At 34.8% G+C, this 57,671-nt stretch carries 52 protein-coding genes and 2 pseudogenes (2 of these 54 running past the window's edge); 12 read left to right on the top strand and 42 right to left on the bottom strand.

Translation table 11 applies throughout. The features are described from left to right. On the top strand, positions 1-55 hold the final stretch of the coding sequence (locus JFU50_RS21730; RefSeq protein ID WP_201224082.1) for a GNAT family N-acetyltransferase. Its footprint begins 467 nt before the window's first position; only the last 55 of its 522 coding nucleotides appear in the window; its start codon lies beyond the left edge, outside the window; it ends in the stop codon at positions 53-55. Between the two features lie 48 nt (positions 56-103). Here the strand turns inward: JFU50_RS21730 and JFU50_RS21725 are convergent, their stop codons facing one another. After that, on the bottom strand, positions 104-2,362 hold the full coding sequence (locus JFU50_RS21725) for a HelD family protein (RefSeq protein ID WP_201225148.1): 2,259 nt from the start codon (positions 2,360-2,362) through the stop codon (positions 104-106). A 521-nt stretch (positions 2,363-2,883) separates the two neighbouring features. Here JFU50_RS21725 and JFU50_RS21720 point away from each other — a divergent pair. Next, the gene (locus JFU50_RS21720; protein ID WP_201185319.1) at positions 2,884-3,057 is read left to right on the top strand and encodes a hypothetical protein; all 174 of its coding nucleotides are present in this window, start codon (positions 2,884-2,886) and stop codon (positions 3,055-3,057) included. Between the two features lie 92 nt (positions 3,058-3,149). Here JFU50_RS21720 and JFU50_RS21715 read toward each other — a convergent pair whose 3' ends face one another. Then, on the bottom strand, positions 3,150-3,293 hold the full coding sequence (locus tag JFU50_RS21715) for a hypothetical protein (protein ID WP_201185320.1): 144 nt from the start codon (positions 3,291-3,293) through the stop codon (positions 3,150-3,152). 642 nt (positions 3,294-3,935) lie between these two features. On the opposite strand from JFU50_RS21715, the gene JFU50_RS21710 reads away from it, so the two are divergent. Together JFU50_RS21710 and JFU50_RS21705 are read left to right on the top strand one after the other, a co-directional pair. After that, positions 3,936-5,555 carry an ABC-F family ATP-binding cassette domain-containing protein gene (locus tag JFU50_RS21710; protein ID WP_056520681.1) on the top strand — a complete coding sequence of 540 codons (1,620 nt, stop codon included), beginning with the start codon at positions 3,936-3,938 and terminating at the stop codon, positions 5,553-5,555. A 207-nt stretch (positions 5,556-5,762) separates the two neighbouring features. Beyond that, positions 5,763-6,035, top strand: coding sequence for a hypothetical protein (locus JFU50_RS21705; RefSeq protein WP_201224080.1), 273 nt, complete (start codon positions 5,763-5,765; stop codon positions 6,033-6,035). Between the two features lie 80 nt (positions 6,036-6,115). On the opposite strand, the gene JFU50_RS21700 is transcribed toward JFU50_RS21705, so the two are convergent. The 3 genes from JFU50_RS21700 to JFU50_RS21690 all read right to left on the bottom strand — a co-directional run bounded on the left by JFU50_RS21700 (position 6,116) and on the right by JFU50_RS21690 (position 9,274). After that, positions 6,116-6,253, bottom strand: a complete 138-nt coding sequence (locus JFU50_RS21700; RefSeq protein ID WP_201224078.1) for a hypothetical protein — start codon at positions 6,251-6,253, stop codon at positions 6,116-6,118. Positions 6,254-6,282: 29 nt separating this feature from the next. Then, complete coding sequence (locus JFU50_RS21695; RefSeq protein WP_056520683.1) at positions 6,283-7,590, bottom strand: MFS transporter; 1,308 nt, start codon at positions 7,588-7,590, stop codon at positions 6,283-6,285. Positions 7,591-7,699: 109 nt separating this feature from the next. Further along, positions 7,700-9,274 (bottom strand): AMP-binding protein, encoded by a 1,575-nt coding sequence (locus tag JFU50_RS21690; protein ID WP_201224076.1) that lies wholly within the window; start codon positions 9,272-9,274, stop codon positions 7,700-7,702. Positions 9,275-9,719: 445 nt separating this feature from the next. Between JFU50_RS21690 and JFU50_RS21685 the strand changes: the two genes are divergently transcribed. Then, on the top strand, positions 9,720-10,325 hold the full coding sequence (locus JFU50_RS21685; RefSeq protein WP_201224074.1) for a TetR/AcrR family transcriptional regulator: 606 nt from the start codon (positions 9,720-9,722) through the stop codon (positions 10,323-10,325). A gap of 174 nt (positions 10,326-10,499) precedes the next feature. Here JFU50_RS21685 and JFU50_RS21680 read toward each other — a convergent pair. The 8 genes and pseudogenes from JFU50_RS21680 to JFU50_RS21645 all read right to left on the bottom strand — a co-directional run. Continuing rightward, positions 10,500-11,768, bottom strand: a pseudogene (locus JFU50_RS21680) (SPFH domain-containing protein); the annotation flags it as partial. Positions 11,769-12,190: 422 nt separating this feature from the next. Next, entirely contained in the window at positions 12,191-12,355 is a 165-nt protein-coding gene (locus JFU50_RS21675) for an NlpC/P60 family protein (protein WP_274608363.1), read from the bottom strand. Between the two features lie 552 nt (positions 12,356-12,907). After that, on the bottom strand, positions 12,908-14,338 hold the full coding sequence (locus tag JFU50_RS21670) for an APC family permease (protein ID WP_242489140.1): 1,431 nt from the start codon (positions 14,336-14,338) through the stop codon (positions 12,908-12,910). 520 nt (positions 14,339-14,858) lie between these two features. After that, on the bottom strand, positions 14,859-15,116 hold the full coding sequence (locus JFU50_RS21665; protein ID WP_201224071.1) for a hypothetical protein: 258 nt from the start codon (positions 15,114-15,116) through the stop codon (positions 14,859-14,861). Between the two features lie 466 nt (positions 15,117-15,582). Next, positions 15,583-17,097, bottom strand: coding sequence for an aldehyde dehydrogenase family protein (locus JFU50_RS21660; RefSeq protein ID WP_201224070.1), 1,515 nt, complete (start codon positions 17,095-17,097; stop codon positions 15,583-15,585). A gap of 29 nt (positions 17,098-17,126) precedes the next feature. Continuing rightward, the gene (gene gabT, locus JFU50_RS21655) at positions 17,127-18,464 is read right to left on the bottom strand and encodes a 4-aminobutyrate--2-oxoglutarate transaminase (RefSeq protein ID WP_201224069.1); all 1,338 of its coding nucleotides are present in this window, start codon (positions 18,462-18,464) and stop codon (positions 17,127-17,129) included. Between the two features lie 43 nt (positions 18,465-18,507). Beyond that, a complete protein-coding gene (gene argJ / locus JFU50_RS21650; protein ID WP_201224067.1) occupies positions 18,508-19,710 on the bottom strand; it encodes a bifunctional glutamate N-acetyltransferase/amino-acid acetyltransferase ArgJ in 1,203 nt (400 codons plus the stop codon). A 243-nt stretch (positions 19,711-19,953) separates the two neighbouring features. Continuing rightward, positions 19,954-21,444, bottom strand: coding sequence for an aldehyde dehydrogenase family protein (locus JFU50_RS21645; RefSeq protein WP_242489075.1), 1,491 nt, complete (start codon positions 21,442-21,444; stop codon positions 19,954-19,956). 461 nt (positions 21,445-21,905) lie between these two features. On the opposite strand from JFU50_RS21645, the gene JFU50_RS30885 reads away from it, so the two are divergent. From JFU50_RS30885 to JFU50_RS30875, 3 genes are all read left to right on the top strand, one after another. Continuing rightward, positions 21,906-22,022: a helix-turn-helix domain-containing protein gene (locus tag JFU50_RS30885; protein ID WP_342366359.1), complete on the top strand. Its 117-nt coding sequence runs from the start codon at positions 21,906-21,908 to the stop codon at positions 22,020-22,022. Between the two features lie 85 nt (positions 22,023-22,107). Continuing rightward, the gene (locus tag JFU50_RS30880; protein WP_242489074.1) at positions 22,108-22,356 is read left to right on the top strand and encodes a LysR substrate-binding domain-containing protein; all 249 of its coding nucleotides are present in this window, start codon (positions 22,108-22,110) and stop codon (positions 22,354-22,356) included. Then, positions 22,301-22,459 carry a hypothetical protein gene (locus JFU50_RS30875; RefSeq protein WP_242489162.1) on the top strand — a complete coding sequence of 53 codons (159 nt, stop codon included), beginning with the start codon at positions 22,301-22,303 and terminating at the stop codon, positions 22,457-22,459. Before JFU50_RS30880 ends, JFU50_RS30875 begins: the two co-directional genes overlap by 56 nt. A 231-nt stretch (positions 22,460-22,690) precedes the next feature. On the opposite strand, the gene JFU50_RS21635 is transcribed toward JFU50_RS30875, so the two are convergent. From JFU50_RS21635 to JFU50_RS21600, 8 genes are all read right to left on the bottom strand, one after another. Continuing rightward, positions 22,691-24,121: a purine-cytosine permease family protein gene (locus JFU50_RS21635; protein ID WP_201224066.1), complete on the bottom strand. Its 1,431-nt coding sequence runs from the start codon at positions 24,119-24,121 to the stop codon at positions 22,691-22,693. A gap of 70 nt (positions 24,122-24,191) precedes the next feature. Beyond that, a complete protein-coding gene (locus tag JFU50_RS21630; protein ID WP_201224065.1) occupies positions 24,192-24,392 on the bottom strand; it encodes a hypothetical protein in 201 nt (66 codons plus the stop codon). Positions 24,393-24,535: 143 nt separating this feature from the next. Next, entirely contained in the window at positions 24,536-25,501 is a 966-nt protein-coding gene (locus JFU50_RS21625) for a PDR/VanB family oxidoreductase (protein ID WP_242489073.1), read from the bottom strand. Between the two features lie 17 nt (positions 25,502-25,518). Then, a complete protein-coding gene (locus JFU50_RS21620) occupies positions 25,519-26,064 on the bottom strand; it encodes a hypothetical protein (protein ID WP_201224064.1) in 546 nt (181 codons plus the stop codon). Between the two features lie 73 nt (positions 26,065-26,137). Next, positions 26,138-27,097: a heme-dependent oxidative N-demethylase family protein gene (locus tag JFU50_RS21615; protein ID WP_201224063.1), complete on the bottom strand. Its 960-nt coding sequence runs from the start codon at positions 27,095-27,097 to the stop codon at positions 26,138-26,140. Positions 27,098-27,661: 564 nt separating this feature from the next. Next, positions 27,662-29,869: a DUF4084 domain-containing protein gene (locus tag JFU50_RS21610; protein ID WP_201224062.1), complete on the bottom strand. Its 2,208-nt coding sequence runs from the start codon at positions 29,867-29,869 to the stop codon at positions 27,662-27,664. Positions 29,870-30,254: 385 nt separating this feature from the next. Then, the gene (locus tag JFU50_RS21605) at positions 30,255-30,518 is read right to left on the bottom strand and encodes an ABC transporter substrate-binding protein (protein ID WP_201224061.1); all 264 of its coding nucleotides are present in this window, start codon (positions 30,516-30,518) and stop codon (positions 30,255-30,257) included. 67 nt (positions 30,519-30,585) lie between these two features. Continuing rightward, positions 30,586-30,936: a hypothetical protein gene (locus JFU50_RS21600; protein ID WP_201224059.1), complete on the bottom strand. Its 351-nt coding sequence runs from the start codon at positions 30,934-30,936 to the stop codon at positions 30,586-30,588. A gap of 579 nt (positions 30,937-31,515) precedes the next feature. On the opposite strand from JFU50_RS21600, the gene JFU50_RS21595 reads away from it, so the two are divergent. Beyond that, positions 31,516-33,447, top strand: a complete 1,932-nt coding sequence (locus JFU50_RS21595) for a sigma 54-interacting transcriptional regulator (RefSeq protein WP_201224057.1) — start codon at positions 31,516-31,518, stop codon at positions 33,445-33,447. A gap of 110 nt (positions 33,448-33,557) precedes the next feature. Here the strand turns inward: JFU50_RS21595 and JFU50_RS21590 are convergent, their stop codons facing one another. From JFU50_RS21590 to JFU50_RS21565, 7 genes are all read right to left on the bottom strand, one after another. Continuing rightward, the gene (locus tag JFU50_RS21590; RefSeq protein WP_201224055.1) at positions 33,558-34,442 is read right to left on the bottom strand and encodes a polyprenyl synthetase family protein; all 885 of its coding nucleotides are present in this window, start codon (positions 34,440-34,442) and stop codon (positions 33,558-33,560) included. Positions 34,443-34,633: 191 nt separating this feature from the next. Next, positions 34,634-34,918 carry a hypothetical protein gene (locus tag JFU50_RS21585; protein WP_201224053.1) on the bottom strand — a complete coding sequence of 95 codons (285 nt, stop codon included), beginning with the start codon at positions 34,916-34,918 and terminating at the stop codon, positions 34,634-34,636. A gap of 127 nt (positions 34,919-35,045) precedes the next feature. Continuing rightward, positions 35,046-35,177 (bottom strand): hypothetical protein, encoded by a 132-nt coding sequence (locus JFU50_RS31545; protein WP_274608362.1) that lies wholly within the window; start codon positions 35,175-35,177, stop codon positions 35,046-35,048. Positions 35,178-35,354: 177 nt separating this feature from the next. After that, the gene (gene glaH, locus JFU50_RS21580) at positions 35,355-36,290 is read right to left on the bottom strand and encodes a glutarate dioxygenase GlaH (RefSeq protein ID WP_201224051.1); all 936 of its coding nucleotides are present in this window, start codon (positions 36,288-36,290) and stop codon (positions 35,355-35,357) included. A gap of 357 nt (positions 36,291-36,647) precedes the next feature. Further along, on the bottom strand, positions 36,648-36,974 hold the full coding sequence (locus JFU50_RS21575) for a DUF3870 domain-containing protein (protein ID WP_201224049.1): 327 nt from the start codon (positions 36,972-36,974) through the stop codon (positions 36,648-36,650). A gap of 20 nt (positions 36,975-36,994) precedes the next feature. Further along, positions 36,995-38,212 carry an L-2-hydroxyglutarate oxidase gene (lhgO, locus tag JFU50_RS21570; RefSeq protein WP_201224047.1) on the bottom strand — a complete coding sequence of 406 codons (1,218 nt, stop codon included), beginning with the start codon at positions 38,210-38,212 and terminating at the stop codon, positions 36,995-36,997. A 17-nt stretch (positions 38,213-38,229) separates the two neighbouring features. Then, positions 38,230-38,910, bottom strand: coding sequence for a GntR family transcriptional regulator (locus JFU50_RS21565; RefSeq protein WP_342366293.1), 681 nt, complete (start codon positions 38,908-38,910; stop codon positions 38,230-38,232). A 558-nt stretch (positions 38,911-39,468) separates the two neighbouring features. Here JFU50_RS21565 and JFU50_RS21560 point away from each other — a divergent pair. Continuing rightward, positions 39,469-39,681 (top strand): hypothetical protein, encoded by a 213-nt coding sequence (locus tag JFU50_RS21560; protein ID WP_201224045.1) that lies wholly within the window; start codon positions 39,469-39,471, stop codon positions 39,679-39,681. A gap of 156 nt (positions 39,682-39,837) precedes the next feature. Here the strand turns inward: JFU50_RS21560 and JFU50_RS21550 are convergent, their stop codons facing one another. Then, on the bottom strand, positions 39,838-40,458 hold the full coding sequence (locus JFU50_RS21550) for an alanine:cation symporter family protein (protein ID WP_446728188.1): 621 nt from the start codon (positions 40,456-40,458) through the stop codon (positions 39,838-39,840). A 369-nt stretch (positions 40,459-40,827) separates the two neighbouring features. Between JFU50_RS21550 and JFU50_RS21545 the strand changes: the two genes are divergently transcribed. After that, positions 40,828-41,835 carry a hypothetical protein gene (locus JFU50_RS21545; protein ID WP_201224043.1) on the top strand — a complete coding sequence of 336 codons (1,008 nt, stop codon included), beginning with the start codon at positions 40,828-40,830 and terminating at the stop codon, positions 41,833-41,835. Between the two features lie 187 nt (positions 41,836-42,022). On the opposite strand, the gene JFU50_RS21540 is transcribed toward JFU50_RS21545, so the two are convergent. After that, entirely contained in the window at positions 42,023-43,687 is a 1,665-nt protein-coding gene (locus JFU50_RS21540) for a DUF262 domain-containing protein (RefSeq protein WP_201224041.1), read from the bottom strand. Positions 43,688-43,863: 176 nt separating this feature from the next. Between JFU50_RS21540 and JFU50_RS21535 the strand changes: the two genes are divergently transcribed. Further along, on the top strand, positions 43,864-44,166 hold the full coding sequence (locus tag JFU50_RS21535; RefSeq protein ID WP_106028145.1) for a helix-turn-helix domain-containing protein: 303 nt from the start codon (positions 43,864-43,866) through the stop codon (positions 44,164-44,166). 494 nt (positions 44,167-44,660) lie between these two features. On the opposite strand, the gene JFU50_RS21530 is transcribed toward JFU50_RS21535, so the two are convergent. The 12 genes and pseudogenes from JFU50_RS21530 to JFU50_RS21475 form a co-directional block, all read right to left on the bottom strand. Further along, entirely contained in the window at positions 44,661-44,915 is a 255-nt protein-coding gene (locus JFU50_RS21530; protein ID WP_201224039.1) for a hypothetical protein, read from the bottom strand. A 915-nt stretch (positions 44,916-45,830) separates the two neighbouring features. Next, on the bottom strand, positions 45,831-46,040 hold the full coding sequence (locus JFU50_RS21525; protein WP_201225144.1) for a CopD family protein: 210 nt from the start codon (positions 46,038-46,040) through the stop codon (positions 45,831-45,833). Positions 46,041-46,446: 406 nt separating this feature from the next. Next, the gene (locus JFU50_RS21520) at positions 46,447-48,216 is read right to left on the bottom strand and encodes an ATP-dependent nuclease (RefSeq protein ID WP_201224037.1); all 1,770 of its coding nucleotides are present in this window, start codon (positions 48,214-48,216) and stop codon (positions 46,447-46,449) included. Positions 48,217-48,962: 746 nt separating this feature from the next. After that, on the bottom strand, positions 48,963-49,694 hold the full coding sequence (locus JFU50_RS21515; protein WP_201224035.1) for a DNA-methyltransferase: 732 nt from the start codon (positions 49,692-49,694) through the stop codon (positions 48,963-48,965). Positions 49,695-50,091: 397 nt separating this feature from the next. Beyond that, on the bottom strand, positions 50,092-50,502 hold the full coding sequence (locus JFU50_RS21510) for a hypothetical protein (RefSeq protein WP_201224033.1): 411 nt from the start codon (positions 50,500-50,502) through the stop codon (positions 50,092-50,094). A 440-nt stretch (positions 50,503-50,942) separates the two neighbouring features. Continuing rightward, positions 50,943-51,566 carry a hypothetical protein gene (locus tag JFU50_RS21505; protein WP_201224031.1) on the bottom strand — a complete coding sequence of 208 codons (624 nt, stop codon included), beginning with the start codon at positions 51,564-51,566 and terminating at the stop codon, positions 50,943-50,945. Continuing rightward, positions 51,559-53,187: a tyrosine-type recombinase/integrase gene (locus JFU50_RS21500; protein WP_201224030.1), complete on the bottom strand. Its 1,629-nt coding sequence runs from the start codon at positions 53,185-53,187 to the stop codon at positions 51,559-51,561. The genes JFU50_RS21505 and JFU50_RS21500 overlap by 8 nt, the downstream gene beginning before the upstream one ends. Before the next feature lie 2 nt (positions 53,188-53,189). After that, on the bottom strand, positions 53,190-54,593 hold the full coding sequence (locus JFU50_RS21495) for a hypothetical protein (RefSeq protein ID WP_207198818.1): 1,404 nt from the start codon (positions 54,591-54,593) through the stop codon (positions 53,190-53,192). A 304-nt stretch (positions 54,594-54,897) separates the two neighbouring features. Then, positions 54,898-55,683, bottom strand: a complete 786-nt coding sequence (locus tag JFU50_RS21490; RefSeq protein WP_201224028.1) for a helix-turn-helix domain-containing protein — start codon at positions 55,681-55,683, stop codon at positions 54,898-54,900. After that, positions 55,676-56,872 carry a hypothetical protein gene (locus JFU50_RS21485; RefSeq protein WP_201224027.1) on the bottom strand — a complete coding sequence of 399 codons (1,197 nt, stop codon included), beginning with the start codon at positions 56,870-56,872 and terminating at the stop codon, positions 55,676-55,678. Before JFU50_RS21485 ends, JFU50_RS21490 begins: the two co-directional genes overlap by 8 nt. 319 nt (positions 56,873-57,191) lie before the next feature. Then, positions 57,192-57,470: pseudogene (locus tag JFU50_RS21480) on the bottom strand (flotillin family protein); the annotation flags it as partial. A 21-nt stretch (positions 57,471-57,491) separates the two neighbouring features. Next, positions 57,492-57,671: the final stretch of an NfeD family protein gene (locus JFU50_RS21475; RefSeq protein ID WP_053346546.1), read on the bottom strand. The gene runs 339 nt beyond the window's last position; the window shows 180 of its 519 coding nt (coding positions 340-519); the start codon falls outside the window, past its right edge — the gene reads right to left on this strand; its stop codon occupies positions 57,492-57,494.

Here is a 57,671-nt window from a genome sequence, read left to right as displayed (position 1 = left end):
AATCGAAGTCGGTTATGGATGGGATGACATTCACGAAATTCTTTTGCATTTGTAAGAAAATCATGGCAATAGGAGGTAGATTAAAATTAAAATCCCCCTCCTATCATTTCCTCAGAAGGAAATCCTCTTTTTCACTTCCCAAAAAATAAAGCCGGTGTAATGGTCTTGTCATTGTGACGTAAAGTAGTTTAATATCGAGTTCATTCTTCCGACTATAAATTTCCTCCAGAGATATCGCAAAGACTACATCGAATTCTAGACCTTTTGCTTGATATGAGGGTACAATTAACGTTTTATCTTTCGGAATAATTCCTGCTTCATCTACTAAATGGAAGCCATTATGACATCTACTCAATTTCTCGTTTGCTAGCTTACAATCTTTCATCGTTTTGGCAATAACGGCAAACGTTTTGAAACCTTCTCCTTTTAATTCTTCGATATGTTTAATCAACTCTTCTCCCCAATCATCCTTATCGATAGAAATGAATTCTGGTTCTGTCCCATGGCGGACTACAGGCTCAACTTCTGGGAAATCATATTGTAACAATTGAAGAATTTGATTAGCCTGTTTCATTATTTCAACAGTCGTTCTGTAGCTTTTTTGTAGTTCTGTGTATGTCGCCCTCGGAAAAATACGACGATGGACCTCTTCCCATGTTTGAAGTCCTCGATATGAGTGGATACCTTGAGCAAGATCACCTACTAGAGTGAACATATCAGTATCTACTGCCGTTTTTAGCGCCTGCAATTGCATGAAGCTATAATCCTGAGCTTCATCTATGACGACATTTTTTGCTTTGTTATCTTTATCCACACCAAAAAGTAGCTCCTGTAAATATAATAATGCACCCAAGTCCTCCAATTCATAACTTTTCTCATGAATTAACTTTTGATTATAATTACATAAAGCACATGCATCTTCACGACTAAGTTTACCGCTACTGTACGAAGCCAGTTGCTCGGGATCTTGGTACAATTCCTGATAGTATTGAAGAAGGTTTTTATTTTTAAAATGCTTAAAATAGCCTTTTACAGAGGAACGGATTGCTTTTTTAATCTGTCCGATTCGTTCCTCCTTTTTATCGAGACATTTTGTTACAAATTCCTTGCGTATTACTGGATCAATATTCTTATAGAGGGCCTTTTCTATTTTGACGTCATAAAAATCCGTTACTCGTTCAAGCATTTTTTTCTTTTTCAGCTTTACTTCATTTTGTAAAATGGCCTTTAGCTTGTCGAGCCTGCTGTATAATGGTAAATACCAATAATCCTCTTCCAGTAGCCTAATGAACTTCTTTGCAGAATAGAGGCGATATTTGTCACAATAAAAATCTTCTTCCGGATGAAAACTCCTGAAAATATCCTTCACATATTCGTCCAAAATTAATTTAAATAATGGAGAACCCTTAAATCCAGATATCCAGATCGCTGCTTTTGTTTCTTCATCATCCTTTTCCAACAAACGTGTCAATTTATTATCAGCTACTAGCTTCAGTTGATTTCCGATTGCTACCTGAACATACTCGGCGAATGTGAATTGTTTTACTTTTTCAACACCTAATTCCGGCAATGCTTCAGAAATGTAATCAATGAATACCCGGCTCGGGGCAAGAATCATCAACTGGCGTGGGTCAAACAAGTCTTTATAATGGTATATAAAATAAGAAATCCTATGTAAGGCTATTGTTGTTTTACCACTGCCCGCAGCTCCCTGAACAATGATTGGTTTATTTAAATCAGCACGAATGATTCTATTTTGTTCTTCCTGTATCGTGGTAATTATATCGGTCAAACGATTGCTCGAACTTTTGGAAAGGGATTCCTGTAATAATTCATCCGTTGTTGTTAAATCAATGTCCCTGACCTCTTCTAACTCACCATCTTCTATCATTAACTGCCTCTTTAAAGTGATGTTCCCGCTAAATGTTTCCCCTTCTGCTTCATATTCAATTTCACCAATCCGACCCTCGTAATAAAGATTAGCTATTGGAGATCTCCAATCGACGATAATCTGTTCCTGGCTTTCCCTCTGATAAAGGGAAGTTTTCCCGAAATAAAGTACTTCGCCTAGATCACCATCATTTCGTTCAAAATCAACTCTTGCAAAATAAGGCTTTTTGCTTGCCTTGCGTAAGCTTTCCAGTTCAGATCTAGACATTTCAAAAAAGTTGGCAGTTGTCAACAACTGAGAATATAAGCCCGACTCAGACCAATCCGCATCACCAAAAGCCTCTTGCATATTCCGTTGAAATTGATCTTTGCTGGTTTCTGATGTTTTGATGACTACATCTATATAGCGCTTAGTGAAATCCAACCTCTGACGTTCTTGTTCAAAATCAGGATGTCTTACCAAAAGAACCATTCTCCTTCCTACTTTTGATTGATTAAACGGGAGAAAAAATACCGATACAACGATGAAATGGACATTCATACTATCAGAAAACCAATGGGTTGACAAATCCCTTAACATAGATTTATTTTTCAAAACAAAAATCCCAGAATATTACCCAATATTTGAAGGATAAATGATATATTCCTGATTGAATTTTGTTTTTATATGTTGACTTATGAAAGAGCATCTAAATGCTCTCAGTAGGCAATTAATTGAATACCTTTCAGAAATTCAAGAGATAAATATATAAAAACTACATCCCAGGAAATTCATTACCATGTTGGGAGGCGGAAGTTTATTGTTGTTTCCGTCCATTGTATATCTCTTTATCAGAAATTAGTGAACATCTTGCTTATCAAAAAGATGTTAAGCCAATCAAGCTTGAATTGTAACAGATAAACCCTTCCTTTCTTGCTTCCCTTCAAACTGCTTACACGACTGCACAAAATTCCTTATTATTAGCAAGAAGACGAACTTACATTGTATACTATTTGGGAGCAACCATACCTACTGTATTACTTGCAGGAGATGTAGAAACGACAAAATTTAGCCGTCCAGATATAAAGACATTTTCGGATGCACAGTTAAGTCGTTCTTTAACAAGGTTGAAAAGGATATCTGGATTGACAGGTGCTTTTTTTCTCAAAGAATCGATTATGATTTAATCTATTAAAAAAGCACCCATTTATTCGGATGCCTACATACTAAATTCTCATCTGCAAACTCACCCATACTAGTTTAATAGCTTTTTTGTAAATTATAAGATAAATAGAAACGATTTTTTTATATTTGTGTTAGAATTTCCATTCCCATTTCCATTTAGATTTACATTTGTGCTCACTTTTACATTTGTGTTCGAATTCACAATGTATTTCAAGAAACCAAAACGGATTTTTTTCATCCTAACAACCTCCTTTATACTGTATATGTATATTTTGATAGAAGGTGTGGACAAGTATCTGTTTTCACTTAACTTCTCTTTTTACAAAATATTATCTTCATATTTCCTTGCATTAATTTGTGTAGCTTAACGTCTAATTGCTCAGCAATTTCTTTATTTGCAGATTAGTTAACGCGCTAAAGTAATCTATTTGCGTGAAAGGAATAAACATATTAGAAATGATTAATTATTAACCTCATTTTATTTAACTTATTATGCATAATTCGGAAAGCATCCAACCTCATACCGACATCAAATATCTCTTCCACTACTACATAAAAATATAAAAAAGTGGCTACGATTTTCTCATGGCGATTGAATTTTGTGTGAATGACGAAAAATATACATGTATGTCAAAAATATTTGATGAAATTTTTCAAATTATATCTTAAAACAAAAATGCTCGTTAAATTTTTGCCCCTAAGCGTTTGTTTTTGCTAATCTAACTTTAATTTTCCTCTGAAATAAGATACAATCTAACTTACGGCAAAGTTTTAAAAATATACAAGTGTAAATTTCTGCTCATGTTATTCAGTGTCTTAAAAAAAATAAAAAGTTGCTAAAAACGTTGATGCAAACATAGTTTTGGAGGAATGTAAATAAATGATTACTGTAAATAATGTTGGTTTACGCTATGGCGATCGTAAACTGTTTGAAGATGTTAATATAAAATTCACGCCTGGTAACTGCTACGGACTAATTGGGGCAAATGGTGCCGGTAAATCCACGTTCTTAAAAATTCTTTCCGGTGAAATTGAAGCACAATCCGGTGATGTTCATATGGGGCCTGGCGAGCGCCTAGCCGTTTTAAAACAAGATCACTTCGCTTTTGAAGAAGAGGAAGTTCTTAAAGTAGTTATAATGGGGCATGAAAGATTATATGAAGTCATGCAAGAAAAAGATGCAATCTATATGAAAGAAAACTTCACTGATGAAGACGGAATGAAAGCAGCCGAACTTGAAGGTGAATTTGCAGAATTAAACGGTTGGGAAGCTGAACCTGAAGCTTCGATCCTTTTGAAAGGCCTTGGTATTACTGAGGACCTTCATACAAAGAAAATGGCTGAATTAAACGGTGGCGACAAAGTTAAAGTATTACTTGCTCAAGCACTATTCGGAAAACCAGACGTTCTTTTACTAGATGAGCCTACCAACCATTTGGATTTAAAAGCGATTAAATGGTTGGAAGAGTTCTTAATCAACTTTGAAAACACAGTTATCGTAGTTTCCCATGATCGTTACTTCCTTAACAAAGTTTGTACGCATATCGCGGATCTTGATTTCGGTAAAATCAAAGTTTATATTGGTAACTATGACTTCTGGTATGAATCAAGCCAGCTTGCTCTTAAATTAACACAAGATGCCAATAAGAAAAAAGAAGAAAAAATCAAAGAACTTCAAAATTTCATCGCTCGATTCAGTGCCAATGCATCTAAATCGAGTCAGGCAACTTCCCGTAAGAAATTATTGGATAAAATCAGCTTAGATGATATTCAACCTTCTTCCCGCCGCTATCCATATGTTGGCTTTACACCGGAGCGTGAAATCGGAAACGACTTGCTTCGTGTAGATGGAATTACAAAAACAATTGATGGTATAAAAATATTGGAAAACGTCAGCTTCACGATGAATAAAGGTGACAAGATTGCTTTTGTCGGTAAAGATGAAATTGCAAAAACCACCATGTTCAAGATCTTAGCAGGTGAAATAGAGCCGGATAGCGGATCTTTCAAATGGGGTGTTACGACTTCTCAGGCATACTTCCCTAAAGATAACGCTGAATTCTTCGATGGTGTTGACTTAACTCTTGTCGATTGGCTGCGTCAATATTCTCCTAATGATCAGAGCGAAAGCTTCCTTCGCGGCTTCCTAGGCAGAATGTTATTCTCTGGTGATGAAGTTACGAAAAAGGCTAGTGTTCTTTCAGGGGGCGAAAAAGTCCGCTGCATGCTTTCTAAAATGATGCTAAGCGGTTCAAACGTTCTAATGCTTGACGAACCGACTAACCATCTTGACTTAGAGTCAATTACGGCATTGAATAATGGATTAATCAGCTTTAAAGGGTCTATGATTTTCTCTTCTCATGATCATCAATTTATTCAAACGGTAGCAAACCGAATTATTGAACTTACACCAAAAGGTACTATCGATAAGCAAATTAGTTACGATGAGTACCTTGAAGATACTCAATTGCAAAAACAAGTTGCTGAAATGTACAAATAATAGATTAATGAAAGCAGCACATCCTTTTATAATGGATGTGCTGTTTTCATTTCCTCAGTTCCCCTACCATACAGTTCTTTTTTTATCCTACGTATAGAAGATAAAAAACAATCTTTAATAATTATTAATCAATAGTAATCTTTTCCTTTTAGCACTGAATAATATTGAGAAGTAAAAGGTATATTGTTAAGAAAGGAGTGAGTTAAATTGGATGAGATTTCAGTAAAAAATGCTTTTGAGGAGACAGGCTATCTTTTTTTATATGATAAATTCAGTTATCAATTTTATGTAACCGGAATATTTGACCTAGTGGATCAACAAGCTATTATTGTTGATTTTTTAAATTCCTATAGCTTTGATGATAAAGGTTCACTCTTTTTTGACGATTTTTCGTTTTTCTTTAATTGTTTTCATTATTCCTATCAAAAACAGAAGTGGTCAACTTTCCTAAAACCCGATTATGATGAACATATTTGCTGAAATCAAAAAACCGGGTTATAGACCCGGCCATATAATTAACATTTTAAAAAAAGATAGGAGATGGGGGAGTAAGGATAGGCTTATCCGTAGCCGCCAAAAGCAGGACCAATTAATAGGCCCGCAGGCAAACCTCCTAACAGTGTGCAAACATAAAGACGTCCAAAACCAATGCTGAAGCCCCCTGGTTCGAAAATAATGATTGTTAAAGAAATTGACACTATAGCTTTTACCAGTATTCAGATAATAATTAAATTTGAAGTGAATTATCTTTTTTAAACTTTTCTATACTTTCTTCATATTGTGATACATTTTTAGTGTTGGGAACAAACAGGCTTAATACCAAAGAAAGTGTAAGCCCTCCCATCATGAATCCTCCAAATACCCAATGCGATGGGCCAAATGAATCTACCATTGTTGTCCATAACATAGGACCAAAACCTACTATAGCTGCGGCCATTTGATAGCCGAAAGATAGCCCAGTATAACGAACTTTAGCTGGAAAGAGTTCAGAGAACAATGTTCCTTGTGTAGCGAAAATTGCCGCCCAAATTATACCGAGCATGGCAGCTTGCATATAGTACAACCAAGTCGCTCCTTGTTCAATCATGAAAAAGTAAGGTATTGCAAGAAGAAACATAAGTACCAATCCACTAATATAGATAACTTTCCTACCGATAAAGTCAGAAATATATCCCACCACTGGAATCGTAATAATCATCGTAGCACAGCCAATTGTTAGAGCCGTTAAGGCTATTTCGTTTGAATAACCCAAATAGGTAGTAGTATAGACGAGTACAAAAGACATAAGAAATACATTGAAGAACCCATCTCCAATTTTGAGTCCAATCACATGAAAGAGGCTTTTACGATGATTGCGGAATGTTTCTACAATAGGTACTTTCGCAATTTCTCCGCTTTCCTTCTGTTTTTGGAAAGCCGAAGTTTCCTCTATCCCCCCTCTGATCCAAAGAGCCAAAACGATTAGAACAGCACTAAAAAGGAAAGGAATCCGCCAACCCCAGGCTAAAAACTGGGCATCGGTAGTCAAGTAGGCTATAAGAGTAAGACTGAAAGAACCCGCTACCAAACCTAATGGAACCCCTAATTGTGGAACAGAACCGTAAAGTCCCCGACGTCCCTTCGGTGCGGATTCGGTCGCCAGGAGGACTGCTCCTCCCCATTCTCCTCCTAAGGAGATTCCCTGAATAAGCCTTAGGACAACCAATAATATAGGTGCTAGCAGGCCAACTTGATTATACGTAGGGAGTAAACCAATAAGAAATGAACTACCTCCCATACCGATAAGAGTCCACATTAGTGTAGCTTTTCGTCCTATTCTATCTCCAAAGTGTCCAAAAATAATACTTCCTATTGGTCTCGCAGCATAACCTATCCCAAAGGTGGCGAATGCAAGAAGAAGGGCAATTGATGGATCTTGACCTGAAAAAAAGAGAGTTGAAAATACTAAGCCCGTAGCGGTACCGTACAAGTAAAAGTCATACCATTCAATAACTGAACCGGAAAGACTTGCCAATAGAACTCGATTCTTATTCATATAGAACATCCCCTTTTGACGACCTCTGTCTTTTTCAAATAACATTGACCCAATTCTATTAATTTATAAAATCTGTTGGTATTTAAGTTTCGTTATAATTAACAAATCTTTAGGAATGAGTTTTAAATCTTTGATTATGCATTTGTCTTAAGATGTGTTTCTGCACTTTTCCCACTGCAGTTCTAGGAAATTCATCAACAAATTCTATTGTATCAGGGACTTTAAATTTGGCTAAGCGTTTGCGACAGTAAAGAATAAGTTCATCTTCGTAAACATTGGAATTTTTATGTAAAATAACATATGCCTTAATAGCTTCGTCGCGCATCTCATCAGGAATGCTGATTACAGCAGCCTCATAAACCCCTTCATAATCTGCCAGAGCACTTTCAACCTCGTTTGCCGCAACATTTTCGCCTGCCCGTTTAATCATATCTTTAATTCGATCAACAAAATAAAAGTAACCATCATCCCCGATTCTGCCATTATCGCCTGTGTACAACCAACCATCTCTTAATGTTTCTTTCGTTGCCTCTAAATTTTTATAATACCCCTTCATTAATGAACGACCCGGAATCCCTTTAACTACGATTTGACCTGATTGTCCATTTTGTACTTCATTTCCTATTTCATCGACTATTTTTACTTCATAACCAATGGTAGGCTTTCCAATACTATTATTATTGCGAATCCCATCTAATGGATTCATTAGTGGTACTCCCACAGTTTCAGTCATCCCATACATCTGTAGTAAAGAGACATTATACTTCCCTTCAAAATCCTTTAATTGTTCTTCCGCAACCGACTGAGCAAACCAGATAACTCTTAAAGAATGATGAATATCAGTTTGGTCGAATTTCTGTGCAAGAATCATTCTTATAGGTGCAGCGAATAAGGAACCTACCGTTGCACCTAAGCTTTTGGCTTGTTTGAAATAACGCGAAGCACTAAATCGTTCGGTTATTGCAATACTGCCCCCTACTACTAGAGCAGACATTGTAGAATAATACTGTGCATTTCCATGAAACAATGGAAGAACGATTAATTGCCTATCATTCGGAGCTAAGCGAATTGATTTTGACATAACTTCTCCTGTGAATAGATAGTTCGCGTGTGTAATCTGAACCCCCTTTGGTTTTGATGTTGTACCTGATGTATAAAGTAATGCAGCCACATCCTCGGAATCTACATAAATATCCGGTAAATCAGATTTAGCTTTTGCTATTAAGTGCTTTAAGTCTTTATCCACATATTTCTCACTTTCACAACGAACTAGCAATATTTCCTGTAAATACGGTAGACTTTCACGTGTGTTTGTAAATTTGTCTAAATATTTCTCTTCCGTAATGAGAAGTATTGACTCCGAATGATTCAGTAGATATTCCATTTCATCTTTAGTAGATAAAATGTTGGTTGGGACCATAATAGCTCCGATTTTAGCCAATGCAAACCACGAAGTCATAAACTCTAGACAATTTGGGAGATGCAATGTTACATGTTTACCTTTCGTTACACCTAAATCAATAAATACGTTACTTAAACGATTTACTGTATCAGCAAATTCACCATAAGTTAATTCAAATCTCTTCTGTTCTATATCTTCAAAAAGTAGAAACGTTTTATCTTTGTGCCTAGCTGCTTGCTCGTTTAATAACTCTTTCAATGTTCTATTTCCGACAATATCCATCCATTTTCCCCCTTTAAATCCCAGCATGTTTGACACACCCAAATAAATCGCTTACATTTCTCACCAAAGAATACAAAATAGAGACTATATTCACAAACTACAGTCTTCGATTTAATTATAATTATACATCGCATCACAGTCAATTAATTTTCAGAATATTTATAATTCTATTATAATTATGATAATTCAATATTCCCAAGCTCTATTGTATCAAGGTATTTAAGAAATAAATAAAGAACATCTCCTCAAATCCTGTATAATTAACCTTATTAAAAAACTACCAACTGACTCGAGTGAGGCCCTATTCCTAATTAATAGCGGCTGATAGATATAAATTAACAAAGTTGTTATTCATTGTAATCGCCAAAATAAAATGAGGTTTATAGTTATGAGAAGTTCTTCGAATGGCAATTTTTAAACCACCTTTTAAAAAGGAGAGATATAAATGGCACGTTCTACCCCAAGACAAATTAAATCCCAACAAACTAAAAAGAAAATTTTAGAAGTTGCTCTGGATCTTTTTAGCAAAAAAGGATTCAATCAGGTTTCAGTTGATGAAATTGTAAGTGTTAGCAATACATCAAAAGGTGCGTTCTACGTGCATTTTAAATCTAAGTATGAAATCTTCATTGAAAAGTTTAAAGAGATTGATGATTTTTATGCCTCTTTCACTAAATCAATACCTAAAGACCTTAGCTGTAGTGAGAAAATTCTTCTCTTAACCAAATCTCAAATGGTTTTTTTGAGAGATGACTTAGGAAAGGATTTGATGAGAACAGTTTACGTTAGTGCATTGATTCCAAATCAACCTAAATCTCTTTCAGACACAGATAGAACCCTATACAGAATCGTTCATTCATTTGTTCAAGAAGGACAAGTTGCAGGAGAATTTAGAAAAGAGATTCCATCTGAAGAAATTACTATGCTGATCACACGTTGCATGCGAGGAACACTTTATGATTGGCTTATATTTGGAGGGGATTTTGATCTTGTAGAGGAAATTCAAAAATTTATTCGTACCATTTTAGTTGAAAACATATCGACAAAGTAATAGAAATTTCACACTTATTGTTAACATGTCATATTTTTACTAGCCTATTAAAAGCTAAATAAAACCACAGAAATCTATAAAACCTTTTAGACATATAGAAAGTGCGCTTAGACATCCTAACACCACTCCACAAAAAAAGGTAAGAGCATAATTATGCTCTTACCTTTTTCAACTTCACTTTGCTACTTCTTCTTTCGCTGCCGCCATATTCATATTAGTTTCAGCATTCTCTTGATTGATTGTAGTCGGGAACAAATTACGCTTACCTGAGAAATTCTCAAGTAAGTCTTTGACATCAATGCCTGAAGAAGCCTTTAATGACTCCTGCAATGTTGCCATTAAATTTGTTGCATACCCAGTCACTTTATTCGCACCACCATTCGCACCACTTCCACCCGTATCCACTACGGTAATTTTGTCGATATTACTAAGTGGACCTGCTACTTGTTTAGCATATTCCGGTAGCATTTTCAAAATCATATCCATCACTGCCGCTTGCCCAAACTGTTCAAAGGCTTCCGCTATCTTCTGCTTAGCTTCCGCTTCTGCCACCCCTTTTAACCGGATAATTTCTGCTTCCGACGTACCTTGGGCCCTTTGTGCATCCGCTTTTGCAAGTCCATCCATTCTTACACGTTCTGCTTCTGCTTTCGCCATAGCTTCAATTTTATATTTATCGGCATCCGCTTCTGTAATCTGTTTCATCTTATTAGCAGAGGCTGCTTGCTCTACCGCATAGCGGTCAGCATCCGCCTTTTTCTTCACCTCAGAATCATATTGCTTTTCACGGCGGAGAATTTCTTTTTCTTCAAGCTCGATTTGCTTTTGCCGCTCGATGATTCTGATTTGCATTTCCTGTTCCGTAACTTCCTGTTTTGACCTTGCAGTTTCTAGGTCATAAGCTTGGTCAGCTCGGGCTTTGGCAATATCTTGCTCGCGTCGGAACTCGGCGACCTTTAGCTTGTTGATTTTTTCGGCTTCCGCTATTTCTGTAGCCCGTTCGACTTCAGCACGCTGGGCTTCCTTTGAAGCTTCTGCACGCTTGATTCGCGTTTCTTTCTCTGCCTCCGCTGTTGCAATATCTGCATCTCTCTTTACTTGTGCAATTCTTGGTTTACCAAGGGATTCAAGATATCCATTTTTATCTCGGACATCTTTAATTGTGAACGATACGATGATGAGTCCCATTTTCGCCAAATCTTGTGAAGCCACCCTCTGTACTTCCTGGGAAAACTTTTCGCGATTTTTATAAATCTCCTCGACTGTCATCGAGCCAAGAATGGAACGAAGATGTCCCTCAAGTACCTCACGTGCTTCCTGTTCACGATCATCCTTGGATTTTCCAAGAAATTGCTCTGCCGCAGTGGCAATATCAGTGATTGAACCACCAATTTTTATAATTGATACACCATCAGCCATGACCGGAACACCCTGCTCAGTGTATTATCTTTATAAATCATTGTACATAATTATAAAATCTTTAACGAATCGTTCATACTAAAGCATAAGTGGTTAGAAAAGCATTGTACATTATTTAAAAATGTACATAATATACTTATCTTGTACTAGTTAGCTTGCAATGCCTGATTTTTTCACCCATCATTATCCTCCCACCTCCTTTCTTCAATATATTTGTTAGCTTGAATTTCGTCATATGTTATCTTAAAAAACAAATTTTTTATGTATCAATACCGATTAATCCACCCAAAATTTTATTTCGTAAACCATAATGAAGAAGAATGGAAAAAAATAAGAGACTGTCTATTCAAGAAAGGATACTACCATCCATAGAAAGTCTTAGTATCGTAACCTATTGGTAGAACTATAAAAGCCAGTCTCTAAAAAAGAACTAGCAACTTTCTCTATTACATTCTTTTTGCTCCTATATATTTTTTCTTCCAATAACTATTATCCCTAGAGGAAATACTTACACCATTTGATGAGGAGCTGTGTATGAATTGATTACCACCTATATAAATACCAGCATGTGAGGCACCGGGTTTATAGGATTCAAGATGAACTAGACTCATAAAAACACTAGAATTCATTCGAAAATAAACAAATAAAGGGCATTTTTTGTGGATCAATAATCAGTATTATGTTAACTAATGGATTGCTAAGTAACTTTAATACTTTTAAGTATTCAAGAAGTAAAGATATTTCTAAAGGTAAAATGTTGTAAATTAATCATCAAAAACTGTTTTCTTACTTGTTTTAAAGATTTCTTGTGATGATTTAGTTTTTTCTTCATTAAATTGAGTTGTATCCAACAATGGCATATCCATAACAACTTGTAAGCCTTCTCATTTTTTACAGAAAATCTCTTTACTTAATACTCCTAACATAATCATCCGTAAAGATTTGTGTCAAATATAAAATGGCCCTTTAATTCCCTTACTTGAAATAAAAGCAGACCTCAAATATACGATTTGAGGTCGCTTTTTCTAAAGTTTGCGGAAGTATCTAAAACATTTTACAAATAATATCCTTACAAAAATAACATTTTTATGATATATACATGTACTTTTTTTCTCTATTAGTAGGTTTGTATACTTCTAAGTGTTATTTTTTATGGTTTCTTCCTACTTCGCATAAGTTTTCTTCTCTTCACTCACTTCTATCCGATGACGGGGTCTCACAAAAATTGTATAATACACGGCGCCAATAAGAAATACACAGCCTACTAGAAGAGGGATAGAGTAATTAACATACCAAGGAGCATCTGGGGTTCTTGGCCAACATAAATTGATGAAGCCAAAAACTAACCAAGACAGGGCTAAAATATTGATATGCACTCCCCATTTCCCTAAATTCCAAGGTGAAGTATATGCATTCCAACCGCGCTTTCTTGCAATCAGAGCCCCAATAGCGATACTAAGGTAAGCAATATATATCCCTGCGATACACATATTTACGAGATAAGACAAAGTAGACGACGCACTGGTTAAAAGGACTGTGAATATTCCGGTAAATAAAATAGCCGCAATGGGTGTTTCATATTTTGGAGATATCTTCAACCAAAGTTTCGATCCTGGTATTTTTCGGTCACGGCCAAGAGAATAAAGCAATCGAGCAACGCTGGCTTGGATTGCTGTACCACAAACCAATATTGCAATGACAGCTAAAATCACAAAAGCATTTGCTACTCCAGCTCCTAAGTTTGTAGACAGAATTTCCATCACCGGAACTTCAGACTGCATGACGGCAGTAAGATCTGAAATCGATAAAACTAAGGCTATAATTAAAATTCCTCCACAGATAAAAGTAATAACTAGTGAAGAAATAATTGCTCTTGGTACAATACGCCGAGGATTAATTACTTCTTCTGCAAGACTCCCAGCGGATTCAAATCCATATAATACAAAAACGGACATCAGCATTGCTGAAAGAAAAACAGGCAAATAACTGCCGCTTCCTTCAGTTCCTGCAGTCTCAAATACAATATCGAAAGGCTGATGTATTCCTACAGCCAATAAAACAGCTGCTAAAACAATCATTGCTCCAACCTCAGCCACCATTCCAATATTATTAATCATCGCAGTTAGCTTTACACCAAATGAATTAATTAACGTTTGTAATAAAACCATGAAAATTACGATCATTAATAACGTATTATGGTTCCCAGCATCCCATCCCATCATTTGAGCAATATAAGGGGCGCCACCTACATTAACTGCAGCAATTGTAATTAATGAAGCAACCAAATAGATCCAACCTGCAAACCACGCATAGGTGTCATTAACCAAGTGCTTGGTCCAATTGTAAATGGAACCCGATAATGGATAATGAGAGGCTACCTCAGCCAATGTTAAACTAACAAGTAACTGACCTATAAAGACAGCGGGCCAAGTCCAAACAAAGGATGGTCCCCCGGTAGATAAACCCATTCCAAACAAACTGAAAATTCCTGTTGTTGCAGAAATAAATGCAAAAGCAATAGAAAAATTATCAAAATAATTAAGGTTTCTTTTTAATTCCTGTTTATAGCCTAGTTTCTCTAAATCTGTCTGCATCTTTATCAAGAAATGGACTCCTGCTCATCCTGACTCCCCTTTTATCCTTTTTCTCTTTCTAATTAAATAGATTTGAAAACTTGCTATAAATGTCTCCATAACTAGCCCGCATAGAATGTTATTGAGTTCATGGCACAATTACTAGTGCAATTAATTTTATGGAGACATCATAAAGTTATTTACAATACGTATTGGATACTTATTTAGAGTATCACCTCCTTTTTTGAATACAAAAAAGGCCAGTCATATCCCTCACTCACAGATCTAAAATCTGTTTAAAGGAATTTTGACTGGCCTCTCGCCTGTGGACTACCCTGGGTTTTAAGGTGGACAGACGTAACAATCAATAATGTATATTCATAATAATAACAATATTCAGCATATTTAGTCAATATTTTAAAAATTAATATTTATATATGATTTCTATAATTACTTTTTTAAATAAAGGTCAAATAGACATATAAAAACCTGCCTCTATCAGCAAAAAGAACAGTAAATTCTGCTAGGAAAAACTCTGACACTATTTTATCTTACTTCTTTTTATAAAATCCCCTCTTTTTTCTGTTTTATATATTAGGAAAAAACCTTTTATCTTATCCCATAAGCGTGCAATCAGACTTTTGTCGATTACAGCTTCTCCTGGCTCAATGATGGCAGCCATACCAAGTAGATTGTCCTGTTCTTTTACATTAGCTTGTAAAATACGCAGGACATCTGAAGACGTCAGCCGCCCAGCAGTATGAAGTGATTCAAATACAGTCTTTGTGGTAAGCAGCATTTCAGCTGCCTTATTTACACGTTTGCTAATTTCTTAAGCTGATAATTGTGCGTTTGAATGGCGTATGTTCTGAATCATTCATACTTTTGCTATATAGCATTAAGTTAGTGGTCAGGGCATATACCGCAAATAAAAAAAGTAATAATCCAATAATGAGCGCCGACAGCTTCCATGCAATACTTTTCCTCTTTTTCAACCCCAGTCCCCCTGCATTATAAATCTAGATAGCACAACATTTGCCCATCTACAGTGGACTTTGTTTATTTTTCTTTAAAACCAAAAGACCGTGTAAATGCTCAGCGGAAACAGTTAGCCTTTTACACGGACATTTTTAATGCTATGGGGCTTAATAAACAGACAAAAGATTTCAATCTTGACTCAGCTGCCTATAATGAGAAAGCTTCTAGGAAATCTTCTGTCCTTATTTTTAATTGATTTAGCTCATATTTGTATTAACGCTGATATATTATAACTGATCCATATAAATAGTTTTTACTTGCGTGTAAAATTCAACTGCTGTTTTACCTTGTTCTCTAGGGCCATCGCTAGAACTTTTTACACCGCCAAATGGAACTTGAGGTTCAGCACCCGATGTTTCCGAATTGATATGAACCATTCCAGCTTCGATATCATCTACGAATTGCTGCGCCAAGCTCAAATTATTCGTACATACTGAAGCACTTAACCCAAACAAGGTGTCATTCGCAGCTTTTACCGCTTCATTGTAGTCTGTCACTTTCAGTAAAGTAACAACAGGGCCAAAGATTTCTTCACGTGCAATACGTGCGTCCTGAGAAGTAATTTCAAAGATGGCTGGCTGTACATAAAACCCTTTTGCCAATTCTTCTTGCTCAGGTACAGTTCCTCCATAAAGAAGGGTTGCTTCTTTTCTTCCTTCTTCTACCATAGTCAGCACAGTATCTTGCTGTGATTTAGAAACACATGGCCCCATAAAAGTCCCAGCATCTAGCGGGTTGCCTAGTTTTAGTGATTTCGTACGTTCTATCAAACGGTCACGGAACATTTCATACACATCTTCTTCAACAATGATACGGCTTGTTGCTGTGCACTTCTGCCCGGTTGAAATAAAAGCTCCTTTTATAGCAATATATACTGCTTTTTCAATATCCGCATCTTTTAAAACAACTAAAGGATTTTTTCCGCCCATTTCTAATTGAACTTTTTTCCCTGTCTTAATCGCCTGCTCTTTAATAGTTTCGCCTACTTGATTAGAACCAGTGAACGAAATGGCTTTAATATCTGGACTTTGAAGCAGTTCAGGACCAATAATGGATCCACGTCCAAATACACAATTCACTACACCTTTTGGCAAACCAGCTTCATGGAGAGCATTGACCAAATGATAGACCGATTTTGGCGTAAGGTCTGCTGGTTTAATGACAACTGTATTTCCATAAATTAAAGCAGGAGCCATTTTCCAAGTTGGAATTGCAATTGGAAAGTTCCACGATGTGATCAATCCAACCGGCCCCAGAGGTATTCTTTTGGTATAAATCATGGTACTTGCATTTACAGATGGAATAACTTGTCCGACTGCTTGTCTTGCTTCTCCAGCATAAAACTCTAAAATGCTGGCAGCCCGCATTGTTTCCCCAATGCCTTCAGCAATCGTTTTTCCTTCTTCACTCGATAAATCCCGACCAATCTCATGAGCTCTTGATTTAAGAATCTCAGCGGCTTTTGATAAATAAACCGCCCGCTGCTGTATAGACGTCTTCTTCCATTGTGGAAAAGCTTCTTTTGCTGCTTTTATCGATTCTTTTGCATCTTCTGCTGTGCTGGCTGGAAACTCACCGAGCAGTTCCCCATTATGTGGACTTCTGTTCTGTCCATACTGACCTGCAGAAGATTCAAGCCATTGGCCATTAATATAATTTTGATAGCGTGTTGTTCTATCTTGTAATTGGCTTTGTCCATCAGAAGATTGATTCAGTTGGTCTTTATAACTTTGATTAGCCATCGATTTCTCCCCTCACTATATCGAATTCGTTATTTTGATTCTCTAGCTACTTTTTCAATTGATTTTTCAAGGATAGAAAGACCACGTTCAAGCTGTTCTTCGGTAATGACAAGCGGTGGCAGGAAGCGAAGGACATTTCCATAAATTCCGGCACTTAAACTGATCAATCCGTTTACCTGCGTATCTGCTGCAATTTTTTTGGCTTCCTCCGCCGCCGGTTCTTTTGTTGAACGGTCTTTTACAAGCTCCATAGCAACCATTGAACCGAGTCCACGTACATCCCCAATTAACTCATATTTCTCCTGCCAGTTGCGAAACGTATTCAGCATACGTTCGCCAATTACCTGGGCACGCTCTACTAAGTTTTCTTCCTCAATCACATCTAAAACAGCTAAGCCTGCTGCACAAGCAATTGGGCTTCCAGAGAAGGTGCCGCCTAACTGTCCTGGATTTGGTACATCCATAATCTCTGCACGTCCTGTAATAGCACTTAGCGGCATTCCAGCTGCAATAGATTTTGAAAGAGTCGTAATATCAGCAGCTACGCCATAATGTTCCATTGCAAATAACTTTCCAGTCCGGCCAAAGCCTGTTTGAATCTCATCTGCAATCATTAAGATATTATGCTTGTCACAAATGCGACGGATTCCTTGAACAAAGTTCGCTGAAGGAACAACAAATCCACCCTCTCCTTGTAAAGGCTCCATGATAACAGCAGCAATATCCTCAGCTGAAACTTCTTCAATCATGAAGCGCTCAAAATAGCTAAGAGCCTCTGCATCTACTTCTTCTGTCTTCATTCCTTCTGCAGCACGATAATAGTATGGATAAGGAAGCTTATAAACTTCTGGAGCAAACGGCCCAAACCCCTGCTTATATGGATTTACTTTACTTGTTAATGACATGGTCATTAACGTACGGCCATGGTATCCTCGTTGAAAAGAAACAACTGCGCTTCGACCTGTCGCTTTGCGTGCAATTTTCACTGCATTTTCAACTGCTTCTGCACCACTGTTTGCGAACATTGTTTTCTTTTTAAAATCACCAGGTGTTTTTTCATTTAATTTTTCTGCTAATTCAACATAGCTTTCATATGGCATAACATGAAAACAGCTATGAATAGAATTGGCTGCTTGTACTTGTATAGCCTGCACTACTTTCGGATGGCAATGCCCTACATTCTGCATTCCAATACCACCTGCGAAATCAATCAGTTCATTTCCGTCAACATCCGTAACTAAAGCACCGTTAGCTGATTGAATATACAATGGTGTCACATTGTAGGGACCTGCCGCTACTGCATTGTGGCGTCGAGTATGTAAATTCTCGGATTTTGTAGTCAGCATGACTTTTTCTTCTTGGATCATTGCAAATCTCTCCTTTTCATCGTCTTACCTTTTAAGTGGGTTATCATGTTGTATATTTGCCGTTAATTCGAATATAGTCATAAGTAAAATCACAACCCCAAACGGTTGCTTGTGAGTTGCCTAAACCTAAAGAAACCTGTATATCAATGGTTTCTTGAAAAAAGTATTTTTTAAGCTCAGCTAAATTTATATTTTTAAGAGGCTTTCCCTTATAAACCTCCAAAGGGCCAAAGGATATAGAAACCTTATCTGGATCTATATTCTTTTCGCCTTCACATTTTCCAATTGCCATTGCTACTCTGCCCCAATTTGGATCAGCCCCGAATGCAGCCGTTTTAATTAACGGAGAATTCACAATACTTTTTGCGACTTGCTTGGCCTGAATAAAGTTTTCTGCATCAGTTACCGTTACTTCAAGCAACTTTGTTGCTCCTTCACCATCTTTTGCAATTTCTTTTGCAAGATCAACGGACATAGTCATTAAAGCATTTTCAAATTCTTGTAGATTCACCCGGCCGGCTAGCCCATTGGCCATAATAGCTGCTGTGTCACTGGTACTTGTGTCCGTGTCGATGCTTACCATATTAAAAGAATGATTTACAGACTTTCGAAATATCTCTGTAAGAATGGCAGATGGAATATCTGCATCGGTTACAAAATAAGCAAGTAAAGTCGCCATATTCGGTTCAATCATTCCAGACCCTTTTGCTATTCCAAGTAAAGTTGTATCCCCAATTTTGCATGCTCTAATCTTAGGAAAAGTATCAGTGGTCATAATCGCTTTTGCGGCTGTATCAAATCCGCCTGGTTTAAGTTTGTCCTTGATCTCTATGAGCCCGCTTCGAATTTTCTCCATAGGTAGCTGATGGCCGATAATGCCTGTTGAAGACGGCAGAATATTGCTAAATGGAATATTTAGGTCTTCTGATAGAACATGGATCATCTCTTTCACATTTGCAATACCTTGATCACCGGTGGCTACATTAGCATTTTTGCTGTTAACCATAAAACATTGAAGCACTCCATCGGCCACATTTTCTTTTCCAACCGAGATGGGAGAGCCACAGAAATGGTTTTGCGTAAAAACTGCTGCTGCTTTTGCAGGAACGTCAGAGTAAATTACTGTAAAGTCTAACGTTTGATCTTTAATCCCTAAATTAGTTGAATAAGTAGAGAATCCCCTAGGTGTTACGCTGGAGGAAATAGGCAAATACAATATTTTATTATCATCTTTGATGCTTCTCATTTTTATCCCCCTAAAGTAAAGAACACCATTGTTTATGAACAATTTTGTAAAGGATATATTTATTTTAATTTCATAACAATTCTTTTGTTCTGGAAACCATGGGTTTGCATAGTTCGATGATGAATTAATGGTAATTAACAACAAAATATTTTATTATGAACGGATAGATAAACAAGAAAAGCCTCATTTAGTTAAACGAGGCTTTTCACTGTCCCATAAGACTCGATACACGACTAAATTTATTTAGTTTTTATACCAGCCCACTGGTTCAACATTCAAATTAATATTAATCTGTTTTACTTCCATGAACTCATCTAAGCCAAATGTTCCAAGACCGCGTCCAATACCACTTTGTTTGTATCCTCCCCACGGAGCTTCATTGTAAGTAGGTCCGTAGTTGTTTACCCAAGTGATACCAGCACGCATTTTCTTAATGACACGAAGGCCTTTTGCACCGTCTTGAGTGAATACACCAGCAGCTAAACCAAATGCAGTTCCATTTGCCAATTCGATTGCTTCAGCTTCAGTTTTGAATTTTTGAACAACCAATACAGGGCCAAAAATTTCTTCTTGAACAATACGCATATCTGGATTAGTATCTACAAAAATAGTTGGCTCAACAAAGTACCCTTTATCAAATCCGTTTTCTGTAATACGGTTGCCGCCGCAAACAAGACGGGCACCTTCTTGTTTGCCGATTTCGATGTAGCTTAATACTTTCTCAAGGTGCTGCTTACTTACTAAAGGACCCATTTCAGTTTCACGGTCTTTCCCTTGGCCAACAACAATTTTTTGAGCACGTTCTACAAGGCGCTCAATAAATTCGTCATGAATGCTTTCTTCTAGCAGCAAGCGGGAACCTGCGGAACAAACTTCTCCCTGGTTAAAGAAGATTCCAATAAGTGTACAATCAATAGCTGTTTCAATGTCTGCATCAGCAAAAACAATATTCGGAGATTTACCGCCAAGTTCAAGTGAGATTTTCTTAATATTACCTGCTGCAGCTTTCATAATGTTCCGGCCTGTTTCCGTTCCGCCTGTGAACGAAACTTTGTCCACTAAATCACTTTCTGCCAATTCATTTCCTACAACACGGCCAGGACCCAAAACCATATTTGCTACACCTTTTGGAAGACCTACTTCTTCAAGGATTTCAAAAAGTTTCATAGCAGATACTGGTGTTACTTCAGAAGGTTTAAATACAATCGTGTTTCCAGCTGCAAGAGCAGGTGCAATTTTCCACACAGACATCAGTAGAGGAAAGTTCCAAGGTACGATTAAAGCACAAACTCCTACTGGTTCACGTACAACCATCGCTTGCATTGGATCAGCTACATGAAAGGTTTGTCCATCTGGCTGAGTAATCATGCCCGCATAGTAACGGAAACATGCAGCTGCGTCTGCTACGTCAATTTCTGATTCATTAAGGGGTTTCCCCTGATCCAGTGTTTCAAGAAGTGCGATTTCTTCTGCTTTTTCATCTAACTTGTCCGCAATAGCCCGCAGATATTGAGCACGTTCAACTGTTGGCAATTCAGACCATTCGCCAGAATCAAATGTACGTCGTGCTGCTCCAATTGCTTGGCGTGTTTCAGAAAGTCCCCCTGTAGGTGCTTTTGCAATTAGTTCTCCATTTGCTGGATTAATAATATCGTTTACCTTTCCATCTTCCGCTTGCACCCAATCACCATTAATATACATTTTTAAATTTAAAACTTCTGTCAAAACCGGCATTTAGCGACTCCCTTAATTTCTTTAAAATATTCAGCGACTTCGTCAGAAACTTGTCTGCCTTCCACTATTAATAATGCAATTGCTGTGCCAAAACTAAGTTATTTGAATTTTTTTAAAAAAAACGTCGGAAAATGTTCAAAAAGAGTTTATTTTTTAAATTTTCAGGAATAAATTTTGGTTAGTTTATAAATCTTTCAGAAATAAAAATTTCATTTCTGAAATTTTTTAACTTTTAATGAATATTCAAAGTTTACTTCTCACACTGAAGGACAGGTTTCAAAAAGGGAGCTACAAGAGGAATTGACAAGATAGAAAAATGAAGACATTATTGTATAAATGTTAAAGGCGCTTGTTGAGTGAAGAAATGTTTAGGGGGAGAATGTTTTGGAGTGCATCAAATAGAAAATGTTATAGCTGCAGCTAAGTATAGACATTTCACAAAAGCAGCCCAACAATAGGCTATATCTCAACCTGCTTTAAGCCGGTCTAATATGAATTTGGAACAGGAATTAAATGTTCAACTTTTTTATAGGGAAGGAAAAAATGTACGCCTAACAAAAGACGGAGAAATGTTTTAAAGAAAGCAAAGCAAGCTCAATCGCTTTTACTGGAAAGGATTGAAGAAATTCAAGAAAATATTTCACTCAAGGTGAAAATGACTATTTGCTGAACACGGTCGAAAGTAGACTAGCTGATATTTGTTTATCCTCACATCCAATTCATAAAAAACAAATTGAGTGGACCACCTTAAAAATTGAGCCCTTATATGTTGTGGTACCTGGTCACCACTGGCTTGCCATACGGTCTAAAGTTAAAGATCTTGAGGAGGAAGAATTTATTTGTTTTAAAAAAGGATATGGCTTGCGATACATATTTGATGAAATGTGTTATTTCTTCAGCCAATTATTTTGAAGGTGAAGAAACGGCAACAGTCGCCGGCCTTGTAGCAGAAGGATTAGGGATTGCTGTGCTGCCTAAAATTAGTGATATTCAAATGAGAGTCTTTCTTTTCTAGAAATCACAGTCTATTCTTGTCAAGAACCATTGTACTATCAACATTATCGGAAGAGCTTCTGTCCCCTATCGCAAAACACTTTAAAAAGTTTGTAATTGATTACTTTTACGATAATCAATCGTAATTAATTAGCGTGGAGACCTAAAAAAGATAAACGGCCCTCTTCCGGGCCGTTTATCTTTTTAAAAGAAATTCTAAAATACAATTTATAAAAACCTTTTATATAAGCTATTACAAACTCACAGGTTTCTGTGCTTGTTCTGTATTAACCGTTTTTGCTTGATAACGATCAGCTTCAAAAGAGAAAACGTACTTGGCGAACATATAATACGAAACAGAAGAAACAAAGAAAGTAGGTAAACCTGCAGTCATATATAGAAAGGCAATACTGGTATCCATAGTAAATGGATTATATAAAAGCCAATAACAAGCAGTGCCCACTACTAAACTAATAAATGCAGAAGGATTTATACCTTTCCAGTACTTATACATCCCGTACTGATCATATAAATACCTGACTGAAACACTTTGCTTTTTAACAAAAAAGAAATCCGTTACCACAATGCCCCCTAACACAGCAAGTATGTAAGAAACAAATGCTATGAATGTAGAATAAGCATCATAGAATGCTGGGGTTATCATTAGGATTACAGCCGGTAAAGAAGCTGCAATAGCCGTGCCCCATTTTTGCCTCGGAAAAATGGTTTTAAAACTAATTGCTTGGGAATAAATAAGAAAGACACTGGCGCTTATATTGCCAACCATTAATAGAATTAAGCCAATGAGGCCACCGGACACACCGCCAATTGCCAGCATCCACTCTGTAGGTTCTAATGATCCAACGACTATAGCGCTCAATGCTCCTAAAATTGCCGCAACATTCACTAAAACACCATAACTCCAAAAACCACCTGAGAAGGCAACCTTTTCATTCTTTGCAAGCCTGCTATACTGTCCAATGTAAAAAAGCCATGAGAAGCCAAGACCTACACTTAATTCCAAAGCAACAGCAACAGATTCGGCTTTAGATTCATAAGGTGCAGAAGGCTGAAGGGCAAACAGGTTGCTTAATCCTTCTTTATAAAACAATGCAATCAAAAGTCCAATTAAAAGCATTAAAATAGCAGGAACCCCTATCCAGTTTAGCCCCTTTATGGCTGAAGGTCCTTTATAAGCAATGAACGCTGCAATGAAGAAACTAGCAATAGCAAAAAAGGGAGCTCCTATACCTACTGATGCTAATGAATTTTGAATTCCTATCATCTCAGATACTTGTATAGCTGATTTTCCAGTCATAAAGCAAAATAGAGCAATAAATCCAAGCGTCATTAAAGTAAATAAGACGTAAGTAATATTAGTCCCTAAATACCCCAACGCGCTCCGGAATCCAATGAATGTATCCACACCATATCTGGCAAAAAAAACTGAAATAGGCATATATAATAGTATAGGAATAGCATTCCCTAATAAAATAACTGCAATAGCTTCCTTAGCATTGAGCAATGTACCAATATACCCGCCTGTTAGTATAAAAATAGACGAAAGTCCAATTCCAACTTGAATAAAAAGAAGATCCCAAAATCCAAATGTCCTTTCACTTTTCTTCACGGGCAAGAAACCAAAGGCTACTTCTTTTGCAATAGAAGAATTTTTACTATTCAATATATTTCCTCCGAATTTTCAGAATAGTCAAAAAAATTTACAGATATTTCATTTACATATTCTTTTACAATTACAAAATTGTGTAAATGAAATTAATGATAATTACTATAGAGATCAAGATTGGAATAGTTGCATCAGTTAAACGCATTTTTTCAACGAATAGTTTATTATTATCCAGCTCTTCAATACGTATGTCAAGTTCTTGAAACATCTCCCTAATAATAGGGTCGGCAGATTGCCTATTCTCTTGAATATAGTCTGGCTTATGCAAATTAATCCCCCTCTTTTTTATGAACATTTTATACTTAATTGTTTTAAAAAGCACAAATAATAAAGTTCTCCTAATTCTTACATAATTCTTATTAGGAGAACTTCTTTAGATAGTCTTTATATGTTTAGAGGCAGATTAAACAGTTAAAGGTTTAATACCAGTTTTTCCTTTTTGGCACGTGAAATACAAGTTAAGATCGTACAGTTAGATTTTTTCTCTTCATCTTTATAGAATAAATCTCGATGATCTACTTCTCCTTCTAATACTTCAACTTCACAACTTCCACAACCACCAACACCGCAAGAATAAGGAGCATCAATCCCGTGACTAAGCAGTGATTCTAATAGAGTTTTACCCTCTGGAACGTGAATTGTTTCATTGCTGCTCTGAAGTACTACTTTGAACGCCTGTTGTATTCCAGTTTCTGGCGGGCTAAATAGTTCATAATGAATACTTTTAGAAGGAAAGCCATACGAAGCAGCAGCTTGAGCATATTGTGTAACCATGGAGGTAGGTCCACAAAAGTAGACATGGCTTCCTATTTTATGATTCAACATAAATTCAGCACTCATTCTTCCAGAGTTTTCGTCCTGCGAAAAGTAGAAGTTACACTGATCGGGGTAATTTTGTGTTATAAAATCATAAAACGCACATTGCTCTTGAGATCGAGCAGCATAATGAAGTTGGAATGATTTGCCCTCTTCTTTTAGATCAGCCATCATTGTTAAAAATGGTGTGATACCAATCCCTGCTGCATAAAACACATGGTGGGTTGCCCTAGAACTAAGTGGAAAGTGATTCTTTGGATAACTGATTTCCAGCTGATCTCCCTCCTGGACTTTATCATTCCAATACACTGAGCCACCCCGGGATGCATCATCACGACGGATAGCAATTGAGTAATAATCTCTCTGGAAGGGGTTACTAGTTAAAGAATAATGACGCTCAATTGTTTCGTCTCCATTTTTAATAATTGTTTTGATATGGGCCCCCCCTGCAAATCGCGGCAGAGATTTCCCATTCACTGGATGCAAAACAAATGTCTTAATAAAATCTGTCTCTCGTTCAATTTTATCTACATACATTTTAATCAGCGTTTCCTTGCTCATCCTTACTGTCACCTCAATTAGTTAGTTTTTGCAAAGCCAAGGTATCCCTTGCGAAGTTTTGAGTATTCATGAGTTACTACCAAAACTGTATTGCAGTTTGAGCAAACTACGTTTTCTTCGTTATCTTTTAAAGTCAAGTTATAGCATTTTGCACAAAAAACATATTCTGTTTTTTCGCCTAACCCATGTACTTGAATCTCTTCTTCGCTATAGCCGCAATCGAGAGCCAAGGAGAATAAATATTCTGCTGTCTTCCAGCTGCTTGCGATATAGAGCTGAGTGCCCATATATTGTTCTTTCAACAATTGTTTGATATTTCTTTCATCAAAAATATTCAATTCTTTTACCGATTCAAATGACAAGGGTGTGTCAGTATCGGACAAAATCTCCTTATAATTTTTTATAAGATGTACTTCATAAGGAGTTTCGATAGATTCTAAGGCGCCGATAAATAATGGTTGAATATAAGATAAACCCTCATTGTCTGAAAAAATAAGACATTTCCTTTTAGCAGGATTTACTTTAAATCGTCCTTTTACTACACTTCTTGAATTTTCCAGCATTAGCCCATCACCTTTCCTTTCCAATCATTTAGCAGCATATGCCCAAGGCTTTATTTGTATAAATCGTTGCCCTTTAGTTTTTTACTTTTATCTCTTCAACCAAATTTTTCAAATATTCCACTGACTGTGAAAGAAATGGAGCAATACCTTTGTATTCAGCCATAAATTCAGGAATGTCTGATAAAACATTGTATGTCATATTTAACCACTCAGGTTTTTTTGCTAAATCTTCTAAAGGAAGAAACTGTGTATTCAGTACAAACATAATAGCGTTGGAGCGTGGAAGACGATAAAATTTTTGCTCTTCCACTCGTAGATGTACAAGCTTTCCGGCGTTTTCATTTGTTACCTTATAGCGATCAGGTCCCCATACATCAATATTTTCTAAATAAACATCAAAGTTATCCGCCATCAGGTTCCAGTTAATCCGCATCCATGGTTTTCCTGCCTCAACACGTAAAAGAAAGTCACGAATTCTTTCTACAATATTTACACCATTTTTATTGACGAGAGGAACTGGATTGTGAATTTCTAGAAAAGACATACCTAGATTCCAATGTACTGAAAAAAGTGCAGCATATGCGATTTGTCCAGCTTCAAGGAAAAGATCTCCATCACGCTGTTGAACTAATAGGAAGTCATTATGAAAGTGTCGGCCAATAAAGTCTAAAGGCTCACATGGAAGACTTTCTGTTTCTCCAAGTACGAATGTTTCTTCTTCATTTAAAATGTGATTGGTAAATGTCCACTTGGCTCCCTCTTTCTTCAAGCTGAATTGATCAGGGTAAGCTTCAACAGTTTGTTCAATAAAGAATTCAAGCCATTCCCATTGAGCATCGATAGATTGAGGGAGGGATTGAAAACGTCTTTCTGGCTGCTCTCGCAAAAACTTTCTTTTTCTTTCGATATGTTCTTTGTATTCTGGCGTTATTTCGGCACATACATCACTCTCAAGAGGCTTTAAATCATTAGAATACCGATAGCTGTCTGAAGTGAAAGGGAATGGAAATTGTTCTAGATTAGTACTTTTCATTGGTTACTTCCTCCTTAAAAATCCTAGATTTATTTATAGATAGACCAGTCAAAAACTGATGTAATCTTTACACTTAATAAATAAATGCAATATCTATGCCAAGGTTAAGGAAATGTAATTTTTTTTAAAATTTCATAAAAAATTCAGTTTCTTTTTGATGATTTAGTGAATTTTTATCTCCGAACATTTATTACTTTTCCTAAAAAACCATAGAGAAAGCCCTTTCAAATTTCACTATTGAAATTTACGTACTTTTCTTGAATTCCTAATCACATTACAACAATGAAAAGAGACTATTTACTTGCAATGGATATTGATATTACTAAAAAAAGAGGTAGGTATAAACTTTTCTCCGTCAAGTTTTACTATTTTTGATTCCCACATATAAAAGCGACCGGGAATAATCTCCTGGTTGCTTTTATGTTTTTTAAATAACAGTAGCTATTTCTGATTTTATTTATTCCTAAACCCTATCCTTATTTAAGACGGGGGCATTACCACTGACTTCTAAGAGATGTCTATTAACGTGATATTTAATCATCATTACTTTCTTTTAGACAAAATTCACTCCTCAATCATACCTTCTTTCAGAGCTTTTTTATAATTGGTTCGGGATCCGTTTAAAGGCTGAGTTGTTGGTAATTGTATTGAAAAGCATGTTCCTTGGTCTATTTTACTCTCTACACTGATATTGCCATCCATCCCCTTTATTATACTGTAAGAGACCATTAAGCCTAGGCCTGTTCCTTTTTCTTTTGTTGTAAAATATGGTTCCCCTAGTCTGTCAATTTGTTCTTGTTTCATTCCTCTTCCTGCATCACAGATATTAATGAAAATTTCTGATTGGTGGTGACTACTTACTCTTATACGAAGTACTCCGCCATCAGGCATGGCTTCAATACTATTTTTTATAATATTTATCAGGCATTGTTGGAACTTTTTTCTTTCACCAAGCACAATTTGATTTATATCTTCCTTTTCAGGCATGATGATTTGGACTGCATTCATATTAGCCAAAGGCATTACCACTTTCACGGCCTGTTGAATCTCCTTTATTGCCTCTATCGGCTCCTTTTGTTCAATGGCTGGTTTAGCAAACATTAGATAATCATTTATAATCTCTGCAGCACGATCTAATTCTTTTAATGCGATATCAAGATAACCTTTTTGGGTAGCAGCATCTACCTGATTATACAACATTTGCATAAATCCTTTTGTTACTGTGAGAGGGTTTCGTACTTCATGAGAAATACTGGCTGCAAGATGACTCACAATTTCTAACTTTTCAGACTTCCTTAACAGTTCTTCAGTTCTTTTTTTCCTTGTGATGTCTTGGTAAACACCAAAAGTTCCTCCTATTTGATCACCGTTCCAAACCGGAACAAAGGTTACAGTATAATCTATTTTGCTATCATCTTCACACTCGATACAAACATCAAAATTTTGTGAAATCCCTTCAATTGCCCGCTGAAAATAAATTGTATTTGCCTGTTCTTTTAACGTAAGTGTTATAATTGGACAACCCGAATTTATATAACTTAATTCAGCATTGTTTATTTGAAGAATTTCTCCATTTACATCGTATAAAACTACTGTATCTGGATGGTTTTCAAATAAAGACCGGTATCGTTGTTCACTAGCTAGTAACTTAGATTTCGTTTCTTCTAACTCGTAAGTCCTTAGATAAACTTTTTCTTCTAAACTTTGATTTAAATCGTTTAGTTGGTTATTTTTCAAGGAAAGCTCAAGAGTCCTTTTCTTTACTTTTTCTTCTAGCGTTTGATTTATTATTCTTAACTTCTTAAATAACCATTCGTTTTCCCATAAGGTAACAATTTGTCTTGTGAGTATAAGAATTAAAGTAATAAGGAGACCAATGAAAATACTCAATATTTCATTTTTGTTTATTATAGAAAAGCTAATTAATACAACCACGCCTATATAAGGAAATACAATCTTACTAATATTAAAAAGCTTTGTATTTTCTTTTTGGGTATTTACCTGATCGGTTTTGTCATCAAAAAAGCTAGAAATTCCAATAAGTAAGATACATGCACTCCAGATTGGTTCCATCAATGAAAAAGAATGATACTTATCCAGCATTTCTTGGTAAAGATAAATGGAGTTACAAATAGCGTATCCAATCATTCCACTTATATTTAATAGCAATACACGGGAAGAAAAACAGTTTCTATAAGTGAGAAGAATTAATATGATACTTGCAATAACGCCTAAGTGAGCAACATAATATCCTACCGAAAGAATTATTCCAAAAATAACCACAGTTTCATCAATTATGAAGAGCTTTACAAAATAAGTCCAACTAATAGTTATAAAAACAGTCATTACAATCCCTACATCAAAAAATAACTGTAATATATGGTATTTCTCACTCTTCTCGTACACTTTGTAAAGTAAAGATACAGAATAACATAGCAAACTTACAATCCAAAATAAATAAACCCATTTGAGAAATCTATCATTTTCTCCTATATACGTGGTTCCAAAACTCCAAATTATTTCTGCTATTAAGTAATTAAAACAACTCACTAATACTGTAGTCCAAAAAACTTTCATATCACCAGAAAGTTTTTTTATATTACCAAGAATGAATAAAATGGCGAGAAGGGGCGCTACAACACAAAAAAGGACTCTCACCGTACTATCTTCCCCGTTCTGATGAGCAAATTCTAATATCCAGATAAAGTACATTAATAAATAGGCAAATGAAAGGCCTATAGCAAGTTCTCTTATATGTTTTATTTGAAACATGTTGTTCCCCCCCTTTTTCGATCCAGCAAGTTATTTTCTTAACTACTTTTCTCTATCTGTATCTGCAAGTTTCTAGGAAACCGATAATAAAAATAAATCATTTCAAATAAGACATCTGTCTATTTGAAATGATTTTAATTAAGATATGTCTTTAACTGTATTTATTTATACCCATCCACGAAGTCGCGTTGCTTCTGCCATTCTTAATCCTACAATATATGCAGACAGCCTCATATCAACATTCCTTTGAAGAGACGTTTGATATACATTTGCAAAGGAATCTTTTAATATTTTCTCCCCCTACAGAAAGAAAAATCTCTTTATTAGCAAATAAATCATTTAACTCCCCATCCGTACTCCAGAACTTACGCACATTTGTTTTTAATTAAAGTAATTCGCTTTTTGCTTCTTGCAGTTGATCTTCAGTCAAATTATAAAGTGCGACTTTATTCTGACGGTCAATTCCCATCATCTGCCCAACCATATAAATATTATTTACATCATCCCAGGTAGCTACTTTTCCTTTAAAACGCTCATCCCATAAAATGTCCCAAGAAGCAGGCTCCTGTTTAATTATATCAGCATCATATATTAAATAATTTGGTCCCCACATGTAAGGGACTCGATATACCTTATCCTTTCTTTCCACATCCGGTAGTTTTAATTTTGAATCTTGTTCATTGTAATGACTTAGTTTTTTTCTATATTTATAGGTTCTACAGCATCAGCTTTAGTAAATCAGCCACATCACCTGATGGAGAAATAATATCGTATATGCTTCCCCCGCCAGCTCTCAATTTGGCTATCAGCTCGTCTGTAGTGCCAAAATACGTATAATTGACCTGTACACCATACTGTTTTTCAAACCCTTCTACAATATTTTTATCAGCATAGCCTTCCCATGTTAGTAAATTTAAAGAATCACCCTTAAATCTTGTTGCAGCATCTACAGATTCACTCTTCTGCTTTTCGTTTACGCTTAATCCACCTTCACTACATGCGACTAGGAAAGCCATACATGCGACTAGATTGTACATAATTAAAAGTGTTCTCTTGATTGTAATCATGCTACCTCCCCTTTTTCTGTCCTAATAACATTTCTCACAAGCAAAAATCATTTGACTTGGTTAATGGATAAGAATCAGTCTTTAGCAGATTTTTGGTACCTTACATCATTAAAAACTGCTGTACTTCAATATCCCCAGGTAAAGCTGGCTCTGCTGTTACAATAGAAAGTAGCAATAATTGTGCCAATCACGGTTAAAACATTATTTTTAAATTAAAATAGATTTAAACCTGCCTTTACTCATCATTTTGTTTTACTTTTACAGTTGTTACATAAAAAACGTGCCCGGTTTGCATCTCAGTAATTTCATAAATGAAATTAAATAAAAAATATTGAATAAAAACTTCGTTTTAAAGACCGGTAACTTTCGGACTTCTTTAAACGAGATTACTCGTTCTCCGTATTCTATAAATTGAACAAAGGAAATTTATTACTTTACTTTGTGGATTAGTAAAATAATCCATTCGAGAAATTCTCTTAGGTTTAAAAATATTCAGACTTTTCATGTGGTATAATGTATTAAATATTCAAATAAATGCTACATTCACGCCTTATTTAGATATCGAAAGGGAGTGACATCATGTCTGTACAGGTTCCGCCTTCTTCCACTTCTTTTAAAAATGAAATTTTAATAAGTAATGATTTACTAGACTTACTCTCCTGTATGTATAATGAGATTTTAATCGTCAAACCTAACGGTGAAATCGTCTTTTCGAGTCAGTATCGATTGCCACCGCTCGATGATTTTAATGATCAAGAACTAATTAAAAAAAACATTATGAGCATGAAACCTCAGGAGTTACCTAGCGCACCGGTTTTACCTCTCGTATTAGAGAACCAAGAGCAAACTACATATGTTTATGAATCACACGAAGGTGAAAAAGTAATGGTTGTTGGGACTCCTGTTTTCAGTACAAACCATGCAATTGAGCGGGTTATTATTGCTTCACGCGATTTCTCTAAAACACTTCAATCTGTTGATAAAAATGAATTAAAACAGAAACGCCAACTAAAAGTCAATGAATCGAAAAACTCTGAAACTCGAAAAAAGCCTAATGGGGTTTTTCGAAGTGCAGAAATGAAAAAAGTACTAAACCAAGTAAAAAAAGTTGGAGAAGTATCCACGACTGTCTTACTAATCGGTGAATCTGGAGTCGGAAAAGAGGTAATAGCCAAAGCGATACATCAGCTTGGAGAACGGGCCAGCAAGCCATTTATCAGGGTCAATTGTGGAGCTATTCCAGAAAATCTCTTAGAATCAGAGTTGTTTGGCTACAAAAAAGGGGCTTTTACCGGAGCCGATCCAAGAGGAAAAATTGGTTATTTTGAAAAAGCTAATGATGGAATTATCTTCTTAGATGAAATATCAGAGCTGCCACTCAATCTTCAGGTAAAATTACTTAGAGTCATTCAAGAAAGGGAACTGACCCCTTTGGGGGGAACCGAACCCGTAAAACTAGATATTCAGATTGTTACTGCAACAAACAAAAACTTGGAAGATCAAGTAGAGGCTAAAAAATTCAGAGAAGATCTTTATTATCGATTAAATGTTGTTCCAATCCCAATTCCTCCTTTAAGGGAGCGTATTGATGATATCCCTTATTTGTGTGATTATTTTATGTATAAATTTAATCAAAGGTATAATAAAAATATCTTAATAGCACCTGATGCTTTTGATGTTTTAAAGGTACATCCCTGGTATGGGAATGTCCGTGAATTAGAAAATTTCATTGAGCGGCTTGTCGTTACTACAGACGAAGAATGCTTAGACGCGGAAAAGGTGAGAAATTTACTCCCTTCCAAAAAAGAATCTGTAAAGGCGCCCATCATTACAAATATTATGCCTTTACAATATGCATTAGAAAGTGTAGAAGAACAATTAATTGTTAAAGCAGTTGATCAGTTTAAATCGCTAAAGTTAGCTGCTCAGGCTTTAGAAGTCAGCCAGCCTACAATGACAAGAAAATACCAAAAGATTAAGGAAAGACAGAGGCAGGAAAATCTTCCGTTAGATAGACAATTTAAAAATCAAATCTTAGAAGAGAAGCTAGATAAACAATTGCGATCTATCACTTCTGTAACCGCTTCCTCGTTAAATGCAGAAGAAGTAAAAGAATTACTGTTTGACCAAAATTGTGAAAATCCAGTCTATGAAAAACTAAAAAATCGTCTTACAACAATAAGAAGGCTTGAAGGTGACCTTGAATGGGCCTATATTTTCTCAGTAACAGAAGACAATAAAGTAATTAACTTAGTGGCTGATGAAAAACTACAAATTCTGCCGGGAGAATATTATGATGGGCCTAAAGAGATTATGAATGCTCTTTTTGAAGCCATGAAGGGAGATATTATTATTACTTCCCGGTACACTGATAAATTTGGCAGTTGGAAATCCAGCATCGCTCCTATTCATGACGAATCTGGTAAAGTAATTGCTGTTTTTGGTTCAGACTTCAGCATAAATTACGTTGATACTCAAATAAAGAAGCTGAGAAAGTTATTAAATGTATAGAAAATTTCTGTACTATTCCCAAAAAGCGCGGTCGAGACTCTACTGCTCCTATACAACAAAAGTAAAAAAGTCGCTAAGGTTTCTTAGCGACTTTTTTACTTTTGTTGTATTTATTTATTACGATCTAAAATATACTTAGCAAATGCATGAAGCAAGCTGTCCTTCATAGTGATTTGTTCTAGTGCTTCTATTGCATAAGTATAGTGTTCCTGAAGCTTTTTTTCCGCATCTTTTAGACCCAGTAACGCGGGGTATGTAGTTTTATCGTTTATTAGATCTTTTCCTGCCGTTTTTCCAAGCGTTTCTGTCGTGCCATTAATATCTAAAAGATCGTCCTTAATTTGAAAAGCAAGCCCAATGTGGTAGGCGTAAGCTCTCAGAGCAGCACGCTGTTCCTCTGTCGTATCTGCTAAGATAGCTCCCGCCTCTACACTAAAACGAAGCAGAGCGCCTGTTTTATTGATATGAATATTTTCAAGCTCAGACAATGTTAACTGCTGCCCCTCAGCTTGAATATCTAAAATTTGGCCGCCTATCATGCCTTCTACGCCTGCTGCTTTGCTAAGTAAATCAATCAGCTCTATTTTATTTTTGTCGCTTATATGTTGCATTCTCGCCAAAATTCCAAAACAAAGTGTATTTAAAGCATTTCCAGCTAACGTAGCAACGGCTTCCCCGAATACCTTGTGATTAGCCGCCTCTCCGCGTCGTAAATCGTCGTTATCTATACAAGGCAGGTCATCATGTATCAGTGAATAGGTATGCAGCATCTCAATTACAGATGCAACTGGTAATCCTTCTCCTTCTTTTTTATCAAACACCTTGAGCACAGCCAGTAAGAGTAAAGGACGTATTCTTTTGCCTCCTGCATTTAAAGAATACCACATTGATTGTTTTAATATGGAAGGACCCGCGATTTCATTGATATGTTCTTTTAAATTTTTCTCGACAAGCGGCTTATTTAATTCAATAAATCCCTTTAATATTCTATCCATTAATGATTCCTTTCCAACGACCTTCAACATCTATTCATAATCATATGAGAAGGGTAAGTTTTAATGTCAACTAAGTATACTATATGTCTTACTACATTCCCCATAAAAAAGCCTATAGATTTCATCATCAAACTGAAGACTTAATCTATAGGCTAAAAGGTAAAATAGATTTTTCCTAGACATATAATTTATTAACTACTTTTAGAACAAACATTTTCATTCTTAATCTGTGCCAGAAGAGAGCCTACAGAGACAGTATCTCTCTCCTTAATATTAATCGTCTCAAGAATACCGTCCACCCCTATGACTGCCAACTCTCTTAGTGTACCGTAATCGGTTTTTAATATAAATAAAGATACTCCTTCCACAATTCTCTGGTTAGGCTCTACAAGAATTTCTTCCACAGTACCAGAAAAAGGACTTGTCACCAATTCGTTATCCAACCATTCTTTTGTAATAACTTTAAACTTAAGCATATTAAAACTCTCCTTATAAAATCTATCCTTAATAAATCATGTGCTTAGAGGAACATAAACCCTCATGCATGTGTTCTTCTTTCCCATTTAATTTAATACCTACTTCAGGTCCTGCTTCCCTATAAGCTTAAGATTGGCTGCACATTTTACACAATTTACAATTCCCTTTCCCTTTACACTCTTTCAGTTGTGATTTATTTTCTCCCAGTTGTGTATGAAGACTTTTCACTTTTTCTTTTCCTTTGATAATAGCCGCCATAATACTTTCCCTCCTTTATTAAAAAACCAGCCACAAACCACCTATATATAGGTAGATTCGTAACTGGTTCCTGTTTACGGGTGTGTTTCAATTACTTAAAACACAATAAACTGTGCAGTTTATATTTATTTTTCAGCCGAACATTATATCTCTTCTACTAAGGTTTTTAATTATTTTTTAGTTAAAATGACCACGCTGACGAAGAAGTTCACGATTTAGATTCGGATCTTTTTCAAATGCTGCCCGTCCATGGAGCCAGAAGATATTATTGACCACTACAAGGTCACCCACTGGAAGTTCAAGTTCAATCACATGTTCATCATTTTCCATGGAATTTGAAAGATCGTGCAAGTACTTAGCTTTTTCAATTGTCTCAGGATATGCAAACTGATCGATATAGCAGATACCTGGCTTATTATTATAATTAAAGAACGTTACACGCTCAATTTCTTGATCAACATTTTTGCTTTTCGGTGCTTTGTACGTAAATTTATGATTTGCAAGTGGATGACTTGCATACTTGTCAAGTTCACTCCAATCGTCCAAATGGAGCAAACGAGACTCTCCACCACGGGCATTTTCTTCTACCATTTTCATCATGATCAGCCAATCAGTCGGCTCATCCACAAACGTTCCGTCTGTATGCAAGGTAAATAAACGGTATGCCTGGCGAAGATATGAATCACTTCCATCTGTATCTTTTACAGAAAACCGTGCATAGTATTTACCCGACATTGCATCCTGGTTTGGAGCACCAAGTAAGTAGGAAATAGCTGTAGATAAGATTACATAATCATCAGTATCTTGAGATACGCCTTCTAGCCCAAGTGTAAAACCACCAGAATCCCGATCATGAACGATACCGCGGATTAATTCTCCAAATTCTTCTCCTAGCTGATCAAGCAAGTATGATGCCATAAGTAACCGGGCGTACGGTGTATACTCTAAATGCTCAACTGATGTACCTGCTTTATGAACCGCTTCCAAAAAGTTCTTTACTGCTTCCTTCGATAAACTAATGTGATAAAGTCTGTTTGTTTGCGGATGTACTTTTACTTCGTAATACTCTGTTTTTGTTTCAAATTTCACTTTGTTTTTTTCTGCAATACTCATGATCAATTCCTCCGATTTTAAAAATAATGGATCCTCAGAATATAAAAAGCCAGTTAAACAAACTCTCTGCAAAGAGAAAATTTGTTTAACTGGCTTATATCCACTTCTTAGCTCTATGGTAATAGAATCACAGTGAATATGCAGTTTTTATTTATAAGTACGAACTGTCATTTTATAATTCTGGTTCTCCATAGCATGATCACGATTTTGAAAGGGCTTTTTTCAAAAGGTGATGTTTGCGATGATGAATCCTTTGCTTGATATTACTTTACCACTTCAAATGAATATTATCAATATATTTCAAAAATTTTTTATATTAATTCTTTTTTACTATCTTCTTTCATTTGTTTGAAGCTTTCATTTGTTTGAAGCTTTCATTTGTTTGAAGTGCTGATCGAGATCCTTTAAAGCCGCTACAAGAGCATTGGTGGCTTTTCCACGGTAATACAATTGTATGGCCTCAATTGCTTCATCTATACCATCATTCAAACTGGTCCCTTTTAAAAGGCGACCAATAAATTCACGGCCGTGTTCTGTAGCCAGCGTACAAGAAGCCTCTAACACAACTCCATATTTAGCATCTATTTCAGCTGTAATCGTCAGTGTTTCAAATACACTTTTAGCAGCCATTCCTTGTGGCAGGCGGGCATGACCCGCAATAAATACTGTTTTTGCATTGAACATACATTTTCCTCCAGTTAACTCTATAGTTGAATAGCCGCCTGTTTTAAGTGGAATTGTTCTGGAACACGATTTACGACTTCTTTTCCAATTTCAATTGAAGCTGTCGCGGCAGGCGATGGTGCATTACAAACATGAATTGTACGTTCTCCCATAATAATATGGAAGTCATCCACCATGTTTCCATCATCCTTTAATGCTTGTGCGCGGACTCCTGCTGGCGCTGGAATTAAATCATCTTCCTGAATTTCTGGAATTAGTTCTTGAAGGCTTTTAGTAAATTGTTTTTTACTAAAAGAACGTACGTATTCTTGCATACCTTCTTTCATAAATTTACTAGCCAGCTTCCAAAAACCACTGTAACTTAGTACTTCACTTAAATCTTTCGCATTAAAATCTGTTTTTCTATACCCTTCTCTTTTAAAGCTTAACACCGCATTTGGTCCGGCATCGACTTCCCCGCTAATCATTCTTGTAAAATGCACACCCAAGAATGGGAATTTAGGATTTGGAACTGGATAAATTAAATGTTTAACAAGATGACGTTTTTCTGGAATCAGTTTAAAGTACTCACCCCGGAACGGAACAATTTTCATATCGGTTTTATAGCCAGCCGCTGCTGCTATCCGGTCGCTATGTAGCCCTGCGCAATTTATTACCATACGCGCCTTTAATGTACCCTGATTTGTATCGATAGTAGCATGGTCCGATTCTTCGTGAATTTTCAACACTTTTGTATTAAGTTTGATTTCTCCTCCTTGTTGCTCAATAATTTCAGCAAACTTTTCACTCACTTGCCGGTAATTGACGATTCCTGCCTGCGGAACTCGAATGGCTCCCAACCCATTAACATGGGGCTCTATCTCTTTTAATTCGTTAACATTGATCTTTTGAATAGCTAGTTTATTTTCAAGCCCTCTGTTATATAAATTATCGAGAAGCGGTAACTCTTCTTCTTTTGTAGCTACAATTACTTTTCCACAAATATCATGGTCAATGCCATGCACTTTACAAAATTCAGTCATTGATTTACTTCCCTGCCTTGCAAAACGTGCTTTGAAACTGCCAGGCTTGTAATAAATACCTGAGTGTATTACACCACTATTATGACCTGTTTGATGTTCCGCTACTGTTGCTTCTTTTTCAATCACTACTACTTTAGCATTTGGAAAGCGATTGTATAATGCCATACCCGTCGATAAACCAACAATGCCGCCACCAACAACTGCAAAATCGTACATTTTCTTATCCGCTCCTTTTAGTTTGGAGGACAGTTATTTAAGCTCTCCATATAGTGAATTAAATTATTTTTAGTTCTTAAAATATGATATTCTAATGCCGCTTTTACCTCTGAAGAGTCTCCCCGCACTACTGCTTCATATATCATTCTATGCTCTTTCTGAGTTTCTCGATGGTAGTCTCCTAGCAGATTAGGGGCGATAGGAGAAATCCCCATAGTCTCAATTAATTTTCGAAGGCGTGGCCATGGGCACTCTTTTAATAAAATCTGGTGAAATGATGCATTTAGCTCAATATATTGTTCATTAGTTTCATCAGATATAACAAGTTCTTCCATCTGAAGTAAAATTGTTTCCAACCCTTTCTTGTCATTAGCTGTTAAAAAAGGAAGCGATTTTTGTACAGCCAAACCTTCCAGTAGAGCTCTTATCTGATACGTTTCTTCAATATTTTCGCGTGTTACTGGAGTGACGATCGCTCCTTTATGTGGAACCATCTCCACTAGTCCCTCTACCTGCAGCTGTGTAAGTGCCTCGCGAATCGGCATTCGACTTACGTTGAGTCGCTCTGCCCACTCTTCCTGAATTAGCCTTTCTCCTTTTTGAAAGGTGCCATTCAAAATGGCCTGACGAAGACTTTTGGTTACTTCTGTAACAACTGTAGATTTAACGCGGCGTTCCTGGATAACGATGTTATACACCTCTTTCACATTGGATACAATTTAAAATATATCACTAAGAATAACCGCTTACAAGTGTGATTTTAAAGAAAATTTAAAATGTTTTGGATACAATTTTAAATTTTTCTGTTATATTTAAATTACACAGCAAGTTATTTAAAAGAGTTTTTCAAGTAAAATGAATATAATTTATCCAATCCTTTCATGCCCTAGCTGTATGAGGTAATCCGTTGCCTGTTCTGCTGCCAAGATATTATCATTATCTTTGAAAATGAAACCTTCCTTTTTTTAGTTAACTTGTTAGAGATAGATATTTTTTTCCACGACGTGGTAAACGCTCACAATTTTAAAATAAACTATAGCCTTTTGTACTTACTTCAAAATGAAATTAATAAAATTAGGCTTGAAAGTTAAGAGAAGATTAATTATCAAGCAAAAAGAAAGCGCTTACTATTTTTAGACGTTTTAATCTCACTTTTACCCTTGACTTATTCTAGCTAAATTGGGGTTGGAGACTATCTGACAAAATTAAGGAAGGAGAAGACCTTTGTCATAAAATTACGCCATGGAGGAGTCACCATGGAAATGCAACTATCCCAAAGATCGATGTTAAAAACAACATTATCAAAAGAACTAACACAAGCAATTTCATTGTTACAATATTCATCAATTGATCTATTGTCCTATATTGAAGAGCAAGCTATTCAAAACCCGTTAATTAAAGTAGAGAAAAAAGAAGAAAGCTGTTTAAAAGAAAGGCTATGTTCTAAAAAATTGTTGCTTTTCCTATGAAAAAAAGGACTTCGCTAAAAGTCCTTTTTCTTCATAATTTTAAATTTTGAATCATTTCTACTCTGTTACCAAATGGGTCTCTAAATTCAAAACTAGTTTTCATTCTGTCAAAACCATCTTCTGTTCCTATATGAACGTCTCTATCTCCGACTTTTCTCAAAAACCTCCACGTCCTTTTGCTACACCTCCCCCTACGGATGCAGGTGAAAATGCGCTGACAAATATTGAGTTGAAGGCTTCTGGTATATGACCTATATTGATAAAGAGGACTATCAATCCACCTAAAATATAAAATACTGACATGAAAGGAACCAAAATTTCTGTAACTCTTCCTAACACCTTTACCCCACCAAGAGAAACGATTCCCACAAGAATAACCATTACAATACCTATCGCTACTGGAGAAATTTTAAAAACTTCTTGAATCGTTTCAGAAATGGTATTAGCCTGAACCATATTGCCCCCGATACAAGCCAATGCAAGACTGATAGTGAAAAATGCAGCTAAAAAGGAAGAATTCAACCCCTTTTTCATGTACCAAGCAGGGCCTCCAACAAAATTACCGTCTTTCCCCTTTTCACGGTAGTGAATACTAAGGACAATTTCTGCATATTTTGTGCACATCCCAAAACATCCTGATACCCACATCCATAAAATTGCTCCAGGGCCACCCATAACTAATGCGGTTGCGACCCCTACAATGTTACCAACACCGATTGTAGATGCTAATGCTGTTGATACAGCCTGACGTGGAGTTAATGTACCTTCACCTTCAATTTCTGAGTCTTTTTGAAAGGCTCTACCGATTGTTTATTTAAAAATAAAAGATAGCTTTCTTTTAACAAAGGTTATAAACCTTTAACCTAGCAATGTTTAAAGAGAGTAAAAATATTGAGAAATTTATTTACTAATCAATAATTCTGAGTATAGTTAGAGCAGTAATTAATGAATCCTAATCATAAATTACATCACCGATAGTTGTACCTATTGCGTGTTTTACCCTTGCAAAAATGCAACGCGAACTTAATATTCCCGTTTTCAGGGCGTTTCTTTGGGGCATTGTTAGCGGTTTTGGAACATAAACCCTTTATCTTTATCATTAAAAATATGCTCTTTTTCTTTCATAGATTTGAGGTGTTGAAAAAAGTGGAGATAAAAAATTTAGTAGTAAAACAAAATAAGAAAGACATATTTTATACAGTTAAATTTGAATTAAACCGAGATAATAACATCACTAAAAATTGGGCTACAATAGTAAGGAAAGGTAATAAATATATCTTTAATAGTGTGATTTACAAGATTGATCCGGAGAAAGCTGTGTTTTCTAATAAAACGGTAAAATCACCTGACCCAGAGTTCTATTACAATGCGTCTTTGACAGAAAAGGTATTTAATTTAATATTAAAATCTCAAGATTTTACACAGTACCGAGAAAAATACAATATAATATTTAATTTAAAGAAAGTATATGACAGTAAGCAATTAACAGAACGAGAGGAGAACCTTAAGAATCTTATAAAAGTAGCATTAGAAAGAGATGAATACATTGGTGCGATTTGCAATTCTGGGAAATATTATATCCCATTGTTTGATATGGATCCTGGTTGGCATATTGAATCCTTTCTACCCAATGGTGATGAGTATAATGATTATTTAAAATACATTGGTTTTGATAAAGAGGCTGAAATCATAAAACATTTAAATTGGGTTATAGAGCGTTTAAATAAAGTTTCAAACAACGTGTACGCTGTAAAAATTGAAAGTTTTCTAAAAACTATAGTTACCAATACCGGAGTAGAAGAAGAGTTTGGTTCTTTGTTTGGCTGGGACTTACCAGAAGACACGATCTTTTATGACGAAATTTTCTATACGGAAACGATAACTAGGCTTGCAAAAGAAATGTTGGAGAATAATGAAGAAGAAATTATTGAAGTTGCTTTAGTTGGGAATCCAGTTGTGTTGGATGAAAATATAAGTGAATATTACATTGCTGATAGTATCCTTTACGATGATGAATCTTATTTTGTCGATAAAATGTATGAATTTGCACTCAACAAAGAATCCTATCTAGCAAAAATAAAACGAGATTTCTCCGCATATCTGGATCTTAACACGTTAGATAAAAGGGATGGACCAAAAAAAACACGGCTTTAAACACGCGGCTAAGTTTTGGATTAGCTGCTAAAGGAATCGATTTTATATCCGCGCTAAATTACCTAACAACAGTAAAAACTTATTCATTTAAGTTAAAAAGCATTGCTAACAGCAACGCTTTTTTTAAAACTTGATATTAAAGCCAAAACCAACAACAACGAGGGATAGTTCTTTACACCCCTCTACTTTAAAGATTATTGAAATTCCAAATCTTCTTAGCTATGCCCGCAAGATACACACTCCTTATATTTATTTCTTCGAAGGTCCATTTGTCTTCTTTACAAATTTCTTTGGTTAACATTATGATGGATTGCTCATATTTTTTTTTCTTTTCATGAAAAGGATAATTAGATGCAGTAATATTTAATTCGCTTCCAAGCAGCGTAAGGTTCCCAATTCTATTAACGAACATTGAATATTCAGAAGCTCTTGTTCCTAGTTCTTTTTGCCAAGAATTTTCAATGTCTTTATTTCTTTTCCTTAGTAATTCCCTTGGCAAAATATGTTCGATGTGAACATCACTCCGACCACTTATAGTTTTTTCTTTTGTGTTGTTTGTTAGTGCATTTTCTATCATTTCTAAGATATATTTCGTTTGTGCTGACCTTGTAAAATCCCGGTTCTGGAAGTTTAAATAAAATTCAGTATCAGATGGGGTTCTCCTCTTAAGATAATCAACAATATAAGAAACTGGCATTTCTTTATTGAACGATTCTAAAGCCAAATGATTGTAAATTCTATCTATGTCTCGGGTTGAAATATTACATATACTTCTTCGCAATGTAAAAACTTCGATAGCCTCCAAAATTGATATCAATTGATCTTTATTAACATTCTCGGAGAGGCACTTAATTAGTAGAGGGTAGCACGTAGTTGCTTCTATACGTACTAACGTATTTAGCCGATCATCCACCTCCTTTATGCCTAATATTCCATTATACAGCTTTAAATACATTTCAGATTTTAACCATATATCTTCAACTAAACTCAATAGATTATCATTTGAATCAATCAACTTTTGATATTTCGAATACAGTTTAGGTATTGGGACTACACCATATTCAATAGAGAACAAATAATGTCTAAAGAAACGAACCTTATCGTGCCGGACCGACTCAATATCCTCAATATTTTCGATAATACTATCCCAAATATCAATGCATTCTTCCAACATTGATTCGTTGGCTGAAAATTTACTTAGTAAATAATTTTTAATCAAATCAACGGACGAAAGGGATAACCCGCGGTTATTTAGGGTCTCAAAAAGCTTGAATGCGTCATAATATGAATCAGTAACCATTAATACAAGATCCAATGACCCCAATAACTTTGTATAGATGTGCTGCCATTGCAATTTACTATCCTGCAACTTTTCTAAAAAGAAATTATAAGCTTGAATGACTTTTTCATTTTTCACTTCTTCCCTTTTAATACTTTTTTCAACTAATTTTTTGAATAATTTGTTATCCTTCCTACCTAATATTAGCTTGGCTTCAATTTCATCTATTGTTGAACTTTTTAAAAAGTAATTATTTATGTAGGCCGCACGATCCTTATCGATTTTCTCTGCTAAATCACGTATTGCAGTTAAAAGTATTAGAATAGTTGTTATTCGTTGTTGTCCATCCACTACCTCAAAATACCCAAAACCTTTTTGCCGCTCTTGACTTATGGTAATGATAAACCCCAGAAAATGTGTTTGGTCACCATCTAATCTGATTAAATCTTCCCATAAATCATTCCATTGATCTTTCCCCCAATTGTATGGTCTTTGATATAGAGGTATTCGAAAGACCTCATTAACACTCCCTAATAACTTTCCAATACTGAGTCTTTTTGTATCTATTGACATTTTCTCACCTCCAAGAACAACTTCTAATGTTCATTATAGTCATATATGAATATTTTTAAACGCAAAATAGTCAACTTCGACTAAATGCGTTTTTTTAATAACATTTTTGCTATGATGTTTCCACTTATATAAATAAAAAATTCTTTTTTATAAACAGTATTAACGGGGGATTTATTATGATAAATTTGGGTGAAAAATTGAGAACTTTAAGATCAGCTAAAGGTATATCTAGTACCCAACTTGAACATTTATCAGGAATTAGTCAGTCCAATATTAGTAAAATAGAAAGGAATGCTATATCTCCAACTATAGAAACACTTCTAAAAATTTCTGAAGCATTAGAAATTAGCATTATTGATATATTTGAGATTAACGATGATACGCCTAGCGATTTGGTTGATCTAATCAATACAGCAAAAAAGTTATCCTCTGATCAACGGCAAAAAGTTACTGAAATGATCCAATCTTTTTTGAAATAGTTATTGTAGAAAAGTGAGAGAGAATGTATAAATAAAAACACCGTATTTAGCGGTGTTTTTTTAGTTATACATATAAATAGCCCAAGTTAATTAATTACGTTTCCTCTTCAATTAGAGAACACCTGTAATACATCCATAAATCCCCAGAAAACAAAAAGACTATAATGAGTATGGACTTTCATACATAATACGGAAGTAATAAGCTATCAAAAGTTAAGATAAAACTAAAATCTCTGCTCCACCTACTACTTCACTCTGTTCTTTCTTCTTTATTAACTCGATCCCCCTCATTCCTTTCTGATCAGCTGTTAAAAATCACAAGTTATAAGGAGGTTAATGATTTTTGAGTTATAAAAATTCTTTGTTAACTTTTCAAGTATTTAATTTCAAGCCCTATTCCCCCATTTTTAGCTAATGTATGATTTACCCTTACCATATCTTTACTTTATTTATTTAAAATGGAATCAATCCTGAAATAGTTTATTCTACACCCCTTATTTTTTCTCCAGCTCTATATCATTTAATAGATACCCATATAATGTATCCTTATCTAACTGTTTCAAGGTTTTCACTTGGGTCGCTAAGATGTGCATAAGAATCCATCTTGTTTTGTCGCTCAAATTATTTGAATAACATAAAGTTTGTTCTAATAAATTACGAAACAAATAATACTGAGCCGGTATGCTCAATTCCTCTACCTTGTTTATAAATTGATCTTTCCAATCATCTGCTGAATTACTAAACGACATTTTATTTATCCCCCATCGATATTTTCTCTTAGCTGACTAAGGTCTTTGCATTAAATTCTATTTATAGCCTAGAAACAAGGGGATAATAAAAATATTTTTTATGAACTTTTATTAATAAGACCACTACTAAACATTAATCCAAACCGATATATAAAGTTGTTGCCGGTAAGATATCCATAGCATCAGCTAAATAAATTAAAGATAATACTCCTCAAAGAATATTCAGGCAAGATTCACCTTACCAACTCCTCAATTAGTAGCTCAAGTATTCCCCTTTCTTGTTATAACAATCTTATTCAATAACACTAAAACGGTGTTTTTTATATAATCTGGTTTATAATCTGTTAGATGGCATAAAGGGCTACACCTAAGATTGGTTGACCTTCAGTAGGAAGAAGTAAGTTTCGCTTTCTTCATTTTTTGTTCCGGATTTGATTACGACTAATGTAGTCAGGGCACCAAAAAAATATTTTGAGTATAACTGCAATTTCAATTCCAGAATTCTTACTCTTCATCACATTTCACCTCGTATTATGTTTTTAATAAAATTAATTGTAATTGAATGCTTACCATTAATGATAAATAAAAAGCTACCACACATAATACACTCATTGTGAAACAACAGAATAGGTGCTCTTTTTATGTATGACAAAATTGTTAACCCCAAGAAGGATAAAGCTAATATTAATAACATTACGCTGTTAAATTCAAAACTGAGAACAATTTCTAAATCGCGTGATATATTTCCTTGATATAATAGGTCAAATAATATAGACGGTCCTGTTGAGGCTATTGTTGTTTCAATATCATGAGGTGGCCCTTGTTGCCCTAATTCTGCAGTAGCAGAGAAAATTAGAAATATAATTAAACTCTCAGCTTTCGCCCAAGGTCTTGGATTAAAACTAACCTTATTTTCTATTTTTTTCGAATCAAAATACTATTAATAAAGACATAAGCCAATAAAGGAATAATGAGCAGATGTTTAATTAAAAGTGCTTGTCCATAAGGAAGAATCCAAGAATTTGCATAGTCTTTATAATCGATCACTACAGTCATTATAAAAAGTCCTGATATAAAAGTTATAAAGAAACAAATTAATGCAACGGGCGTAAACCACCTTAATATGGGTACTCATTCAATTAAAATGTCATTATTGATATATATGCAGATTCTATGGGAATTCTTATCTTACGTTATTTATAGGATTGTCTGGATAAAAAATAGGAGCATTACAGATTAAGTCCCTTTACCCTAGGTAATATTGGTAGATTATCTTGAGTGAAGAATACAACGAATCAGAGAAGATATTTTGATAAAAGTAAAAACATTAGAGAATATCAAAATAAAAAAACTCATCTAGATTTGACGAGTTTTTCGTTATTGCTATTCATTACAGTTCATTAAACGCACCTCTTCTATATCAAAGCCACGCGAACTTAATATTGAAAAGAAATGCGAGAAAAGAAAACCCTATATTATTTTTGTTATCCTATATTATTCAATTAGTCTTCATTATATCTGCTACTTTTTATCAAACTGTAATTATATAATCTTCATCGACTTCTGGAGACCATTCCTCTATAGCCTCCTCCAGGACATCCCAATTGTAATACATAAGTATATTTTCATTGTCATGATTGAGTTCTTCATCCAATGAAATATTATATGCAAATCTAACAATATTTAATAGTCTATGAGGGAGATTTTCAAGTCTTTTTTCCTTTAAATAATCATATGCTGCAAATGACTTTGAAGTTCCTTTTTCATAATCCTCCGGCATTTCAGCTTCAAAAGTATGTTGGAACACAGCTTTTTTATTATTTCGAGCCTTACATAAACTTTCAATTTTATGATTGAGAGTTAAAACTCCCTTTAAAGCCTTCTTAGTTCGTTTCTCATTTTTTTTATTATACTCTGTAAGATCATAGTCATGAATACAAGTATACTTCACACCAAAATTATTAAGAACGTTCAGTACAACATACATTGTTCCTTTGCCAGCACAATTAACTACTGATGTCCTATTATAAATATCACTTTCTAATTCCCCGGCCTCTAAAAGTTTCTCTCCAATTAACTTTAAAGCAATTACCTCTGTATCTCCTTCTACTAATATGACATTTTCAGCGAAAAATATTTCATTAACATAAGGATTGAATTTTAATAATGCTTGAAACTTATCCTTCTCTTGAGATGGCAATCCAAAAATATCTGAATTTACCTGGTGTGCAAATACATTTTTCTCATTATCTAAAGATAGCTTAGCTAATGTTCTGTTTGAACGTGACAAATCAATGAAATTAGGAGAATGCGACGTTCCCAAGACTTGAAAAAACCCTTCATCTGCCAAAGAATATAGTGTGTCTTTAAATACTCTAGCAAGGTGAGGATGAAGATAAAGCTCTGGTTCTTCAATAGCTATAATTAGTGGTCTCCCGACTCCCTTTTCTTCAGATCTATATTTTTTACTATACATCTTAAACCCTTTAAGTATAGATAGTATAAATGTACGCTGAACACCACTCCCTTGATGATCTAACAAAGTTTCCAAGCCATTATAGTCAAAATTAGGCTTTAAAGAAGTACCAACAATTTCATCCAAAGGATTTATATCAACATTAAACTTTATTTTAGTTTCCGTCACTTCTTTTAAAAATCCTTGAACTTCTTTTTCGAAATATTTAATCTGATCATTATCATGTGCATTTATTTTATCTTGCAAAAGTTCAGTTTTTGCCTGTGCTTCCTTATACTCATCTAAATTTTTTATAACATCTTTATAAAGGGTAGACAGAGTTTTCATGTATGGAGATGTATCCTTAATATCGTCACTTGCATTTTTCACCGCAGGAATATAAATAATCTCAGGAAATACATTTAAAAAATGCGTGCCACCTTTCCCTCCTCCCATTTTACCTTCCCAATGTTCTTGGTCCATATCATGATCCTCATTACCACTTAACTTAGATACTCTTTCAACGTCACTGTCAAACTTATAAATTGATCTAACAATAAATTTTCCTGTTGGCTCGTGCATTGATTTCTTAAGTCCGTGCATTTCTATTTCCTCTGGTGTTAAATTTTCAAATGTAGCATGAAAACTAATTGGTTCAGAGGTAATATGTCTGTGATAAAGATCCTTCTTCATTTTTTTTTCACTCGAAGAAAACTGTACTAATGCTTGAAGCACTGTACTTTTGCTACAATTATTCGGACCGATAATAAGTGAAATATTTTCGATGTTTAAGCTAAGCTCCTTTATTCCTTTATAATTTCTAATTGTTAGTTTTGTTAATTTCATAGTTCCTCCTCCTAAACTTTTCCTTTGTTACCAAAAAAACATCAATAAGTGCATAAAAATATAGAGACCCTGATTTTTAAAATAAGTCGAAACCTCCACTTGAATGATTTCGACATTTTCTATTTATTACCTTTTTTCTTTCGTTTTTTATTTTGGCTGTTTTTCTTAATGATTGTGCTATTAGAATAAATCTACTCATTCAAAGGAATTCCTATTAATTGTGGTAAAATTACAATATATTGATTAATAAAATCTTTAAAGGGGAAGTTTCTATGTCTCTTATTGCAATGATTATTATTATTGACTGTATTTTTGGAGGAATTCGTCTTTGGAAGAGAAAAAGGATACTGTGTGTATTATGTTTTCAAACACCTTTCTAATTGGTATTCATCTAATATTGGTTTAACTTGTCAAAAATAATCTCTGTTCATTTCTATTTGAAAAGCTTTATGGTCAGGTAAAACCAAAGTCGCTTGCCACTTTAGAATTCCTTTGTCACGGATCGTCATTTAAAAATCTCCATTCATTCTATAATTTATATTACAGAACAAACGCTCGTAATTATACATAAAAATTTTCACCTAACACCCACATTTAATTTTTCATTTCCATAATAAAAACACCGCGGGAAACGGTGTTTAACTCGGATCGTTAAGTTCGGGGTAAAAGCCTTTAGTAGTCAAATTTATTTTCTTCACATGAGGCTGATCCCTATGATGTCTTCTGGAGGTTTAACAGCAACAAAATCATTTAACTTGTCGCAATTTATTCAAAGCATTCGAAGCTTTGTTAAAGTAGGTATAATCTAATTCGAAACCAATAAAGTTCCGATTTTGGTTTATTGCAGCCTGTCCTGTTGATCCTGAACCCATAAAACAATCTAATACTGTTTCACCTTCATTAGTATGAGTTGCAATGATTTTTTCGAGAACAGAAACCGGCTTTTGACAAGGGTGAAATCTCACTTTCCCACTAACTATAGGTGCATCATAAATAGCCCTATCATAATAAGAATTAAACGTTCTTTTTGTCCCTTTAGTATAGGATATAAAAAATTCTCTTGAGTTTGACAAATAATTTACTTTTGCATTAATTGGGACCGGATTCGTTTTTTCCCAAATCCCTATTCTTTTTTGTTTCAACTTCTGCTTTTCCGCTACTATTGATATATCATTCATTTTAAAAATATCGTAAAAGATGACCATTGTTCCACCTGGAACTAGTACTCTTTTAAATTCTTGTACTAGGGAAAACCAGTTTAAACTATTCTCTTCTAAATCCCATTCACCAAATTCCATTGAAATAGAGCCATATTTTTTTTGGTCACCGCCACCACTTTTAAAATTCGTCTTTCTAGAAATAAAATATGGCGGATCCGTACAGATTAGATGAATAGAATTACTATCAATTTTTTTAATCTCATTAAAGACATCACCATTTATTAATTTCAATTCTCCTGCTGATTTGCTTACAGACATTTTATTTATCCCCAATCTTGATTTAATACTCTTAGTTGCCTAAGGTGTTTGTATTAAATTCAATTTTTCTCTTAAAAAACAAGGGGAGGCTCGACCTTTTTAAAAAAATAAATTATTTTCTCAAAAAACATTAATATTGTAGATGAACGCTGGCGCTGTTTTTAGACTTGATAACTTTTCTCTAAAAAAATTAAAACAAAAAAGCCACCAATAAATGGCGACTGATTCTAGAAACAATGTATCTTATATATGTATAAGATACTGATGGTAATTTATGTTGAAGTTTGTAGTGATATACTTGTCCATCACACTAACAAAATACCCAAACCTTTGATGTGTAAAAAAAGGATTGGTTGTTTTTTCTTCTACTACTACGAGATTTATCCATCCATACTATTTACAAATAATTCTTCGTAATATATTTTTCTATCGCATTACAATAAATTCCGGATCTTTTCATTCCTTTCATTATAATTAGTGCTTGATTAAGTATCGAAAGTTCCTCATTTTTTACTATTTCTTGTAATTTCATAAACGCTTCATCACTTAATCTGTCAATGCTAGGACAATAATAAACAATTTCGAGAAAGTCTTTTTTGTAGTGATCATCAAATACGATGTCTACTAGTGACTCGACCTCGACTTTTTGCCTGAAAGTAAAAATTCGAACTGTTGCACAATATAATCCGCTGTGGTAAGACCGTTCACCTTTATGTGGTTTTCCAATTAAACTATCAAGTTCAATATCATATGGAAGTCTAATGCAACTTAATTCCTTTGGTTGTAGTAGGACTTTTTCTTTGCTCATTTTTTTCACCTTCCGATAAGAAATATGTTCTGTCTAAAAGTTTCATCTACTTTTATCCTTTAGCCTTGCTTTAGTAAACCTTTCGGGTAAAAATTGGAATTTAATAGTAGATAATGAACATATTATGAAAACACATATCCATTCCAATGATCTAGAAGTGAATTATTAAGGGTAATTCTTTCGTGGTCTCACTTTCTTTCAAGATTTCATTTCAGAGTTTATAAAAAACCTTAGTTTCAGGCCATATTTCACTTCAACAAGACCGGCATAGTTGGGAATTTGTATAAATTCAAAATCTTTCGTTTCTGTTTTATATGTTTTTAGTATCCCAATTAGCATTAGCTTTTCTATAAACTCTCTACGTATTCTCCAAGTAAACCTGTTACTTTAAAAAATGTAACGCTTTGCTCTACTGTTCGGCTTTGAAGATTTACAATGCCTCATTCTTCAAATAAGTTTGGAAAATTCGACTCAAAATCAGTGGACAGGCCTTTATTCTTATTGCTTTTCTCTTTTATATCTAGCACATTTTTAAGATTACGCTCTTTCCTTTCCGTAATATTCTTAGAAAGTATAGATAATTCTCTCACTTCATTTTTATAATAATTTACATCATTCCTAGCGATCTTTAATTCTTCTTTAATCTCTTTTAGCTGGCTTTTTAATTTCGCAACTTCGTGTTTATGCTTATGGTAAGCCAAAGCGTCATTATAAAACCTCATAATAGTGTCTTCATACATCTTAAAAGAAGCTATCATCTGTTGCTTATTGTTCCAATGGGTTTCCACCACATTGGATATATTAGGAAACTGCACATATTCTTTTGTTCCCGATCCCCCTAAATCAAGTTGCAAGGAACTTTTTAGTTCCTTTATCTGCTTATCCATCCTTCTACGCCAAATATGGCGATGAACACCTGTTTTTTTCTCTAATTGCAGATAATTCAATTTATTGAGAGAGTTTTCTGCAACGAATTTTATTAACATATCTTCTAGTTCATCATTTGAAATACTCTGAGGACTACCTGGTCCACGATTGTTTTTTATATTTGAATTGTTACCCATTTAGCATCTCCTCTAAAACACTATCTACAATTGACTTTTGAATCATTATAACGGAAATATCCCTTGATAAGGTTTTAAGTTCCTCATCAGCTATACTAAACCATTGCAGATTACTAAAATCGTATTCTAATCCTTTTGAGGCTGCTCTCATTAAAGCTATTGATTCTCTAATTCTCTTTGCTAGGTAGTTAGAATGGTCTTGGTACCACTCATAACATAACGGATTTTCCAACTCTACTTTGGTTAATCTAAACCAGTCCGTACAGTGTCTACACTCACCTTCCTTAGGACATCCCATAACACGTATGTCTGGAAAGGTACAAATCCCGAAAGGATGCATTTTGAGATCTTCTTTCTTAGGATTTCTAATTCTGCTTTTTTGAATAATAAGATCATTCTCGTCCTTGTATTCTATTAATTTTGAGTCCAGCCTTTTAAACCTTCTTAAACGGGTCAAACTATAGACATAGCTGTCAGCAAACTCATCTAAATGTTTAAAATAATGCTCTTGGGCGTGAATAGTTCTGTGACCACCTAGTCTTGCAATCGTTAATTCATTTACGCCGGATAGCTTCAAATTCATAAAAGCATAATGTCTTGTATCCATCGGTTTTATTCTTTCAATCTCTGGATATGATCCCATTTTTTTTATAATCACGTTATCATAAAAATGGTTGATTAATTTACTTAATCTAACAGGATACCACTCATCAGCAAAATTCTTTTTCATACGCAAACCCGCAATGTAAGCTTTTGTGGAGAGCAGTTGTTCAGCCTCCCCAAAAACATCGGTAAAGTCTATATATTCCTGAATAAGTTTGTATACAGATTCATTCAGCGGTACTACGTCTTCAATATCCAGATCACGTTTATTTTTAGCCTTTTGTTTAGTTCTAGGAAGTTGTATAAAGAAATTACCCCCTTTATCAATTAAACAATTTCGTTTGATACCTACAAATTCGCCTGTTCTAAGTGGTATAATACAAGTTAACCTCCACCAAATGATTATAGGGAAGTAAAGAAGCTTTTCCCTTTCATTCCAACTTGCCTGAAATTCATCTACCTTTTGACCAAATAATAATAAATCCTTGAAATTTACAAGCGTTCTTGTTTTTGGTTCTTTAGGTCTGAATATGTCAAGACTGTAAGCATAATCCTGCTTAAGCGGATGGTCAATGAAGTACATAAACGATTTAACAGCCCTTGACATATCATAAGGTTTATTTGAAGTTGCAATCTCATCCTCTAAGTTTGTAATTTCCTCTTCTTTAAACCCTTTGGATGCTAGGATTGCCTTTTTGATATAATTAACATTCCGCCTAACATTTCCTGAAGTAATTCTTGTTATTTCGAATGCTACAAACATTTTTAAAGCCTCTTTTAATTCCTTATATAAATCAATGTCAAACTCTATTTTAACTCTATTACTTTTTACTTTTTCTGATTTTAGGAACCATATGTCGCTTGAATATTCACAATTAACTATTACACCTTCATCTTTATTATCTTGAAACTTCTGATGTGCTTCTTTAATGCCTAATTGGTCAAATGTGTATTGTTCATTCACATAAATCTCCATTGTATTACTCTGAGTTAATACCTTTTTTGAAGCTAGAGACAAAGTTAGCCCTCCTCAATCAAGCGTTTTATGCTTTCTGCTCTTTCTTTAGCTGATGTAAGACGTGCACCTAGTTTTTTCAAATCGATGAACTCATTTACATACCCATTACCCAAATCTTTTGCAGCTTCAGCTAATCTATTCAATAAAGCATTTAGTATTGGTAAATCTCTCAATACATTACCAAGTGAATTCGCATTTAATAATGCTGTAATTTTCGCCTCTATTTCATCTTTTAAAGATTGTAACGCCCCGGCTCTAGGTATAGCTATAGGACAATGTGAACAACTTACCGACTCAACTCTATGACATTTTGGATATGATAAACAGTGATAGTTTTTATCCCTGGAAGGCATTTGGCCGAGGTACATTTTATCTAATATTTCATTGAGGTTTTCTTTAGGTTGTTTTATTATTTCAAATGCTAATGATGCATCATTTGTTTGTCTTTCTCGAATAAATTTTGCCAAACCTTCAACCTCTATTGGAGAATATCTGCTCTTAAATTGTTTAATTAGCTCAGTCTGATCCATTAAAGAAAGTTCTTGTCCCTGTTCATCCTTTGTTCCTTCAAGAATTAGATAGTACAAATAACCAAATTCTCCACGTTCAAATAGTTCTACAGCAATATCATCAATAGGAGCTTCTTCATTATATTGATTTATATAAGTTTGTGTTATTTCAGCATACAATTGGTTTGGACTTAGTTTATGGCTCCTCGCTTTAGTTGCTTTCTGATATGCTGTGTAAGCTTTCCCTCCCTTTTTATAAATACTGTAATATAGATGTTCAACAAATGACCTATTCATCTTTAATGAGGAAAAGTCTAGTAGTTCTGAATTTTTCCCGAAAAACAAATTGAAAGGCTTGTCATATGGTATATTAAATTTTGTTTTAAAATTTATTAACAATGTATCTTGTTCTATATCACTGTGTAGCTGTGATATTGCATATGCAGTTGCCAAGGAAACTACTAGAGATTGATTTGCATTCAAAGTTCTATTAAGTCTTGTTTTACTTATAATCTGTCTCACCATTTTAGTTTTATCTACCTGGGCTAATATTTTGGAAGCTTGTTCAAATGAAAGATTTTTATCCTTAAAGTATGCAAAAGTAGTTATACCCATCTCAGAAATATTGATTTTCGGTAATCTAATAACATCACCGTGCCGCCATGCGTTGGTTAAGTGAATCGTAATGTACAACCAAGTTATAGCGTAATCTCTATTACTAATAGCTTTTTCTATGTGTAGATTGTAATCTTTAACATACTTATAATAATTAAGAAATTTTTCGAATTCATATACTTCTTTTTCATCCCTTTTATTCAACTCCAGTTTATTAAGTGTGAACTTAAATTTATACTTAGTTTCTACTATACCTTTAAGATAATTTAAAAATTCCACCAATATCTTCTTATCGGAATAATTCAAATACTCCGTTTTAAAAACCCACTGTAATTCTTCATACGAGTAATCTTTTAACTCTTTAACAAAAAATGAAATGAAATTTTTAAGCCTAATAACATAGGTTCTTGCTCTTGAAGTTAAGTTTCTCTTATCCGACTTGCTACTTATAAGAATGTCTCGGCAATATATTGTATAAACATCTGCTGTTTGCTCAAAAAAATTGGAATTGAAATTTTTCCTACTCCCTCATTAAATATTTCTAAAGGTCCTTCTGCAGTAGAATGTTTATAATCGTTTTGTCTGGCTATATACCGGTACACACTTTTTTTGATGCAAAATTAACTTCAGTATGCTTGTAATTATATTTTCTAATATAGGTATCATCTAATGTTTTCGTGTTAATCAACTTTCTTACCGTATCTACTGATATTACGTACGGAAAAACCTCAACAATTTCTTGACTTGTTAAATAATCTTTTTCAATAATTAACCGTTCTTCACTTTCGAATTTTTGCTTAAATGACATAACATCGTTTATATGATTGGCTACAATTGTATTCCCTTCTGAAGTTAACCCGGTAAGCGTCTTTCCGAGAAGCCCCTTTTCTCTGAGAGTTGTTATAACCTTAGGGGTATTCGCTCCTAATAAATTTATTATTTCGTTAGTACTTAAAAATCCTTCTGGGATGGTCCTTTTTTTAATATAAATTTCCACGAAGGCTTTTGGTATTCGGGATAGTTTATCGAACCGAGTTGATAACCATCCCGGTGGTGGTTGCCTTTTTAATCCCTTTCTCCAAAAGTTCAAACTATAAGGATACTTTACCAAGAGGTCTTTAGGAGTATAGTAGTTCTTTTTTAGATAGCTTAATAATAATTGATACTGATCAAGGGAATGGCGAGAAATAAGGTACTGCTTTTTTTTCTCGGTTGATTTAGGACCTTCAAAGAGTTCTAATGGAAGTGAACCATCGCGTAATTGTCTATACATTGTGTGTTTCTTTATATCTAACATAGTAGAAGCTTCATCCAGATTTAGATATTCTCCTTTGCATCCTTCATAATCCTCTAACGACAATACATTACTCACTATGTGCGTCCCCCTCAAACATTTCATCTATATCATCATTCAACTGCTTAATCGATTTTTGAGTATGCATTAGATACGGAAGTACAGATTGTGGCGATTTATCCCTTCTGGCTCTCATAATCTCCACTAAGTGATTACATTCTTCTGCAATGTTGTTTGAGTATGTTCCTCTACCAATATGTGTGCTCCAATTCAATGATTTATAATTTAAAGCATATAATTTATCATCAGGATTATCTGAATTTATTAGTGTCTCTATGAATGCCTCTTTTACTTTTTTAAATTTATGATGATATGTTTGGTATTGCATCGCTGTTCCCCAAGCGTTAACAAAAAGACTATTTGATCCATCGATGGGCTCTGGGTACCTATCCAGATGACTTTTATAAAGTGACGAAAGTAGCTGTTTAACAGCATCAATTGGCTGAACCCCTGGTGATTTGACTCTATTCCCACTACCTTTTGCATGTTTCGCATCAGTTTTTAATTTAACTATCAGTCCATGCTCTCCGTATACTCCTAGCTTTTTTATTTCTGACCTCTTTATTGACATTACCTCTGATCCACGCAATCCCCCAAAAATGGAAAAGTAAATACCAAGTGCTATATCATCTGCGACCCTAATTGCAGTATATATAAAAGGAATAATATGATGATCTTCTAATCTTCGTGCTTTGTCATCCTCTAACTTCGGTGCCGGTAAAGATGCCATATGTTGTTTAAACAAAGATTTCAGACCCTCACCTTTGAAGTCATCTTTATTAAAATGATTCAACCCTCCATTACGACTTAAATATTCGTAAAAATGCTTAAGGGTTGAATCGTACGAATCAATAGTAGATCTAGAACATCCCTGTTTTCTTTTATACTCCAAGAAATGTACCCCGTGTTCTATTTTAAGATCGCTGAAAGATTTTAATCTATATTTCGAGCTACATTCTATAAAAACGTAGTTAAGAAAAGGTGTTAGTTGCTTTGCCCTAGCAAGCTGATTATTGACAGAAGTGAACCTCCATTTATCGTAAATAAATGAAGTAATAGGATGAGGGACCTCTCTATAGTTGTTTTTATTTACTAATACAATCTCAATATATTCATAAACTTGAACACCTTTTCTACCCATACTCTCTGAAATCTTTACATTTGTTACTCCAAATTTTATATTTAAACGTGATTGCTCAACGAACATTCCTTTCCTCACTTTCTTTCACCCCTCCGAACTATTTCAGAATAGGGTAACATATTTAAATAATTATGTACAACCTTAAAACCTTTTAACCAAATATAGGGTGTCTTATTTATGTTTTTTACAGTAATAGTACGTCTTTTACAGCAATAGTATGTCTTTATTTATATATTTAACTATAAATATTTATCATCAAGATTATATATATAGTACGGAATACTTTAGATTTTTTTATCAAAATAAAAAACCTTAAAATTATAAGGTTCATTAAAGATTTTATAATTATGTACAATAATAATTATGTACAATTTATTATAGATAATGTGTACACTTCGGGAGTAGAGACTTCAAGTTTGCTTGACAGCAAGCTCAATGGCTCTGCTTGTTGGAACACTGGTAAAACGAATGCCCCTCCACCACGGACAATCTTAATTTTATTCCCTGATTCATCGATATGAACATTTTTGCTACCTAAGTAGCTTCCAGTTACGATCAATGCTTCATCAGGACCAGCCGTACGGTATTTCGTAACAAAGACAGCAATAAGTGCAATAAGTAAAAAAGCAACAATAGCAACAACAACCCAAATTAAACTAAACATAAACTACCTCCGAACCTTTTATTAATTTTGATGAGGCATCACATAGACAACCCCATTTTTGACTTCAATGATTAAGACTTTAGTATCTGATGCAATTCCTTCATTTTTAAAACTGGCAGCGGTCTTCGCAATGCTGCCACTAATACTCTCAATTAAGACTTCGCCAAACCCGTCAACTGGGATGGATGTCAGCACCCTTCC

Source organism: Peribacillus sp. TH14, assembly GCF_016651145.1.
GTDB lineage: Bacteria > Bacillota > Bacilli > Bacillales > DSM-1321 > Peribacillus > Peribacillus butanolivorans.
The sequence above is the reverse complement of the archived record's forward strand: the minus strand, read 5'-3'. Positions and strand labels throughout refer to the sequence as shown.

Excerpts from the sequence above, each read along its gene's own strand:
- JFU50_RS21725 (WP_201225148.1), bottom strand. The coding sequence starts at position 2,362 with ATGGTTCTTTTGGTAAGACATCCTGATTTTGAACAAGAACGTCAGAGG.
- JFU50_RS21715 (WP_201185320.1), bottom strand. The coding sequence starts at position 3,293 with ATGAAAAAAATCCGTTTTGGTTTCTTGAAATACATTGTGAATTCGAAC.
- JFU50_RS21710 (WP_056520681.1), top strand. The coding sequence starts at position 3,936 with ATGATTACTGTAAATAATGTTGGTTTACGCTATGGCGATCGTAAACTG.
- JFU50_RS21695 (WP_056520683.1), bottom strand. The coding sequence starts at position 7,590 with ATGAATAAGAATCGAGTTCTATTGGCAAGTCTTTCCGGTTCAGTTATT.
- JFU50_RS21690 (WP_201224076.1), bottom strand. The coding sequence starts at position 9,274 with ATGGATATTGTCGGAAATAGAACATTGAAAGAGTTATTAAACGAGCAA.
- JFU50_RS21685 (WP_201224074.1), top strand. The coding sequence starts at position 9,720 with ATGGCACGTTCTACCCCAAGACAAATTAAATCCCAACAAACTAAAAAG.
- JFU50_RS21675 (WP_274608363.1), bottom strand. The coding sequence starts at position 12,355 with ATGAGTCTAGTTCATCTTGAATCCTATAAACCCGGTGCCTCACATGCT.
- JFU50_RS21670 (WP_242489140.1), bottom strand. The coding sequence starts at position 14,338 with ATGCAGACAGATTTAGAGAAACTAGGCTATAAACAGGAATTAAAAAGA.
- JFU50_RS21665 (WP_201224071.1), bottom strand. The coding sequence starts at position 15,116 with ATGCTGCTTACCACAAAGACTGTATTTGAATCACTTCATACTGCTGGG.
- JFU50_RS21660 (WP_201224070.1), bottom strand. The coding sequence starts at position 17,097 with ATGGCTAATCAAAGTTATAAAGACCAACTGAATCAATCTTCTGATGGA.
- gabT (WP_201224069.1), bottom strand. The coding sequence starts at position 18,464 with ATGATCCAAGAAGAAAAAGTCATGCTGACTACAAAATCCGAGAATTTA.
- argJ (WP_201224067.1), bottom strand. The coding sequence starts at position 19,710 with ATGAGAAGCATCAAAGATGATAATAAAATATTGTATTTGCCTATTTCC.
- JFU50_RS21645 (WP_242489075.1), bottom strand. The coding sequence starts at position 21,444 with ATGCCGGTTTTGACAGAAGTTTTAAATTTAAAAATGTATATTAATGGT.
- JFU50_RS30875 (WP_242489162.1), top strand. The coding sequence starts at position 22,301 with ATGGCTTGCGATACATATTTGATGAAATGTGTTATTTCTTCAGCCAAT.
- JFU50_RS21625 (WP_242489073.1), bottom strand. The coding sequence starts at position 25,501 with ATGAGCAAGGAAACGCTGATTAAAATGTATGTAGATAAAATTGAACGA.
- JFU50_RS21620 (WP_201224064.1), bottom strand. The coding sequence starts at position 26,064 with ATGCTGGAAAATTCAAGAAGTGTAGTAAAAGGACGATTTAAAGTAAAT.
- JFU50_RS21615 (WP_201224063.1), bottom strand. The coding sequence starts at position 27,097 with ATGAAAAGTACTAATCTAGAACAATTTCCATTCCCTTTCACTTCAGAC.
- JFU50_RS21610 (WP_201224062.1), bottom strand. The coding sequence starts at position 29,869 with ATGTTTCAAATAAAACATATAAGAGAACTTGCTATAGGCCTTTCATTT.
- JFU50_RS21600 (WP_201224059.1), bottom strand. The coding sequence starts at position 30,936 with ATGATTACAATCAAGAGAACACTTTTAATTATGTACAATCTAGTCGCA.
- JFU50_RS21595 (WP_201224057.1), top strand. The coding sequence starts at position 31,516 with ATGTCTGTACAGGTTCCGCCTTCTTCCACTTCTTTTAAAAATGAAATT.
- JFU50_RS21590 (WP_201224055.1), bottom strand. The coding sequence starts at position 34,442 with ATGGATAGAATATTAAAGGGATTTATTGAATTAAATAAGCCGCTTGTC.
- JFU50_RS21585 (WP_201224053.1), bottom strand. The coding sequence starts at position 34,918 with ATGCTTAAGTTTAAAGTTATTACAAAAGAATGGTTGGATAACGAATTG.
- JFU50_RS31545 (WP_274608362.1), bottom strand. The coding sequence starts at position 35,177 with ATGGCGGCTATTATCAAAGGAAAAGAAAAAGTGAAAAGTCTTCATACA.
- glaH (WP_201224051.1), bottom strand. The coding sequence starts at position 36,290 with ATGAGTATTGCAGAAAAAAACAAAGTGAAATTTGAAACAAAAACAGAG.
- JFU50_RS21575 (WP_201224049.1), bottom strand. The coding sequence starts at position 36,974 with ATGTTCAATGCAAAAACAGTATTTATTGCGGGTCATGCCCGCCTGCCA.
- lhgO (WP_201224047.1), bottom strand. The coding sequence starts at position 38,212 with ATGTACGATTTTGCAGTTGTTGGTGGCGGCATTGTTGGTTTATCGACG.
- JFU50_RS21560 (WP_201224045.1), top strand. The coding sequence starts at position 39,469 with ATGGAAATGCAACTATCCCAAAGATCGATGTTAAAAACAACATTATCA.
- JFU50_RS21540 (WP_201224041.1), bottom strand. The coding sequence starts at position 43,687 with ATGTCAATAGATACAAAAAGACTCAGTATTGGAAAGTTATTAGGGAGT.
- JFU50_RS21535 (WP_106028145.1), top strand. The coding sequence starts at position 43,864 with ATGATAAATTTGGGTGAAAAATTGAGAACTTTAAGATCAGCTAAAGGT.
- JFU50_RS21530 (WP_201224039.1), bottom strand. The coding sequence starts at position 44,915 with ATGTCGTTTAGTAATTCAGCAGATGATTGGAAAGATCAATTTATAAAC.
- JFU50_RS21520 (WP_201224037.1), bottom strand. The coding sequence starts at position 48,216 with ATGAAATTAACAAAACTAACAATTAGAAATTATAAAGGAATAAAGGAG.
- JFU50_RS21515 (WP_201224035.1), bottom strand. The coding sequence starts at position 49,694 with ATGTCTGTAAGCAAATCAGCAGGAGAATTGAAATTAATAAATGGTGAT.
- JFU50_RS21510 (WP_201224033.1), bottom strand. The coding sequence starts at position 50,502 with ATGAGCAAAGAAAAAGTCCTACTACAACCAAAGGAATTAAGTTGCATT.
- JFU50_RS21505 (WP_201224031.1), bottom strand. The coding sequence starts at position 51,566 with ATGGGTAACAATTCAAATATAAAAAACAATCGTGGACCAGGTAGTCCT.
- JFU50_RS21485 (WP_201224027.1), bottom strand. The coding sequence starts at position 56,872 with ATGTTCGTTGAGCAATCACGTTTAAATATAAAATTTGGAGTAACAAAT.